The sequence below is a fragment of the Cupriavidus basilensis genome, from assembly GCF_000876015.1.
Lineage (GTDB): Bacteria > Pseudomonadota > Gammaproteobacteria > Burkholderiales > Burkholderiaceae > Cupriavidus > Cupriavidus basilensis_B.
Window position 1 is genome coordinate 57,672 of sequence record NZ_BBQM01000032.1, and the last position, 55,660, is coordinate 113,331.

Annotated in this window: 52 protein-coding genes (2 of these 52 only partly in view); 20 read left to right on the forward strand and 32 right to left on the reverse strand. The window is 70.7% G+C overall.

Annotated features, from left to right (window positions below; genetic code table 11):
- Positions 1-338, reverse strand: the start of a protein-coding gene (locus KF708C_RS32010; RefSeq protein WP_059415846.1) for a tyrosine-type recombinase/integrase. 697 nt of this gene lie to the left of the window's left edge; the window shows 338 of its 1,035 coding nt (coding positions 1-338); its start codon is at positions 336-338; the stop codon falls past the left edge of the window.
- 302 nt (positions 339-640) lie between these two features.
- Here KF708C_RS32010 and KF708C_RS32015 point away from each other — a divergent pair, with 302 nt between their 5' ends.
- Both KF708C_RS32015 and KF708C_RS32020 read left to right on the forward strand, forming a co-directional pair.
- The gene (locus tag KF708C_RS32015; protein ID WP_370552888.1) at positions 641-1,117 is read left to right on the forward strand and encodes a nuclear transport factor 2 family protein; all 477 of its coding nucleotides are present in this window, start codon (positions 641-643) and stop codon (positions 1,115-1,117) included.
- 69 nt (positions 1,118-1,186) lie between these two features.
- Positions 1,187-2,182: an NAD(P)H-dependent flavin oxidoreductase gene (locus KF708C_RS32020; RefSeq protein ID WP_020206698.1), complete on the forward strand. Its 996-nt coding sequence runs from the start codon at positions 1,187-1,189 to the stop codon at positions 2,180-2,182.
- Positions 2,183-2,245: 63 nt separating this feature from the next.
- Here the strand turns inward: KF708C_RS32020 and KF708C_RS32025 are convergent, their stop codons facing one another.
- On the reverse strand, positions 2,246-2,791 hold the full coding sequence (locus tag KF708C_RS32025) for a PadR family transcriptional regulator (RefSeq protein WP_059415763.1): 546 nt from the start codon (positions 2,789-2,791) through the stop codon (positions 2,246-2,248).
- A 345-nt stretch (positions 2,792-3,136) separates the two neighbouring features.
- Here KF708C_RS32025 and KF708C_RS32030 point away from each other — a divergent pair, with 345 nt between their 5' ends.
- The gene (locus tag KF708C_RS32030; RefSeq protein WP_029044391.1) at positions 3,137-3,358 is read left to right on the forward strand and encodes a hypothetical protein; all 222 of its coding nucleotides are present in this window, start codon (positions 3,137-3,139) and stop codon (positions 3,356-3,358) included.
- Between the two features lie 233 nt (positions 3,359-3,591).
- Here the strand turns inward: KF708C_RS32030 and KF708C_RS32035 are convergent, their stop codons facing one another.
- From KF708C_RS32035 to KF708C_RS32065, 7 genes are all read right to left on the reverse strand, one after another.
- Positions 3,592-4,611, reverse strand: coding sequence for a Bug family tripartite tricarboxylate transporter substrate binding protein (locus KF708C_RS32035; RefSeq protein ID WP_020206701.1), 1,020 nt, complete (start codon positions 4,609-4,611; stop codon positions 3,592-3,594).
- Positions 4,612-4,733: 122 nt separating this feature from the next.
- Positions 4,734-5,465, reverse strand: a complete 732-nt coding sequence (locus KF708C_RS32040) for an SDR family NAD(P)-dependent oxidoreductase (RefSeq protein WP_020206702.1) — start codon at positions 5,463-5,465, stop codon at positions 4,734-4,736.
- A gap of 240 nt (positions 5,466-5,705) precedes the next feature.
- Positions 5,706-6,908: a 3-oxoadipyl-CoA thiolase gene (gene pcaF / locus KF708C_RS32045; protein WP_020206703.1), complete on the reverse strand. Its 1,203-nt coding sequence runs from the start codon at positions 6,906-6,908 to the stop codon at positions 5,706-5,708.
- Between the two features lie 70 nt (positions 6,909-6,978).
- Positions 6,979-7,626 carry a 3-oxoacid CoA-transferase subunit B gene (locus KF708C_RS32050; protein WP_020206704.1) on the reverse strand — a complete coding sequence of 216 codons (648 nt, stop codon included), beginning with the start codon at positions 7,624-7,626 and terminating at the stop codon, positions 6,979-6,981.
- A gap of 20 nt (positions 7,627-7,646) precedes the next feature.
- Positions 7,647-8,327: a 3-oxoacid CoA-transferase subunit A gene (locus KF708C_RS32055; protein ID WP_020206705.1), complete on the reverse strand. Its 681-nt coding sequence runs from the start codon at positions 8,325-8,327 to the stop codon at positions 7,647-7,649.
- Positions 8,328-8,690: 363 nt separating this feature from the next.
- Positions 8,691-11,780 carry an AAA family ATPase gene (locus tag KF708C_RS32060; protein ID WP_059415767.1) on the reverse strand — a complete coding sequence of 1,030 codons (3,090 nt, stop codon included), beginning with the start codon at positions 11,778-11,780 and terminating at the stop codon, positions 8,691-8,693.
- A complete protein-coding gene (locus tag KF708C_RS32065; protein ID WP_059415769.1) occupies positions 11,777-12,922 on the reverse strand; it encodes an exonuclease SbcCD subunit D in 1,146 nt (381 codons plus the stop codon). The genes KF708C_RS32060 and KF708C_RS32065 overlap by 4 nt, the downstream gene beginning before the upstream one ends.
- Positions 12,923-13,147: 225 nt before the next feature.
- On the opposite strand from KF708C_RS32065, the gene KF708C_RS32070 reads away from it, so the two are divergent.
- Positions 13,148-13,492, forward strand: a complete 345-nt coding sequence (locus tag KF708C_RS32070; protein ID WP_020206834.1) for a YgiW/YdeI family stress tolerance OB fold protein — start codon at positions 13,148-13,150, stop codon at positions 13,490-13,492.
- A 13-nt stretch (positions 13,493-13,505) separates the two neighbouring features.
- On the opposite strand, the gene KF708C_RS32075 is transcribed toward KF708C_RS32070, so the two are convergent.
- From KF708C_RS32075 to KF708C_RS32135, 14 genes are all read right to left on the reverse strand, one after another.
- Positions 13,506-14,876 carry a sigma 54-interacting transcriptional regulator gene (locus KF708C_RS32075; protein WP_059415770.1) on the reverse strand — a complete coding sequence of 457 codons (1,371 nt, stop codon included), beginning with the start codon at positions 14,874-14,876 and terminating at the stop codon, positions 13,506-13,508.
- 45 nt (positions 14,877-14,921) lie between these two features.
- Positions 14,922-16,706, reverse strand: coding sequence for a TadG family pilus assembly protein (locus KF708C_RS32080; RefSeq protein WP_059415772.1), 1,785 nt, complete (start codon positions 16,704-16,706; stop codon positions 14,922-14,924).
- Complete coding sequence (locus KF708C_RS32085) at positions 16,703-17,071, reverse strand: DUF3613 domain-containing protein (protein ID WP_059415776.1); 369 nt, start codon at positions 17,069-17,071, stop codon at positions 16,703-16,705. The genes KF708C_RS32080 and KF708C_RS32085 overlap by 4 nt, the downstream gene beginning before the upstream one ends.
- 83 nt (positions 17,072-17,154) lie before the next feature.
- Positions 17,155-18,015 (reverse strand): tetratricopeptide repeat protein, encoded by an 861-nt coding sequence (locus KF708C_RS32090; RefSeq protein ID WP_059415778.1) that lies wholly within the window; start codon positions 18,013-18,015, stop codon positions 17,155-17,157.
- Complete coding sequence (locus tag KF708C_RS32095) at positions 18,012-19,043, reverse strand: type II secretion system F family protein (protein ID WP_059415781.1); 1,032 nt, start codon at positions 19,041-19,043, stop codon at positions 18,012-18,014. Before KF708C_RS32095 ends, KF708C_RS32090 begins: the two co-directional genes overlap by 4 nt.
- Before the next feature lie 11 nt (positions 19,044-19,054).
- Positions 19,055-19,981, reverse strand: a complete 927-nt coding sequence (locus KF708C_RS32100; protein WP_059415783.1) for a type II secretion system F family protein — start codon at positions 19,979-19,981, stop codon at positions 19,055-19,057.
- Positions 19,974-21,293, reverse strand: a complete 1,320-nt coding sequence (locus KF708C_RS32105) for a CpaF family protein (RefSeq protein ID WP_020204972.1) — start codon at positions 21,291-21,293, stop codon at positions 19,974-19,976. Before KF708C_RS32105 ends, KF708C_RS32100 begins: the two co-directional genes overlap by 8 nt.
- 1 nt (position 21,294) lies before the next feature.
- Positions 21,295-22,512, reverse strand: a complete 1,218-nt coding sequence (locus tag KF708C_RS32110) for an AAA family ATPase (protein WP_059415848.1) — start codon at positions 22,510-22,512, stop codon at positions 21,295-21,297.
- Between the two features lie 41 nt (positions 22,513-22,553).
- The gene (locus KF708C_RS32115) at positions 22,554-23,906 is read right to left on the reverse strand and encodes a type II and III secretion system protein family protein (RefSeq protein ID WP_082080178.1); all 1,353 of its coding nucleotides are present in this window, start codon (positions 23,904-23,906) and stop codon (positions 22,554-22,556) included.
- An 85-nt stretch (positions 23,907-23,991) separates the two neighbouring features.
- Positions 23,992-24,951, reverse strand: coding sequence for a Flp pilus assembly protein CpaB (cpaB, locus tag KF708C_RS32120; protein WP_059415787.1), 960 nt, complete (start codon positions 24,949-24,951; stop codon positions 23,992-23,994).
- Between the two features lie 70 nt (positions 24,952-25,021).
- Positions 25,022-25,498, reverse strand: coding sequence for a TadE family protein (locus KF708C_RS35240; RefSeq protein WP_082080180.1), 477 nt, complete (start codon positions 25,496-25,498; stop codon positions 25,022-25,024).
- 84 nt (positions 25,499-25,582) lie between these two features.
- On the reverse strand, positions 25,583-26,089 hold the full coding sequence (locus tag KF708C_RS32130) for an A24 family peptidase (RefSeq protein ID WP_370552889.1): 507 nt from the start codon (positions 26,087-26,089) through the stop codon (positions 25,583-25,585).
- A gap of 4 nt (positions 26,090-26,093) precedes the next feature.
- Complete coding sequence (locus tag KF708C_RS35245) at positions 26,094-26,279, reverse strand: Flp family type IVb pilin (protein ID WP_082080182.1); 186 nt, start codon at positions 26,277-26,279, stop codon at positions 26,094-26,096.
- A gap of 349 nt (positions 26,280-26,628) precedes the next feature.
- Positions 26,629-27,810, reverse strand: a complete 1,182-nt coding sequence (locus tag KF708C_RS32135) for a collagen-like triple helix repeat-containing protein (protein ID WP_059415801.1) — start codon at positions 27,808-27,810, stop codon at positions 26,629-26,631.
- A 618-nt stretch (positions 27,811-28,428) separates the two neighbouring features.
- Here KF708C_RS32135 and KF708C_RS32140 point away from each other — a divergent pair.
- From KF708C_RS32140 to KF708C_RS32155, 4 genes are all read left to right on the forward strand, one after another.
- On the forward strand, positions 28,429-29,958 hold the full coding sequence (locus KF708C_RS32140; protein WP_059415804.1) for a collagen-like triple helix repeat-containing protein: 1,530 nt from the start codon (positions 28,429-28,431) through the stop codon (positions 29,956-29,958).
- A gap of 204 nt (positions 29,959-30,162) precedes the next feature.
- A complete protein-coding gene (locus KF708C_RS32145; protein WP_020204981.1) occupies positions 30,163-31,830 on the forward strand; it encodes a ShlB/FhaC/HecB family hemolysin secretion/activation protein in 1,668 nt (555 codons plus the stop codon).
- A gap of 462 nt (positions 31,831-32,292) precedes the next feature.
- The gene (locus KF708C_RS32150; protein ID WP_197090461.1) at positions 32,293-34,494 is read left to right on the forward strand and encodes a TonB-dependent receptor; all 2,202 of its coding nucleotides are present in this window, start codon (positions 32,293-32,295) and stop codon (positions 34,492-34,494) included.
- Positions 34,495-34,593: 99 nt separating this feature from the next.
- The gene (locus tag KF708C_RS32155) at positions 34,594-35,385 is read left to right on the forward strand and encodes a tetratricopeptide repeat protein (protein WP_020204983.1); all 792 of its coding nucleotides are present in this window, start codon (positions 34,594-34,596) and stop codon (positions 35,383-35,385) included.
- Here the strand turns inward: KF708C_RS32155 and KF708C_RS32160 are convergent.
- On the reverse strand, positions 35,354-35,560 hold the full coding sequence (locus KF708C_RS32160) for a dodecin (RefSeq protein WP_020204984.1): 207 nt from the start codon (positions 35,558-35,560) through the stop codon (positions 35,354-35,356). The two genes, KF708C_RS32155 and KF708C_RS32160, sit on opposite strands and share 32 nt — an antisense overlap.
- 323 nt (positions 35,561-35,883) lie before the next feature.
- Here KF708C_RS32160 and KF708C_RS32165 point away from each other — a divergent pair, with 323 nt between their 5' ends.
- Entirely contained in the window at positions 35,884-36,135 is a 252-nt protein-coding gene (locus KF708C_RS32165) for a hypothetical protein (RefSeq protein ID WP_029044022.1), read from the forward strand.
- A 28-nt stretch (positions 36,136-36,163) separates the two neighbouring features.
- Here KF708C_RS32165 and KF708C_RS32170 read toward each other — a convergent pair whose 3' ends face one another.
- Together KF708C_RS32170 and KF708C_RS32175 are read right to left on the reverse strand one after the other, a co-directional pair.
- A complete protein-coding gene (locus KF708C_RS32170; protein WP_059415807.1) occupies positions 36,164-36,907 on the reverse strand; it encodes an SDR family oxidoreductase in 744 nt (247 codons plus the stop codon).
- A 135-nt stretch (positions 36,908-37,042) separates the two neighbouring features.
- The gene (locus KF708C_RS32175) at positions 37,043-37,951 is read right to left on the reverse strand and encodes a LysR family transcriptional regulator (RefSeq protein WP_059415814.1); all 909 of its coding nucleotides are present in this window, start codon (positions 37,949-37,951) and stop codon (positions 37,043-37,045) included.
- Positions 37,952-38,177: 226 nt separating this feature from the next.
- Between KF708C_RS32175 and KF708C_RS32180 the strand changes: the two genes are divergently transcribed.
- From KF708C_RS32180 to KF708C_RS32190, 3 genes are all read left to right on the forward strand, one after another.
- Positions 38,178-39,002 carry a DNA/RNA non-specific endonuclease gene (locus KF708C_RS32180; protein ID WP_082080186.1) on the forward strand — a complete coding sequence of 275 codons (825 nt, stop codon included), beginning with the start codon at positions 38,178-38,180 and terminating at the stop codon, positions 39,000-39,002.
- A gap of 170 nt (positions 39,003-39,172) precedes the next feature.
- Positions 39,173-39,880, forward strand: a complete 708-nt coding sequence (locus KF708C_RS32185; protein WP_020204989.1) for a dienelactone hydrolase family protein — start codon at positions 39,173-39,175, stop codon at positions 39,878-39,880.
- 247 nt (positions 39,881-40,127) lie between these two features.
- Positions 40,128-41,690 carry a fatty acyl-CoA synthetase gene (locus KF708C_RS32190; protein WP_059415818.1) on the forward strand — a complete coding sequence of 521 codons (1,563 nt, stop codon included), beginning with the start codon at positions 40,128-40,130 and terminating at the stop codon, positions 41,688-41,690.
- 31 nt (positions 41,691-41,721) lie between these two features.
- Here KF708C_RS32190 and KF708C_RS32195 read toward each other — a convergent pair whose 3' ends face one another.
- Positions 41,722-42,495 carry a glycine zipper 2TM domain-containing protein gene (locus KF708C_RS32195; protein ID WP_059415820.1) on the reverse strand — a complete coding sequence of 258 codons (774 nt, stop codon included), beginning with the start codon at positions 42,493-42,495 and terminating at the stop codon, positions 41,722-41,724.
- A gap of 159 nt (positions 42,496-42,654) precedes the next feature.
- Positions 42,655-43,107, reverse strand: coding sequence for a MarR family winged helix-turn-helix transcriptional regulator (locus tag KF708C_RS32200; RefSeq protein ID WP_020204992.1), 453 nt, complete (start codon positions 43,105-43,107; stop codon positions 42,655-42,657).
- Positions 43,108-43,331: 224 nt separating this feature from the next.
- Between KF708C_RS32200 and KF708C_RS32205 the strand changes: the two genes are divergently transcribed.
- Together KF708C_RS32205 and KF708C_RS32210 are read left to right on the forward strand one after the other, a co-directional pair.
- Entirely contained in the window at positions 43,332-43,901 is a 570-nt protein-coding gene (locus KF708C_RS32205) for a YggT family protein (protein WP_059415822.1), read from the forward strand.
- A 169-nt stretch (positions 43,902-44,070) separates the two neighbouring features.
- Entirely contained in the window at positions 44,071-44,352 is a 282-nt protein-coding gene (locus KF708C_RS32210) for a hypothetical protein (protein WP_059415827.1), read from the forward strand.
- 159 nt (positions 44,353-44,511) lie between these two features.
- Here the strand turns inward: KF708C_RS32210 and KF708C_RS32215 are convergent, their stop codons facing one another.
- Positions 44,512-45,432, reverse strand: coding sequence for a LysR family transcriptional regulator (locus KF708C_RS32215; protein ID WP_020204995.1), 921 nt, complete (start codon positions 45,430-45,432; stop codon positions 44,512-44,514).
- 153 nt (positions 45,433-45,585) lie between these two features.
- Here KF708C_RS32215 and KF708C_RS32220 point away from each other — a divergent pair, with 153 nt between their 5' ends.
- Entirely contained in the window at positions 45,586-46,416 is an 831-nt protein-coding gene (locus KF708C_RS32220) for an IclR family transcriptional regulator (RefSeq protein ID WP_059415829.1), read from the forward strand.
- Between the two features lie 60 nt (positions 46,417-46,476).
- Here KF708C_RS32220 and KF708C_RS32225 read toward each other — a convergent pair whose 3' ends face one another.
- Entirely contained in the window at positions 46,477-47,328 is an 852-nt protein-coding gene (locus tag KF708C_RS32225) for a phytanoyl-CoA dioxygenase family protein (protein ID WP_059415832.1), read from the reverse strand.
- Positions 47,329-47,511: 183 nt separating this feature from the next.
- Between KF708C_RS32225 and KF708C_RS32230 the strand changes: the two genes are divergently transcribed.
- The 5 genes from KF708C_RS32230 (at position 47,512) to KF708C_RS32250 (ending at position 53,723) form a co-directional block, all read left to right on the forward strand.
- Complete coding sequence (locus tag KF708C_RS32230) at positions 47,512-48,432, forward strand: AAA family ATPase (protein ID WP_059415835.1); 921 nt, start codon at positions 47,512-47,514, stop codon at positions 48,430-48,432.
- A gap of 3 nt (positions 48,433-48,435) precedes the next feature.
- Positions 48,436-49,494 (forward strand): DUF58 domain-containing protein, encoded by a 1,059-nt coding sequence (locus tag KF708C_RS32235; RefSeq protein WP_059415837.1) that lies wholly within the window; start codon positions 48,436-48,438, stop codon positions 49,492-49,494.
- 11 nt (positions 49,495-49,505) lie between these two features.
- Positions 49,506-51,578: a transglutaminase TgpA family protein gene (locus tag KF708C_RS32240; protein WP_082080190.1), complete on the forward strand. Its 2,073-nt coding sequence runs from the start codon at positions 49,506-49,508 to the stop codon at positions 51,576-51,578.
- An 85-nt stretch (positions 51,579-51,663) separates the two neighbouring features.
- Positions 51,664-52,152 (forward strand): MarR family winged helix-turn-helix transcriptional regulator, encoded by a 489-nt coding sequence (locus KF708C_RS32245; RefSeq protein WP_020205001.1) that lies wholly within the window; start codon positions 51,664-51,666, stop codon positions 52,150-52,152.
- Complete coding sequence (locus tag KF708C_RS32250; protein ID WP_197090460.1) at positions 52,149-53,723, forward strand: MFS transporter; 1,575 nt, start codon at positions 52,149-52,151, stop codon at positions 53,721-53,723. Before KF708C_RS32245 ends, KF708C_RS32250 begins: the two co-directional genes overlap by 4 nt.
- Before the next feature lie 174 nt (positions 53,724-53,897).
- Here KF708C_RS32250 and KF708C_RS32255 read toward each other — a convergent pair whose 3' ends face one another.
- Both KF708C_RS32255 and KF708C_RS32260 read right to left on the reverse strand, forming a co-directional pair.
- Positions 53,898-54,218, reverse strand: a complete 321-nt coding sequence (locus KF708C_RS32255) for a hypothetical protein (RefSeq protein WP_020205003.1) — start codon at positions 54,216-54,218, stop codon at positions 53,898-53,900.
- Between the two features lie 307 nt (positions 54,219-54,525).
- On the reverse strand, positions 54,526-55,660 hold the 3' portion of the coding sequence (locus KF708C_RS32260) for a DegQ family serine endoprotease (protein ID WP_059415842.1). It continues 329 nt past the right edge of the window; 1,135 of the gene's 1,464 nt are visible here — the last part of the coding sequence; its start codon lies beyond the right edge, outside the window; it ends in the stop codon at positions 54,526-54,528.

Consider the following 55,660-nt stretch of genomic DNA (forward strand, 5'->3'; position numbering starts at 1 on the left):
CGCACGGCCTGGCTGGCGGGGTTGTGCAGGCCGTCCTGCAACCGCGACAGATGATGGAACACGCGCTCGATCAGGCGCGCGTAGCGGTAGCGGTGATGCTTGTGCAGGTCCTGCTCGTCGAGGAACGCGCCGATCTGCTCGGCCGACCACGCCAGCGGCGCCACGCCGCGCTCGCCCGACCAGCGCAGCAGCTTGCCCCACATGGCGCGGTAGACCACGGCGGTGCCGTGGCGGAAGCCGTGGCTGGCCAGCCAGCCGTCGAAGGCGCGCTCGGGCTGGGCACGCCAGGCGGTCAGATCCGCATCGAACAGCGCCAGGGGCGGCCCGTCTGCGCGCATGTTGGTCTTCACTTGCGCTCCTGCGTTGGTTTGCGGCAATGGCGGTATTGTAGACAAGACGCCACAAAACACCGAGCCCCGCGACATGCGAACGCGGCGGCCGGGCGCAGCGGGCGGCATCCGCCGCGAATTTGGCGGGCCGGCGGCATGCAGCCAGTTGCATTCGCGCGCGCGGGCTGCTACCTTTCACCTGATCGCTAATGCAACTGGTTGCATAGAGACGACGGCGAACCGATATTCCGATGCCTGGGATATCCGATACCCGATACCCCGACACCCCGACACCCCGATACCGAAGAACGATGCCGGGGCGGCCCGCCCGCCCCCGGCCAACCCGGAGAAGACACTTGACCCAAGCAACGCTGTCGGCGGCGGCGCAGGCCTCGCTGGCCATCTGGCACCGCATGATCGCCACCCATTCGATGGACGAGCTGGACGGCATCGTCGCCGACGAGGTCGTCTTCCATTCGCCGGTGGCGCACACGCCCTACCCGGGGCGCGCCGCGCTGCGCATGGTGCTCGAGACCGTCAACCAGGTCTTCCAGGATTTCCGCTACCACCGCGGCTTCGTCGGCGACGACGGCCGCAGCGTGGTGCTGGAATTCAGCGCGCGCGTGGATGGCAAGGCGGTCAAGGCCATCGACATGATCCGCTTCGACGCCAACGGCAGGATCGACGACTTCGAAGTCATGGTCCGCCCCAAGAGCGGCCTCGACGCGCTGGCCGCGGCGATGGGCGCGCGGCTCGCCGGCCAGACCTCCGTCCTGCACGGCGCCTGAGCGGCGCCGCCATTCTGGCCACCAACCCTTTCCGATCCGGTCCCCGGACCTAACCTTGCGCTAAAGACCATGTCACTTCCCGCCATCCTCCAGAACCGCCTGTCCCTGCCGGTGGTGTGCTCGCCGCTGTTCATCATCTCCAACCCCGACCTGGTCATTGCCCAGTGCAAGGCCGGCGTGGTGGGCTCCTTCCCCGCGCTGAACGCGCGCCCGGGCCCGGTGCTCAACGACTGGCTGGACCGCATCACCACCGAGCTGGCCGAGCACGACGCCCGCCACCCGGACCGCCCGGCCGCGCCGTTCGCGGTCAACCAGATCGTGCACAAGTCCAACGACCGGCTGGACCACGACCTGGAGCTGTGCGTGCGCTACAAGGTGCCCATCGTCATCACCTCGCTGGGCGCGCGCAAGGAAGTCAACGACGCGGTGCATTCCTACGGCGGCATCGTGCTGCACGACATCATCAACAACACCTTCGCGCGCAAGGCCATCGAGAAGGGCGCGGACGGCCTGATCGCGGTGGCCGCCGGCGCCGGCGGCCATGCCGGCACCTTGTCACCGTTCGCGCTGCTGCACGAGATCCGCGAGTGGTTCGACGGCCCGCTGCTGCTGTCGGGCGCCATCGCCAGCGGCGACGGCATCCTCGCCGCGCAGGCCGCGGGCGCGGACCTGGCCTACGTGGGCTCGGCCTTCATCGCCACCGAGGAGGCCAACGCGCAGGCCGGCTACAAGCAGATGATCGTGGACAGCAGCGCGTCCGACATCGTCTACTCCAACCTGTTTACCGGCGTGCACGGCAACTACCTGCGCCAGAGCATCGTCAATGCCGGGCTCGACCCGGAAGCGCTGCCGCAGTCGGATCCGTCCAAGATGAACTTCGGTTCGGGCAGCGCCAAGGCGTGGAAGGACATCTGGGGCGCCGGCCAGGGCGTGGGCGCGGTCAAGCGCGTGGTGCCGGCGGCCGAACTGGTGCGCCGCTTCGCCGAGGAATACGCGCTGGCGCGCCGCCGCCTCGGGCTGGCCCCGCACACCGCCGGCGCCACCGCCGCGGCCGACCTGGCCTGATCTAGCATCCTCGCGGCCCGGCGCGGCCGCGGGCGCCTCGCGCGCCGGGCTGCGCCTTTCCTTTCAGGCGCCGCCGCCCGGCTGCGCCAGCAGCGGCAGCAGGTCCTCGGCCCACGCCACCCAGTCTTCCTCGTAGCGGATGCCCCGGCGCAGCAGCGCATGCTGCAGGCGCTGCGCGCGCGTCGGCTCGGCCGCGGCAAAATCGCGCACCTCGATCCTGCGGTAGGTCTCCAGCCGCTCGCGGTGCATCTCGATCAGGCGCGCCATTTCCGGGCCCAGGCCGAGCGGCCCGATGACCGCGTCGGCGCGCAGCCTGACCAGGATCTCGTCGCGCGCGTCCAGCCCGTTGGCGGGCTCCAGCACCCAGCGCGCCAGTTCGTCGCGCCCCGGCGGCAGCACGAAATACACCTTCTTGCGGTTGCGCGCGTCGCCCTCGCTCTCCTGCGCGGCGATCCAGCCGTTCTGCGCCATGCGGCCCAGCTCCCGGTAGATCTGCTGGTGCGTGGCATGCCAGAAATAGCCGATCGAGCGGTCGAAGCGGCGTGCCAGTTCATAGCCGGACGACGGTTTTTCCAACAGGGAAGTCAGGAGGGCGTGCTGGACGGACATGCAAGAAGGGGTGACGTGGAGGCCGCCCGGCGGGCGATTCGCGCGGGCCGCGTGGCCTGGATGGCCGGCATGGCAACCGTCTATGTTAGCGCAAAGCCGCGCGCGCACGGCACGCGGCGCGCTGTCCGCCACCGGCCGCGCGGCGGCGCCGGCACCCCGCGCGCGGGCCGATCATTGCGCGATATATGACAAATTGAAGCGTCGACCACACCCAGAATTAAAAAATACGAAATAGCATTTTGCGACCCGCTGCCATACATTTGCAGACATAGCCATTTTTGCATGGCCCGTGCCGCTATTCGGCCACGGCGCGGGGCATGCGAATCCATCGATCGGGAGTCGTCCATGCCAGGACAAAAAGATTACGCCGAAGACCGGGATGTCCCTTGGGAAGCCGACGGCGACGGACCTGCGGCACCGCCCGCGCAGGCCGCCTCGATGCCGGTGTACTACCGCCTGCCGGACACGCCGGAAGGCCACCATATCAAGGAATACGCCAGCGGCCTGCGGCAGCTGGTGCGCTTCGTGGGCGTCGAAGAACAGGTCGTCAAGTACAGCCTCGGCTGAAGCAGCCCCGGCGCAAGAGCGCGAAGACATGCGTCCGTGACGCTTTCTTGTCTCCTCCTGCCCTGTGAGTGGGCCGGAATTGAGCCCGCGGGATCCGCGGGCTTTTTTTCGTCCTCGCGGCACGGCGCCGGGAATGGCACCGGGAGTGGCGCCCAAAAGACAAGGCCGCGGCCGGGACGGCTGTCCCGGACCGCGGCCGGTCCGACGGTCTGAAGCGAGCGGGGCCTAGCGCATCAGTCCACGGTCGCGCCGGAGGCCTTCACCACCTTGGCCCACTTGGCGGCTTCGCTCTTCATGAAGGCAGCCAGTTGCGCCGGCTTTTCCGGATGGGCTTCCGCGCCCTGGTCGGCCATCTGCTTCTGCACGTCCGGCATGGCCAGGATCTTCACCACTTCGGCGTTGATGCGGTCGACGATGGGCTGCGGCGTGCCGCCGGTGGCGTACAGCGCGAACCACGAGGTGGCTTCGTAGCCAGGCACGCCGGCTTCGGCCACGGTCGGCACGTTCGGCAGCGCCGGCGAGCGCTTGGCCGAGGTCACGGCGATGGCGCGCAGCTTGCCGGCCTTCACGTGCGGGTACGACGACGGCAGGTTGTCGAACATCAGGCCGATCTGGTTGCCCAGCAGGTCATTCACGGCCGGGGCGCTGCCCTTGTACGGAATGTGCTGGATGTGCAGGCCGGTCATCGAATTGAACAGCTCGCCCGACAGGTGCATCGACGAGCCGCTGCCCGACGAGCCATACGACAGCTTGTCCGGGTTGGCCTTCACGTAGGCGATCAGCTCCTTGATGGTGCTGACCGGCACCTTGGGATTGACCACCACCAGGTTCGGCACCATCGCCACGCGCGTGATCGGGGCGAAGTCCTTGACCGGATCGTACGGCAGCCTGGAGTACAGCGACTGGTTGATGGAGTGGGTGCCGATGGTGCCCATGAACAGCGTGTAGCCGTCGCCCGGGGCCTTGGCCGCCAGCGCGGCGCCGATGTTGCCGCCCGCGCCCGGACGGTTGTCGATCACGACCGGCTGGCCGAGCGCCTTGCCCAGTTGCAGGCCGACGATGCGCGCCAGGATGTCGGTGGTACCGCCGGCCGAGAACGGCACGATCATGGTGATCGGCTTGGTCGGGTAGGTGCCTTGGGCTTGGGCGCTGCCGGCCACGCCGGCGAACGCCGCGGCCAGCGCGACGCCGGCGGCCAGCAGGCGCCGGCGCGTATTGACGTGCAGAGGGCTTGCTTGGAAATCGGTTTTCATGTTTGCTCCAGGTAAATCGCTATCGGCCCGCACCGGCGGCGCGGGTCGTCTTTTTTAGTTATGGACTGCGGATTGCTTCGGCGTGATGACACCGCGGCATGTGCCGCGTCCACGCCACGGGCTTACACGGGGGCGACGCCGAGCGTGGTGCCGCCGCACACGTACAGTACCTGGCCGGTGACGAAACCGTTTTCCGGCGACAGGAAGAACATCGAGGCACGCGCCACATCCTCCGGCGTGCCCATGCGCTTGACCGCGATGCTGGCCAGGATGCGCTTGGTCTGCTCGCTGCCCTCGGGATTGCTCTTGCGGAACAGCTCGGTGGCGATCGGGCCTGGCGCCACGGCATTGACGGTGACGCCGTCGCCGCCAAGCTCCATCGCCAGCGTGCGGGTCATGCCGATCAGGCCGGCCTTGGTGGCGGAATACACCACGCGCTCGGGCTTGCCCAGCGCGGCGCGCGAGGCCATGTTGACGATGCGGCCGAAATGCGCGGCGCGCATCGCCGGCAGGCAGGCCTGGGTCAGCAGCATGGTGGCCTGCAGGTGCAGGCCGACCACGTAGTCGAGGTCTTCGACGCGCGCGGTGTCGACGGTGCCGGGGCGGGTGGCGCCGGCATTGTTGACCAGCCGCGTGACGGCGAAGCGCGAGACCACCTGCTCGGCCACGGCGCGGGTCGCCGCGGCGTCGGTCAGGTCGGCCTGGAAGAACGTCATGTTGGGGTGGGACCAGGCGGGGGCGACATAGTCGACATTGACCACCTGGGTCACGCCATCGGCCAGCAGCATCTCGCTGATGGCGCGCCCGATACCGGAACTGGCGCCGGTGACGAGCGTGGCAACGGGAAGGGACATCGTTGACTCCAACCGGCGCAAGCCTGCGCCGGGTCATGCCTGAAGAGATGCGGCCGGAACCGGCGAGCCAGTCGGCCCGGTCGCGCTGCTTCTTGCGTTGGGGGAAACTTCATCAACCTGCACATCCATAGCAGGCTAACGGCGGTGAAACGCCATTCTTTAGCGGCTGTTTTCCAACCGCGCGCCAGCGGCGCGCCCCGCGGACCGGAGCCCGCGGCGCGCGCGCCGGACCGCAGCGCGTCAGACGCGCTCGATCACCATCGCGATGCCCTGGCCCACGCCGATGCACATCGTGCACAGCGCGAAGCGGCCACCGGTGCGGTGCAGCTGGTACATGGCGGTGGTCACGAGGCGGGCGCCGCTCATGCCGAGCGGGTGGCCCAGCGCGATCGCGCCGCCGTTGGGGTTGACGCGCTCGTCGTTGTCGGCCACGCCCAGCTGGCGCAGCACGGCCAGGCCTTGCGCGGCAAACGCTTCGTTGAGCTCGATCACGTCCATCTGGTCGATGGTCATGCCGAGCTGCCTGAGCAGCTTCTGCGTGGCCGGCGCCGGGCCGATGCCCATCACGCGCGGCGCCACGCCGGCGGTGGCCATGCCGACGATGCGGGCTTTCGGGGTCAGGCCGTGCTGCTTGGCGGCCGCTTCGCTGGCCAGCAGGATGGCGCAGGCGCCGTCGTTGACGCCCGAGGCATTGCCGGCGGTCACGGTGCCGTCGGCGCGCACCACGCCGCGCAGCTTGGCCAGCGCCTCCATGCTGGTGGCGCGCGGGTGTTCGTCGCGTTCCACCACGATGGCGTCGCCCTTCTTCTGCGGAATCGTCACCGCGGTGATTTCCTGCGCCAGCGTGCCGTCGGCCTGCGCGCGCGAGGCCTTTTCCTGGCTGCGCAGCGCCATCAGGTCCTGGTCTTCGCGGCTGACCTTGTAGTCGGTGGCGACGTTCTCGGCGGTCTCCGGCATCGAGTCCACGCCGTAGGCCGCGCGCATGGCCGGGTTGACGAAGCGCCAGCCGATGGTGGTGTCGAAGATCTGCGCGTCGCGCGAGAAGGCGCTGGTGGCCTTGCCCATCACGAACGGGGCGCGGCTCATGCTTTCCACGCCGCCGGCCAGCATCAGGCCCGCTTCGCCGGACTTGATGGCACGCGCGGCGGTGCCGGTGGCGTCCATGCCGGAGCCGCACAGGCGGTTGATGGTGGCGCCCGGCACGCTTTCCGGCAGGCCGGCCAGCAGCAGCGACATGCGCGCCACGTTGCGGTTGTCCTCGCCGGCCTGGTTGGCGTTGCCGTAGATCACGTCATCGATGGCGGACCAGTCCAGGTTCGGGTTGCGCGCCATCAGCGCCTTGAGCGGCACCGCGCCCAGGTCGTCCGCGCGCACCGCGGACAGGCTGCCGCCGTAGCGGCCGATGGGGGTGCGGATGGCGTCGCAGATAAAGGCTTCGGTCATGTTGTCTCTCTCTTGCTTGTACGTGGCTTGTACGTGAATCGTGATCGTGAAGCGGAGGCCCCGGCGGCGCTCAGGCCGTGGCAGCCTGCAGGAGCGGCACGCCGGTCACGCGCTGCAGTTCCTCGAAGGACAGGCCTTCGACCAGGTCGCGCGCGACCAGCCCTTCGGGCGTCACGTCGATGGTGGCCAGGTCGGTATAGATGCGCGTGACGCAGTTCATGCCGGTGAGCGGATACGTGCATTGCGGCACGATCTTGCTCTCGCCCTGCTTGGTCTGGTGCTCCATCATCACGAACACTTCCTTGGCGCCGATGGCCAGGTCCATCGCGCCGCCCACGGCCGGGATCGCGCCCGGCGCGCCGGTGTGCCAGTTGGCCAGGTCGCCCTTCTCGGAGACCTGGAACGCGCCCAGCACGCAGAAGTCGAGGTGGCCGCCGCGCATCATCGCGAACGAATCGGCGTGGTGGAAATACGAGCCGCCCGGCTTGATCGTGACCGGCTGCTTGCCGGCGTTGATCAGGTCGCCGTCTTCCTCGCCGGCGGGCGGCGCCTTGCCCATGCCGAGCAGGCCGTTCTCGCTGTGCAGCAGGATTTCACGGTCGGCCGGCAGGTGGTTGCCGACCAGGGTGGGCAGGCCGATGCCGAGGTTGACCACGGCACCGTCGGGAATGTCTTTGGCCACGCGGGCGGCCATCTGATCGCGGGTCAGGCGTTGCATGTCGGGATTCTCCTTGTCGCTCAGACGGGGGTCTTGCCGGCGTCGATCTTGACGACGCGCTTGACGAACAGGCCCGGCGTGATGATGTGCTCGGGGTCCAGCTCGCCCAGCTCGACGATCTCGCTGACCTGCACGATCGGGCACTTGGCGGCCATCGCCATGATCGGGCCGAAGTTGCGCGCGGTCTTGCGGTAGGTCAGGTTGCCCCAGCGGTCGGCGCGCTGCGCCTTGATGAGGGCGAAGTCGGCGTGGATGGGCTTTTCGAACACATAGCCCTGGCCGTCGATGATGCGGGTTTCCTTGCCCTCGGCCAGCGGCGTGCCGTAGGCGGTGCGGGTGAAGAAGCCGCCGATGCCGGCGCCGGCGGCGCGGATGCGCTCGGCCAGGTTGCCCTGCGGCACCAGTTCCAGCTCGATCTCGCCGGCGTGGTAGAGCGAGTCGAACACGTAGGAGTCGGCCTGGCGCGGGAACGAGCAGATGATCTTGCGCACACGCCTGGCCTTGAGCAGCGCGGCCAGGCCCGTATCGCCGTTGCCGGCGTTGTTGTTGACGATGGTGAGGTCGCGCGCGCCCTGGGCGATGAGGGCGTCGATGAGCTGCGCCGGCATGCCGGCCATGCCAAAGCCGCCGATCAGGATGGTGGCGCCGTCGTGGATGTCGGCCATCGCCGCTTCCACCGAGTCGAATAGCTTGTTGATCACTTGCGTTCCAGTTCCGAAAGCCCGGACGAACCATCCGAAACCGGCCGCCAAGCCGCGAGGAGGAACATCAGGCGGCGCGCGAACGCTGTCTCCGGACAGTCCTGCCGGAAGAGCCATCCGGCCTGCCCGCCCCGCCGCAGGTGCGAAAGCGTGCCGCCGGACACGAATCCAACAGACTTTGTTTTTCTTGTTCTTGTGATTTGTTCTAACTGCGAACCTCAATTCGCACTCTGAACAGATTACACCTGTGCTCCCGGCACGGTCAAGGCGCCGCCGCATCGCTTGTGCGTTAGCCGGACACCCCCGGCGCGGCGCGGCGAGAGCTTACGCAGCTTACGCTTTTCCGCGCCGCGCCGGGCAGGCTCAGGGCAATTGCAGTTCGGCGCGGCTGCCGGCGGCGCCGGGCCGGATCTCCAGCCGCACGTCGATGCGCTCGCGCAGCTCCGCCACGTGCGAGATGATGCCCACCAGCCGGCCCGCCTGCTGCAGGTCGATCAGCGTGTGGATGGCGAAGTCCAGGCTTTCCGGGTCGAGCGTGCCGAAACCTTCGTCGACGAACAGCGTGTCGAGCTGGATGCCGCCCGCGCGCGACTGCACCACATCGGCCAGCCCCAGCGCCAGCGACAGCGAGGCCAGGAAGCCCTCGCCGCCCGACAGCGTGTTGGCCGGGCGCGCCACGCCCGAGTTGTGGTCGAACACCTCCAGGTCGAGCCCGCCGGCCGCGCGCAGGTCGCCCTGCTCGCGCACGCGCTGCAGCTCGTAGCGGCTGCGGCTCATGCGCATCAGCCGCAGCGACGCGGCCTCCAGCACCTCGTCGAGCAGCGTGGCCAGCACGAAGCGCTGGAAGGTGATACGGCGCGGGTTGTTGCCGTTGGCCACCTCGGACAGGCGCCCGAGCACGGCATAGCGGCGCTCGATGTCGGCGCCGTCGGCGGCGAGCCGGTCCAGGCGCTGCTGGCATTGCAGCAGGTTCTCGCGGCTGCGGTGCAGGTCGGCCTGCTGGCGGACCAGCGCCTCCAGCGCGCTCGCCGCGGCCGCCTGGGCCTGGCGCAGCGCGTCGAGATCGGGCGCCGCCAGGTCGCGCGCGGCGGCCGTGGCACGCGCGCGGCGGTCGGCGGCGGCGGCCACGTCGCGGTCGAAGCGCTGGATGCGGGTTTCGAGCTGCGCGGACTCCGCCTCGGGCAGGCGTGCCTCGGCATAGGCCTGCGGCGTGGCAAACCCGGCCTGCGCGAGCGCGCCGTCGAAGGCCGCGCGCGCCTGCGCCTCGCGCTGCGCGCCGCCGGCAACGCTGGCCTGCGCCGCGGCTTGCGCGGCCTGGGCCGCGGCCAGGTCCGCGCCGGCCTGCTTGTCGGCGGCCTGGGCCTCGGCCAGCGCGGCCTCGGCGGCGGCCAGTTCCTGCCGCGCGCGCGCCAGCGCATGTTCCAGCTGGGCGGGATCGCGGCGCTCCGGCGGCACCTGCGCGCTGGCCGCCTCCCACTCGCCTTGCAGCCGGGCGTGGCGCTGCGCGGCCCCCTGCGCGGTGGCATCGGCGCCGCGGATGGCGGCTTCGGCCGCGGTGAGCGCGGCGCGCTGGCGCTCGAGCTCGGCGGCCAGCGGCAGGCGCCGCGCCTCGGCCGCTTCGGCCGCCTGCTGCTGGGCGCGCAGCGCGCTGCCGCTTTCGGCCAGCACCTGCCGCGCGCCGCCGATGTCCGCGGCGGCATCGGCGTTGGCATCGGCGGGCATGTCCGCCGATGCCAACGCCGCGCGCAGCTCCGCCAGCTGATCCTGGCGCAACGTCAGCGCGGCCAGCGCCGACTGCGCGCCGGCCGCGGCTTCGTGCGCGGCCTGGTCGGCGGCGCGGGCGTCGTCGCGCGCGTGATCGAGGACCTCGTCGGGCACCGGCGCGTCGAACTGCAGCGCAAGCTGTGGATGGGCGGCGCTGCCGCACACCGGGCAGGCCTCGCCGGCGCGCAGCCCAGCCGCCAGCCGCGCGGCCTGCCCCGCGCGCCATGCGCGCTCGGTCTCGCGCAGATGCGCGGCGGCGGCCGCCTGCCGCGCGGCGGCGCGCTGCGCGGCGCCGTGCGCGGCTTCGGCTTGCGCGCGGCCCTGCTCCGCCTGCGCCAGCGCGGCGGCGTATTTGTCCAGCATCGTGGCCTGGCGGGCCAGTTCGGCCTGCCGGAGCCGGATCGCCTCCAGCCCGCGCGCGCCGGCCTCGGCCTGCGCCAGCCCGGCTTCGGCCTGGCGCATCGCCGCGGCGGCCTGTTCCTGCGCGCGCGCGGCAGCCGCGTGCGCCGCCGCCGCGCTGGCCTGCTCCGCGGCGGCGCGCTGCAATTCGGCTTGCAGCGCGCCAAGGCGCTGCGCGCGCGGCAGCATGGCCTCCAGCTCGGCCGCCTGCTTCTGCATCCGCTGGCGCTCGCCCGCGCGCCCGGCCTGCGTGGCAAGCGCGGCGGCGGCGCGCGCCGAGACGGCGGCGCAGGCATCCGCGCGCGCGCCCGCCGCCGCCAGCGCCTGCTGCGCCTGGCGGTGATCGTGCCCGGCTTGCTGCCAGTGCTGCTCGAACGGCTGCGCCTGCGCCGCGCGGCGCGCGGCCTGCAGGCGCTGGCGCACGGCTTCCACCTCGGCCTGCTGCGCCATCAGCGCCGCATGGGCCGCCTCGGCTTCGCGCGCTTCGCGCAGGCGCGCATCGGCCTGCTCGCCCTGCTGCGTCGCCAGCCGGGCGTGCTCGAGCGTGGCGCGCGCGGCGGTTTCCTGCCGCGCCAGGTCTTCCAGCCCGGATTGCAGCGCCGCCACCTGCACGCGCAGCGCCTCGGCGGATTCGAGCTCGTATTGCTGCAGCAAGGCCGACTGCTCGATGCGCAGCCGCTCGGCCTGCTGGCGGATGGCCGCCGCCTGCCCCTTGAGCAGTTCCTCCACGCGCCGGTACAGCTCGGTGCGGAACAGGCGCTCGAGAATCGCCTGGCGGCTTTTCGAATCCGCCGTGAGCAGTTCGCGGAACCGCCCCTGCGGCAGCACGATCACCTGGCGGAACTGGCTGCTGTCGAAGCCCAGCAGGTTGCGCACGAATTCGTCGACGCGGCTGGGCTGGCTGGCCTTGCTGGTCCAGCCGGCCGCCTCCAGCGCATCGAGCTGGGCCTTGGGCGTCTCCTTGACCGTGCCGCCGCCGCGCAGCTTGGGACGCTCCTGCGCGGGCGAGCGCGTGACGCGGTAGCGCTGCGCGCCGAGGCTGAACTCGAACGTCACCTCGGTGCGCAGGCCCGGATCGGCGTTGGCGCTGCGCATGTCCTGCGCGCTGCGCTCGCCGCCCGAAGTGTCGCCATAGAGCGCGAAGCAGATCGCGTCGAGCAAGGTGGTCTTGCCGGCGCCGGTGGGGCCGTGGATCAGGAAGAACGCCTGCTCGCCGAGCCGGCTGAAATCGATTTCCTCGCGGGCCGCGAACGGGCCGAACGCCTGCAGCGCCAGATGCAGCGGCCTCATGCGGACTCCCTGTCGGCCGCGGCGATGCCGTCGAGCACCTGCGTCAGCGCGCGGCGCTGGTCTTCATCCAGGTCCTCGTCGGCGACTTCCTTGAAAAAGCTGGCGAACAGCTCGCCGGTGTCGAGCTGGCGCAGGCGCTGGCCGGCGGCGCTGGCCTCGCCGGCGCGCGACAGCACCGCGCGCTCGATCGCCAGCGCGTTGGGATAGGCCTGGCGCAGGCGCGCCATCGGGTCCAGCAAGGCGCCGGTGTCGGTCAGCACGGCGTGGATATAGTCGTCGCGCCGCGGATCGGCGGCGCCCTGCGCCACCAGCGCGGCCAGTTCGCCCTCGAGGATGCGCAGGTCGCGCCGCGGGGCCAGCGCGATCTCCTCGATGGCAACCTCGCCATTGGCGCCCAGCTCGATCAGCGAGACCGACTTGGCGTGCGCGGCTTCCGACAGCGAGTATTTCAGCAGCGAGCCCGAATAGCGGATGCGCCCGCCCAGCGTCTGCGGCCGGTGCAGGTGGCCGAGCGCGACCAGGTCGAAGCCGTCGAACACGCCCGCCGCCACCGCCCCGCTGCCGCCCACCGAAAGCGGCCGCTCGGATTCGCTGGCCTCGCCGCCGATGACGAAGGCGTGCGCCACCACCACCGAGCGCGCCTGCGCCGGATGGCCGGCGCGGATCGCGTCGAGACGGGCCGCGAGCGCGGCCTCGTGGCCGGGCACGTCCACGCCGAAGGCATCGCGCACCGTGGCGGGCTCGGCATAAGGCAAGGCATAGATGCGCACTTCGCCGTGCGCGTCGGACAAGGTCACGCAGGCCGCCTCGCGCTCGGTGCGGCCCGCCACGTGCAGGCCCTGCGCGGTCAGCAGCCGCGCGCCGAAACCGAGCCGCTGCGCGCTGTCGTGGTTGCCGGCGATCATCACCACCGGCACGCCCGCGTCCACCACGATGCGCGCCAGCACGTCGTCGAGCAGCGCCACCGCCTCGGGCGGCGGCACCGCGCGGTCATAGACGTCGCCGGCGATCAGCACCGCGTCCGGCTTGTGCTCGCGGACCAGCGCCACGAACTGGTCGAGCACCCAGGCCTGGTCTTCGAGCAGGCTGCGCGCGTGAAAGACGCGCCCGAGATGCCAGTCGGCAGTGTGGAGAAAACGCAATGTGGAATTCCTTGATGACCTGTGCGGGGCACGGCCGCCCATGAAGCATGAGGATAAGGGCCGGCCGCGGCAGGCGACATGATAAACGCCGCCGGCGCGGCGTTCAGCTTCGGTTCAGCGCGCGCTGCGCACAATGCACGCATGCTGGTGCAAAGGCGCCAGCCCCGGCACGCCGGGCCATTCCGGGCACGCGCGCGCATAACCAGGCATAACCAGGAGAACAACATGAAACGCATTCTGATCGCCACCGCACTCGCCGCCGCAACCGTCGCCGCGCAGGCACAGTACACCGGCCCGTCCGCGGTGCCCGCCGCCACCGTCAAGAGCCTGCAGGCGCAGGGCAAGGACGACCAGCCGGCGGTGCTGCGCGGCCAGATCGTCAGCCACGTGGGCGATGAACTCTACAGCTTCGACGACGGCACCGGGCAGATGCGCGTCAAGATCAAGCACAAGCTGTGGCCGGCCGGGCAGCCTGTCGGCGCCGCCACCAAGGTGGAGCTGACCGGCGAGTACGACAAGGACTGGGTGGGCGAACCCAAGTTCAAGGTCAAGCAGGTTCGCGTGCTCTGAGCGGGCTTGCGCCTCAGGCCGGCTCGGCCTCGTTGTCCGCGATCTGGAACTTGCGCATCTTCTCCCACAGCACCTTGCGGCTGATGCCGAGGCTGGCCGCCGTATCCTGGCGCCGCCAGCTATTGGCGTCGAGCGCCGCCACGATGCGGCGGCGCTCCTCGGTCTCGCCGCGCCAGTCGGCGGTGCGCTCGTTGCCGTCGAACGCTCCCGGGCGCAGGCTGCGGAACAGCGGCCGGATGCGCGCCTCGTCCCAGTGGCCGGTCTGCTGCACCGTGATGCCGACGCGCTCGGCGAGGTTGCGCAGCTCGCGCACGTTGCCGGTGAAGAACGCCGTGCCCACCGCGCCCTTGAGCCAGTCCGGCACCGGCGGCAAGGCCTCGAAGCCGGACGGCCCGAGCATCTGCTTGAGGAACGAGATCAGCAGCGCCACCTTGTCGACCGCGCCGCGCTCTTCCAGGCTGGGCAGGCGCAGCTCGATCACCGCCAGGCGGAAATAGAGATCCGCGCGGAAGCGCCCTTGCGACACCGCCTCGCGCAGGTCCTTGTTGGTGGCCGCCACCAGGCGGAAGTCCAGCTTCACCGGCATGGTCGAACCCAGCCGCGTGAGCGCGTTCTCTTCCAGCACGCGCAGCAGCTTGACCTGCTGGAACAGCGGCAGGTCGCCGATTTCGTCGAGGAACAGCGTGCCGCCGTTGGCCTGCTCGAAAAAGCCGCGATGCGCGAACATCGCGCCCGTGAACGCGCCCTTGGCATGGCCGAAGAACTGCGACTCGAACAGCCCGTCGGGAATCGCGCCGCAGTTCACCGCGACGAACGGCCCCTTGCCGTAGATGTTGTTGCGCTCGTGGAAAAGCTGCGCGATGCGCTCCTTGCCCGCGCCGGTCTCGCCGTACAGCATCACGTTGCTGCTGAAGTCGGCGAACGTGTCCACCTGCGCCAGGAACTGCTGCATGGCCGCCGACTCCGCCACCAGTTCCGCGCCGGTGTTGCCGGTCTCGGCCGCGGCCAGCAACTGCGGCAGCAGCTTGCCGATCTGGTTGCGCAGGTCGGGGCCGGTGAAATCGTCGGACAGGATATGCGCGTACTCCGCCGGGAAACGCCCCGGATCGGTCTCCCGCCCGGGCGCCGCGACCCAGATCACCGGCATGCCGTGCGCGGCCTCCCAGTCCAGCGCGGTGAACTTCGCCGCGCCGATCACCGACACGCTGATCACCGCCACGCACGGCTTGGTGCGCGGCTCCGCCGGCAAGGCTTCCAGCGCGCCGGCGCGGATCACGTCTACCCCGAGCGGCGACAGAAAGCGCGCCACGCGGTCGGCAATATCGTACTTGCCTTCCCACACATAGACTTCAAGGCTCTCGTAGGCCCAGCGATCTGTTTTCATCTTTCTTCCGCCGTATCGCGATTCGCCTGTTGCATGGCTTGTTCTTCAGAACACCAGTTCGGCGTTGTTGCAGTCGATGTCGTTCAGCCACAGGTCGGCGTAACCCAACTGGATGCCGAGGGCGCCGAGCAGCGGCCCCAAGAGCACGTCCAGCGACTGGAACAGTGGGGTCAGCAAACCCGCAAGGGGCAACGGGATGCCCAATAGCGGAATGCCGAGCACCGTCACCTCGACCTTGAGATTCAGCGATCCCACCACATCGAGCAGGATGCCCGTCAGCGGGTTCGCCGTGCCCACCCGGGTAGTGGCCCCCGGGGCTAGGGTAACAACGGTGTTATTCAAGCTTGGACCCGTTTTCGTCGAACCGGTCGCAGTTACCTTGACCGTTGTGGAAATCAGCGGAAGCCCGGTCTCGACAATTGTCACCGGCCCGGATGCGCACCCTGCACCGCTGCCAACCCCGGCGGCAAGACAAGCCTTTGCCACGCCGGTATTGACGCCGAACGTCGCCCTGCAATCCGCCTTTGCGGCTGCGCATTGAATGCTCTGCAGGGATGCCGTCGCGGAAGCGACCTCCACGTATAGCGGCAAATTCACGCTGACATTGATCAGACCCAGCAGCGGCGCTATCAGCGCGCCAACCAGCGTTGTGGTCTTCGACGTGTCCATGCCACCCAAGGCGGCAATGTCGAGACGCAGCCCGACCTGGGCGTTGTGGGCGGTGGTCTGCCACGTGCCAGAGCTCAGTTGGCGCGCCGGACCTACCGCCGTGGCCGGCGGCGCGATGACATACAACTGTGCACTAACGCCTGCGATGTTGGGCACATTGATATTGGTCGTGGGTAGCGCGATTGCGGCCGTACCATTGGCCACCTGCGCCCCCAGCATCAACAGATTGGCCACGCTCAGGCCGACATCCGCGGCCGACGACGCCGCCGGCGCCAGCACGCCCAGATTGAGCAGCTTGCCCAGCCCCACATCCACCGCCGCGCCGCCCACGCCCAGCTTCGTGGGCGGGCTGCCAAGCGCGGTGGACAGCAGCGCGTCCTTGCCCGCCGCACCCAGCACCAGCGCATAGAACTGCTGGATCGACAGCGAGGTCTTCAGCAACTCGTCGACGGAACCAAGGCCGAGCTTGAGCCGCAGCTGGTCCAGCGTGACCGTGGTGTTGAGCAGCCCATTCCAGTCCAGCACCGAGAAATTGACGGCGGTGCCCAGCAACGCGCCCAGCAGACTGTTGGCGGACTGAAAATCCAGCAGCCCGCTGCCCAGCGAAAACGACGCCACCGGCGGACTCGCATTGGCAATCGCCTCCGCGCGCAGCTGGCGCGAGGTGCCGCCCGGAATCACGAACAGGATCGGCACGGTCTGCGTGACCACCACCTGTACCGCGTTGGCCGAGACCGACTGCGCATTGGCGTCGTAGCCGGCCTTGAAATGCCGCGCCGTATCGCTGCCGGACGTATAGGCCGGGTCCCATACGCCCATGCACACGTTCATGCCGTCGGCAGCACCCGCGGCCGGGCTGGCGCAGCCGGCCGCGGCCGCGCCCCCGTAGCCGTTCTGCGTGCCGGCCGCCTGCGTGGCGGCGAGCACGTTGGCGGAAACCGTGGCGGACGGCCCCGCCTGCTTGAGCTGCTGGGCGCCGGCCAGCGCGGCCATGTCGGCAACCTTCTGCAGCTCCCGCTGGCGGTAGAACACATGGCCCACGTCGATCGACACCAGCGCGCCCACCACCACCGTCACCAGCAGCAAGGCGCCCAGCACGCCGATGGCCCCGCGCTGCGCGCGTCCGCGCACGCCGATGCAGGACGAGCCCATGCGCGTCATCGCCCGGCCGCTCCGGTCGCGCCCGCAGCTCCGGTTGCGCCGGCCGTCATGCCGCTGCCCCGTTGCGACGATGTCTGGCCCGTATAGAACTCCGGAATCGGATAGCTGAACGTGGCCATGTAGCGCGGGTAGGACAGCGCGGCCTGCTCGCCCCGCAGCGGCAGCAGTTGTCCGCCCTGCGTGCCGTTGCGCTGGATCTCGAGGATATTGCGCGTGGTGGCGCCGACTTCCTGCCGCGCGGGGCGCGCCTGGCGCGTGGCCTCGGTCTGGGCGCAGAGCGGGCCCGCGGCCAAGAGGGCCACGGCGAGCGCCAGCCCGCGGCGGCAGGCGGCATGCAGGTTCTTCGATGCGGTGGTCCGTGTCATGAATGGCTCCTGGATGCGCGCCCGGACAGCGGGCAGCGCCTGGTGACTCGCGAACGCCGGCCGCGCGGCGGCATGCCGGGCGTTCATGGCGTGGCCTGGCCGATGTCGGTCAGGCGCAGATGGCTGGGGCCGGCCACGGCCGCGGTGGCGGCGCCCGGCGCGGCGGCGGCCAGCGTCGCGCCGGGTGCTGCCGCGCGGGCATGCTGCGCGCTGGCGCGCCTGACGCGCTCCGCTTCCTGCATCACGGCCTTGCGCGTGGCCTCCGGCAGGGCCGCGCGCTGCATCAGCGATGCGGCCTGGTCGGGCTTGCCGTCGGCGGCAAGCCACACCGCCGCGTTGCTGACCACGCGCGGGTTCTTGCCGTCGAGCTGCAGCGCCTGCATGACCGGCACGCGCGCCTCGGCCAGCGCGCCGGTGCGCATCAGCGCGTAGCCGAGGTCGTTGGCCACCTGCGGGTTGGTGGGATCGGCCTGCGCCGCGCGGCGGAACTCGGCGGCGGCGCCGGCAAAGTTGTTCTGGCGCCCGGCGATCAGCCCCAGGCCGTGGTAGGCGCGCGCCTGCGCCGTGGTCCCGGCGAGGCTGCGGTAGGCCTGCACGGCCTGCGCGTCCTGGCTGGTCTCGCGCAGCGCGTCGGCGCGCATCAGTGTCAGTTCGGGGTTGGCGCCGAAGCGCTTCTCGTACACATCGATATGCGCGAGCGAGGCAAAGTACAGGCCCTCCTCCTGCATCTTGCCGATCAGCCCCAGATAAACCGTCTTGTCGTCATAGCCGGCGCGGTCCTGCTTGTCGCGCAGCCTGGACAGTTCCACCTGGGCGTCGGCCTGCTCGCTCATGCGGCTGGCCAGGCTGGCGCCGCAGCCCGACAGCGCCGCGGCGGCCAGCGCCGGCAGCAGCGCCCACGCCCAGCGGCGGCGCGCGCCAATCCTGTCGTCTCGTCCCGTCATCTCGTTCCCCCCGACAAATGCGTCAGCATCCGCGCCACGCCCAGGAAGCCGGGGCCGGCGGTGATGATCAGCAATACCGGCAGCATGGTCACCACCATCACCGCCGTCATCTTTACCGTGAGCTTGCCGACCTGCTCCTTCATGCGCGCCTTGCGCGTCTCCTGCAGGCGCAGCCCGAACTGGCGCAGCGGCTCCTGCACCGCGCCGCCGAAGCGGTCCACCTGGGTCAGCATGGTGATCAGGCTCTTCAGGTCCTCGCTGTCGAACAGCCGGCCGATGCGCTGCAAGGTCTGCTCGCGCGAGCGCCCGGTGGCGAACTGCTGGTTGGCGCGCATCAGCTCCGGCCCGATCACGCGCAGCATGCTGCCGAACTCCGCCACGATCACCTGCAGGCTCTGGTCGATCGACAGGCCCACGCCCTGCAGCAGGCGCAGCATGTCGACCAGCACCGGCAGCTCGTCCTCCAGGCGGCGCAGCCGGTTCGACGCGCGGCGCTGCAGGATCCATTTGGGCACGAGAAACGCCAGCGCGAACACGGCGAAGGCCCAGAACACGGCGCCGCTCAGCGAAGGCAGGCGCCAGGCGAAGGCCGCCGCGGCCAGCGCCGCCGGCACCGACACGCGCAGGCCGCCGAACACGGCCCGGGCCTTGTCGCCATAAAAGCCGCATTGCTCGAGCAGGCGCTCTTCCTCGGCCGTGACCACGGCCTTGCCCAGCGGGGAGTTCAGCCAGCGCTGGTCGAAGCGCCCGCTCAACTGGCCGCCCAGCCTGGCGCCGATGCCGGCCCCGGCGCGCTGGGCGGGGGCAGCCGTGGCCGCTGCCGCGGCCGCGGGCGCGGCGTCGCCCGGCGCGGGCGGCGCTGCCGCGGCGCCGGCCGCCGCCACCGCGGCCTGGCGCGAAAGCGCCGCGTCGATGGTGCGCGTGGCGCGCAGGCGCTGGCGCCACTGGCCCACCAGCGGCAGCGCGAGCGCGGCGAGGCCCAGCGCGGCAAGGCCCAGGCTCAGCGAGATCAGGGTGATGCTGTCCATGCGCGCCGCCCCTATACCGACCTGGCCAGGCGATAGAGCATGGCCGCCCCGACCACCTCGAGCGCCAGCGCGACCAGCAGCAGCGTCTTGCCGCCGGGATCGCGCCACATCATCATGATGTAGGCCGCGTTCATCACGAACATCATCCCGCCCACCACCAGCGGCAACAGCCCCAGCACCCACGCCGACAGGCGCGTCTCCGCGGACAGCGCATACAGTTCCTGCTGGGCCTGCTCGCGGTCGCGCATGAAGGCCGCGGTGCGCTCCATCACGATGTCGGCGCGGCCGCCGTAGCGCGTGGCCAGGCGCAGCACGGACGACAGCAGCATCAGTTCGTCCACGCGATAGACGCGCGCCACCTGCAGGACCGCCTGGTCCAGTTCCTTGCCGGCGCGCTGCAGGTGGATGGCCTGCACCAGGCACTGCCGCAGCGGCGGCTCGGTGTTGCCGATGGCGGTCTGGAAGGCGGCCGGCACGCTGCTGCCGATGCTCATCATGCGCACCACCGCGTCGAGGAACGACGGCAGTTGCCGGCGCAGCTTCTGGCCGGCGCGGCGCGCCCGGTTCCACAGCAGGAAATACATCAGCAGCAGCGTCAGGAACAGCGCCGTCAGCGCCGCCAGCACGCCGCCGGCGGCGGCGGCCAGCAGCGCCACGCAGGCGACCACCGCGGCGGCCAGCGAGTAGGCGCGCCGCGTGGGCGCCAGGTCGGCCCGGCGCAGCAATTCTTCCCAGCGCCGGCCGAGGTCGTTGCGCTTCTTGCCGGCCTGCGGCTCGGGCGCGGCCGCGTAGCGTGCCTTGACCTGCTCGGTCTGCGCGCGCAGGAAGGCGCGCGCGCTCTCGTCCTGCGCGCGGGCGCGGGCGCTGGCCAGCAGCAGCAGGCCCAGGCCCAGCACCACGAGCGCGGCCGCGGCGACGGCCAGGGCAGCGCTAGACATCGAAGCGGTCGTCGAGGCCGAAGCCGGCCGCCGGGCGCATGCGCGCGAGCTTCGGCGAATGCGGCAGGATGCCCAGCGACAGCCAGCGGTCCACCTCGATGCCGTCGGGCCCGGTATAGGGCTCGTGGCGATAGAGCTCCTGCGTGGAGATGATGTTGTCGCCCAGGCCCGTCACCTCGGTGACGGAGAGGATGCGCCGCTTGCCGTTCGAGAGCCGGCCAATCTGCACGATGAAATCGATGGCGTTGGCGATCTGCCGGCGCAGGCTGGACTCGCTGCCCTGGAAGCCGGCAAAGCCGGCCAGCATCTCGAGCCGGTACAGGCATTCGCGCGGACTGCTGGAGTGGATCGTGCCCATCGAGCCGTCGTGGCCGGTGCTCATGGCCTGCAGCATCTCCAGCACTTCGCCGCCGCGCACTTCGCCCACGATGATGCGGTCCGGCCGCATGCGCAGGCTGTTGCGCAGCAGGTCGCGGATCGACACCACGCCGGTGCCCTCGAAGCCGCCGGGGCGGCTCTCCAGGCGCACCACGTGCGGGTGGTTCAGCGCCAGCTCGGCGGTGTCCTCGATGGTGATCACGCGCTCGCCGTCGGGCACGAAGGTGGCCAGCGCGTTGAGCAGCGAGGTCTTGCCCGAGCTGGTGCCGCCGCTGACGAGGATGTTGCAGCGCGCCTTGACCGCGGCTTCGAGCAGTTCGCTGACCTCCGGGCTCATGGTGCCGAGCGCCTGCAGGTCCGCCGGCGTGAGCGGGTCCTTGCGGAACTTGCGGATCGACACCACCGGCCCGGCCAGCGCCAGCGGCGGGATCACCACGTTGATGCGGCCGCCGTCCGGCAGGCGCGCGTCGACCATCGGGTTCGATTCGTCCAGGCGGCGCCCGATCGGCGCCAGGATGCGGCGCACGATGCGCAGCAGGTGGCCGTTGTCGGCGAAGCGCACCGGGATGCGCTCCAGCACGCCGTGGCGCGACACGTACACGTCGAGGTGGCCGTTGACGAGGATGTCCTCCACCGCCGGATCGTTGAGCAGGTCCTCGATCGGGCCGAAGCCGGCCAGCTCCTTGGTCAGCGCCTCGGCGATCTGGTGCAGCTCGACCTCGTTGATCGGGATCCGGCGCAGCCGCGTGAAGCTCTCCAGCTCCAGGTCGACGAAGCGGTTGATCGCGGTGCGCGACCAGCGCCCGAACTCCGCGCCGAGCTCCTCGATCCGGGTGAGCAAGTGCTCGTGGGCCGCCTCCTTGATGTTCTGGAATTCCTGCGATGCAGGAAACGGCGCGGCGGCGTTGTCGGAGAATTCAATGGCTTGCGACATGTCAGTTCCCAGCCCGCTCAGTGCGCAACGCGCGCATGGCGCGCAGCGCTTCGGGCAGCTTTTCTTTTACCCGGCCCAGCAAGCCGGCTTCGCTTGCGGTGCCGGCACGGTATCCCAGCTTGTCCACCAGCTGGCCAACGGCACGGACATACGGATCGGCGGGGCTGTCGTCGGCCAGCACCACGCCACGGTTGAGCGCCAGCACCAGCGGCTCGCGCCGGTCGGGCAAGGTGCCGACCGACGTGGCCTCCAGCCGTTGCGCGATCTGCTGCGCATCCACGCCCAGGCGCGCGTCGAAACGCGAGACCAGCAGGTGCAGGTCTTCCCGTTCCACCTCGCGCTTCTTCAGCTCCTGCAACAGCTCGGCCGCCGAGACGATGGCGCCCACGCCCTGGTCCACCATCAGCAGCACCGTGTCGGCGGCCTTGACCAGGTGCGCCATGAACTCGATGTTGCTGAACCCGCCCAGGTCCACCACCTGCAGGTCGAAGAAGGCGCGCAGGCGGTTGAGCAGGCCCAGCGCCTCCATGAAGGAGATGTCGCGCAGCTCCGCCAGCGTGGCCGGCAGCGGCAGCACCACCACGCCGTTGCCGTGGCGCGCCAGCGCGGTCTGCACGAAGACCTGGTCGAAGCGGCGCAGGTTGCGCACGCCCTCGACGAAATGAAAGCCGGGGTTGATGTTCATGTAGAGCGAGCCGTCGCGCGCCGGCAGGCCCAGGTCCATCAGCAGCACCTCGCCGTGGCAGCGCTTGCGCACCGCCGCGGCCAGGTTGGTCGCCAGCGTGGTCGCGCCCACGCCCACGCGCGCGCCCAGCACCGCCACCACCTTGCCGCGCCGCGCGGGCTCGGCCTGGCCGCGCACGGTCAGCAGCCGGCGCACGATCTCCACCGCGCCGCCCGGCGGCGCGGTCATGTCGATGAAATCCTTGGCGCCGCCGCGCAGCGCCGCGAGCATGATCTCCGGCTCGCCGGCATTGCCCACGGCCACCAGCGGCAGCCCCGGATAGAGCCGCGTCACCTGCTCGGCGAGCCGGCCCGAGGCCAGCGCCTGCTCGCGCGAAAAATGCAGGAACACCATGCCCGGGTTGATGGTGGCGATCTGCTCCAGGAACACGTCCTGCGGGCCGGGCTCGACCGCCAGTTGGCCCAGGCTGGAGAGCGCGGCCGACAGCCATTGCCGTGGTTCGGGCTGCGCCGCGTTGAAGAGGAAATAGCCCATCTGCGCCTGCCGCTCCGTGCCTTCGTCCGCCGCGCCGGGATTCATTTCGAGAAGCCCGGCAGGGTGGGATCGATGTATTCGCCCAGCACGTACCAGCCCCACACATTGGGGTTGCCGCTGGTGCGGCCGTCCTCGGTGACCGCGGCCACCGCCGCCGCGCCCTTGGCCAGCGGGCGCACCAGGCGCGGCGTGACCACGATCATCAGCTCGCGGTCCTCCTGGTTGAAATTCAGGTTGCGAAAGAAGGTGCCGATGATCGGCAGGTCGCCGAGGAACGGCACCTTGCTGACGTTGCTGACCGTGTTGCGGCTGACCAGGCCGCCGATCACGAAACTCTCGCCGTCGCCCAGCTCCACCGTGGTGTCGGCGCGGCGCGTGACGATGCCGGGCACCAGCGTGCCGTTGATCGAGACGCCGCGCGAGGGATCGAGATCGCTCGCTTCGGGCGCCACCTTGAGCGCGATGCGGTCCTTGGACAGGATCGTGGGCGTCACGCTCAGGCCGATGCCGAACGGCTTGAACTGGATCGTGGTGGTGCCCAGCGCCTGCGGCACCGGGATCGGAATCTCGCCGCCGGCGAGGAAGCTCGCGCTCTGGCCCGACAGCGCCACCAGGCTGGGCTCGGCCAGCACGCGCGCCATGCCGTTGCTTTCCAGCAGGCTCAGGTTGGCGAAGATGCCGCGCGAGAACGACGCCGCGACGAGGTTGAAGGCGCTGCTGATCGGCAGGCTGACGTCCGTGCTCAGCGAGCCGGTGCCGTTCGCGCCCGGCGTGAAGGTGAACTTGTTCAGCGACGACGGCGCGAACGTGCCGAAGGCGAAGCCGCCGTTGTTGCGATAGAAATTGAAGCCGACCTCCTTGAGCACCGTCTTGCTGATCTCCACCACCTTCACGTCCACCTGCACGGTGCCGCTGACGGGAATGGTCGAGCGGTCTGCCACCATGCCGCCCTTGCCTTCCGCGCCGGCGGTGGCCGCGCGCGCCAGCTGCTGCGCGCGCCAGGCCGACTGCGCATCGCGCGACTGGCCGCTGATGTCGGCGCCCGCGCCCGACACGGCCACGCCGGCGCCGTCGGCCTCGGCCTCGGTGGCGTCCACCTGGACATGGATGGTCCGCGCCGGCTCGCCGCGCGTCCACACCATCAGGTCGGTCGCGCCGGGCTTCTTGGCTACCACCAGCACGCCGTTGGCGCCGCCGCGGTTCTTCAGCAGCAGGGCGTCGGCCACCGCCGGATTGCCGATGGCGACGCGCTCCAGCGGCTGGGCCAGCTGCAACTGCCGCTGGCTGCCGACCACGAGCCGCAGCTCCCGCGGACTCTCCGCCTGCTGCGCCCAGGCGGTGGAAACGGCGCAGCAGACGGCAAGGGTGGCTGCGCCGGCAAGAAGGGATTTCATCAATCGGCTATCCAGAAAGTATGACTGTCCGAAAAGCGCCGCGGCTCGCCAGCGTGACACGCATGGACGGCCGCGGGGCCTTGCTTCATTCGATCTCGCGCTTGCCGCCGCGGATCACCTCGACACTGTTCTGCGCCACGCTGCTCGCCATGCGGCTCCGCGGCGCCGGCACGGCGGACGCGGCCGCCGGCGCCGGCCGGGACGCGGCCTGCTCGCGCCGGGCGGGGCCGGCCACGCCGGCCAGGCTTGCCAGCGCCACCCCGGCCACGGCCCGGTCGGACGCGGTGAGCACGGCCGGCGCGCCGGACGGCAGCCGGGCCTGCAGCGCGGGCGCCGGCTCGGAGAGCAGGTTCTCGGCCGGCACGCTGCCGTCTTCCGGATTGCGCAGCGCCAGCAGCAGGCGTCCGCTCTGCTGCCCCAGCGCCAGCTTGCCGACGTCGGCCACGGGCACCGCCAGCACGGCGGTCTTGGCGCCCTCGCGGCGCACCATCATCTGGTCCGGGGCGGGCTTGGCGGTCTCGATCACGGTGCCCGCGCCGTAGGCCAGCACGCGCAGGCGCGCCAGCAGCAGGCGCGCCTGGCTGCCTTCGATCTCCTGGCCGTCGCGGCGGAACACGGCGAACACGTCGACGAAATCGCCGGGCTGCACCTGGTTGCCCACGCCGATCACCTCATCGACGGCGACGGCCACCGCGCGCTCGCCTTCCTTCACCTGCGAAGCCAGCCCGGCAAGCAACTGGCTTTCGAGCACGGGCACGTTGGCGCCGATGCCGACCAGCGGGATCTGCCCGGCGACGCGCGCCACGTCGGTGTACGCGCCGGTCGGGTTGATCGGCAGCTGCTCGACCTTGAGCGCGTCGGCGGGAACCGGCTTGCCCGCTTCGATCGGCTTGACGGTGATCACCACGGCATGCAGCTCGGCGGCAGCGGCCACCGGCGCCGCCGGCTTGGCCGGCGTGCGCGCCACGCGCCACGCCAGCAGCGCCAGCAGCAGCGCGAGGACGAGCAGCGCGATGGCGAACACGCGAATCTGTTTGCTGGTCATGTGAATCCCTGTCTCAGTTCCGTTGTGGGGTGGTTTCACCGTGCGCCGCGAGGAGCGACGGGCCAGCTAGCTATGTATCGGGAGCAATCTGCACAACGGCGCTGCCGCTGAACGTAGCCGGCAACGGCACGCCCGGCACGATGGGCAGGACGGTATTGGAAGGCAAGCTCAGCGTGACCTTGATGACGCAAGCCGTTACGCTTGCCGGCGCCGTGCAACTGGTGTCGATGGCTTGCGCAACGTTATTGGGGGAAATGGAATTCCGGATGGATGACGGCAACGTCGCCAAGGCCGCCGCCGAAGCAGCGCTGACTCTCAGGCCCAGCGTTGCGGCGGCATTGTTGCTGGCAGCGCCGGCGGGATAGCGCAGAGCCGCACGCGCGCCTTCCTCGGCGGCAAGCGTAAGTGCCTGCTGCATTGCCAGCATCACGCCGAAATAGACGACGCCAATCACCATTGCGAGGAATATCGGCATCACAATGGCGAACTCGAGCGCAGCCGCGCCGGACGAACGCGTCCGCACGGCAAGGATTCCCCGTAATGACATACTTCACCCGGCTGTCTTTTACTTTTAGCGCCGACCGGTGGCGCGAACGCATGGCAGCGGAACTCGACCCACTCCGTGCGACAGTTACTTTCCCGGCAATATGATCCACACCAGCAAACCGACAGCAAGATAGGCGGCATAAGGTATGCCGCGCTCCTCCGCCAATTGCCGAGTCGGGTCCAGTCCTGTCACGCCGGCCAACCGATGCAGCAGGTCCGCGACATGGTCTCGCCACACAGCCCAGACCGCGCTGGCTTGCATACGTACCGCCAGGGCATGCACGAAAGCCAGCAGGCTACCGACGACCCATACCGTCACCAAGCCCGCAGGTCCCGTGAACAACCCGGTCACTGCGAAAAACTTGACGTCACCGGCCCCCATGCGACCCAGCACATAGGCCGGCAGCATGACCAGCAAGCCGATGATGAAACCAAGCAGCCGCGACACAATCGCCGGGTCCGAGATACTGCCGAACAGCAGCATCAGACCAGCGGCTGCGAGCGCAGCGGCCAGGACAGCATTGGATACTTTTCGATAAGCCAGGTCGGTCCAGATAGTCGCCGCGCAGAAAAGAGCGGCAATGGCCGACACGATTTCAGGTTGCCGCCGGCAGAAGCTTGAGAATGCGATCGCCGAGGTTACTGAAAGCAGATGAGAGATTTCCGCCCAAGGTAGTCGCTCCTGTCACGATGCCCATTGCGACCAGCCCCACAATCAACCCGTACTCAATTGCAGTAGCACCCCGTTCGTCCCTGATGAAGCCCGCCAAAGCCTTTTTCATGATGTCACTCCGTATAGGTTTAGTTACCCAACGTCCGCTTACCCCTCCGACACCGCCGGGCTCTTTTGGCCTGGCTAGTATCGAGCAGTAACGCTGGTGAGAGAATTTATAGTTCAAAGCCATGTATCAACCATACCCCCCCTTCGGGTTATATTTGTTTCAGCTTAATGGCTGACGGCCGTTTGAAAACAGTGCGTTTTTAAAGAGCAAAACCACTAATTGCGCCGGATGCCACACCCATCCGGATGAAGCCATCCGGCGCAGCGGTGTAAAAGGATGCGCAGCCGCGGGGTAAGGACGACTGCGCACCATAAAGGCGAAATCAATAGAGAATTAAATAAAACTTTTATCAGTGTGAAGTCAGACCACCGAGCAGATTCGGCAATCCGGGCAGCGCGCCGCTGGCATTTCCGCCAGCGCCCGCTGCCGTATTGCGCAAGCCACCGAGCAATCCGGTAACGGGCGCGAGAAGGCCGGTCACTGGCGCGAGGGCGCCCGCGGCGGCGCCGCTGCCACCCGAACCACCCGCGCCGCCGGCCACCGCGCCGACGACCGGCAGGTTGCCGAGCAGGCCGCCGAGCGGATTGCCGCCGCCGCTGCCACCGGCGGCACCGCCGAGGCCCGGCAGGTTGAGCAGGCCGCCGAGCGGGCTGGTGGCGCTGCCCGAGCCGGGACCGTTCACGACCCCGCCGGCCGCGGCAACGGTCTTGCCGGCCTCGGTCACGACGCCGCCGAGGCTGGATACGATCGGGGCGTGCGTATTGGTGATCAGGCTGCCGCCGCTGGCCACCGAGTTGCCGAGCGTGGCCAGCAGGTTGCCGAGCGGGCCGCCCAGGCCGGTGGCGCCGCCGGCCATCTGCGTGGCGTCGGTGAGCTGCGTGGTCAGCGGCACGATGGCCTTGCTCACGCTGCCCGTCACCTGCGCCACCGGGCCGGTCGACAGTGCCTGGCCGAGGGTGCCGCCGGCCATCGTCACCACGCCGCCGACCTGATTGACCAGCCCGCCCACCGGCGTGGTCACGGCGCCCAGCGGCGCGAGCGGGCCGGTGCCGAGACTGCTGACGAGATCGCCCGCGCTCGATACCGTGACGCCCGCCTTCTGCACCACGTTGCCGGTGCTGGCCACCGTCACGCCGAGCGGGTCGGCCACCGCGCCCATCTTGCCGAGTCCGTCGCGCACGCCCGCGCCGAGCGCGCCGACCGTGTCGCCGGCATTCACCACCACGCCGCCGAGGCTGTTGCGCGTGGCTTCCGGCACCAGCGGCAGCGGCGTGTTCTGGATCTGCTTGCCGATGTCGCTCACGGCATTGCCCGCGGCGATCACCGTGTTGCCCACGCCTTCCGTGACCTTCGCCGTGGGCGTCGTGTCAGCGCTGGTCGGCGTGGTGGGCGTGGTCGGCGTCGAGGGCGCGGTCGGCGTGGCGGGGCTGGCGCCGCTGCCGGACCCGCCGGAGGAGCAGCCGGCCAGCAGCATGAGTGCGGCAGCACAGGCGAGGGTCACGGCCGACATCGGGGCGGATTGCGCTTTCATGGGATCTCCTGGTCTTCCTCGCGGAAGGTTGTGCTAGCGGTTGTTCTGCGAACGGCTTTCGTGGTTGGCTCGGGGACCGGGCCCGCGACGCTGGCGTTGCGCCGTGCGCGGTGCTTGTCGGATGTCATTACCGCAAGCTGCGTGCCATCCGTCCGGCGCGCGCCGGACACGCGCCGCCGGGCAGCCGCGCGGCGCGCCGCAAACCGTTGCCGCACGCGGTCCGGCGCGCCGCCGCCGGGCCGCGTGGCGCGCGCCGGGGCACGGTGCTTCGCTGCCGCCGGCGTGTTACGTGCTACGTAACGTGTTCCCTCGCGACGTTCCGCGCGCCGGCTTTCCTTCGTTCTCGCGGCGGGGTCCGCGGGCCGGCGTTGTTCCGTGCGCGGGCCGCTGCGTTACGTAACGCGTAACGCGGAAAGACCCCGCGCGGGGCCCATGTCTGGTCCTTTTCCGGCCATGTCTCATCCTCCCGAAACCCATGCGTGGCAAGGGCTGGAGAGATTTCGGCAGGTGCCGCGCGCGCATGCCGGCCCGCTCTGGCACACCCTTTGCGCAAAGGAGTGCAACACGACGCGCCAATGCGCACCGTGATTTAAACGACGGGAAAAAAAGGAAAAGGTCATGCGTACTCAACAGATCATCGTCACCACCCTGCTCGGCACCCTTCTGGCACTCGGCGGCTGCGCCAGCGGCGGCGGCACGACGTCGATGGACACCGGCAGCGGCGCAGGCACCGGCGCGGGCACTGGCGCAGGTACCGGCGCAGGTACGGGCACGGGCGGCGGCAGCAACGGCGGGAACAACGCCGGCAATAACGGGGGCAGCAACGGGGGCGACAGCGGCGGCAGCAATGGTGGCAATAACGGTGGCAACAACGGCGGCGGCACCACGCCGGCCGCGCTGACGCCGACCAGCCAGATCGTCAACCAGGCCGGCAACGTGGTGACTACCACCGGCAACGTGGTGAGCGACCTCGGCACGCAGATCAAGAACACCAACCTGCCCATCCTCTCCACCGAATCGAAGGATGGCCTGGGCGGCGTGATCGGCTCGCTCGGCGCGGCGGTGAGCACGCTGGGCACCGGCGTGCGGGACGGGCTGGGCAACATGCCCAATGCCGCCAACCCGCTCGGCACCACGGTGGCCAGCACCGGCGGCGTGGTGAGCCAGGTGGGCAACGCCGTGACCAACGCGGGCGCGCTGGTCAGCGGCCTGGGCAGCGGCCCGCTGGCGCCGCTGGGCGCGGTGACGACGCCGGTCGGCTCGCTGGTGTCGCAGCTCGGCACCGCCGTCAACGGCGTGGGCGGCAAGCTCGGCCAGGCGCTGTCGACGGGCCCGGTCGAACAAGTCACCGGCGGCGTCAGCAAGCTGATCGTGCCGCTGACCTCGCAGCTCACCAGCGCCACGCAGACGCTTGGCGCGGCCACCGGCCTCGGCGCGCCGGTGAACAACCTGCTGACGACGCTGGGCGGCGGCATCGCGCAGATCGGCAACACGGTCAAGCAGACCGACACGCCGGTGGTGTCCGGCGTCGGCGGCATCGTGGCCGGCGCGGGCACCACGGTGGCGGCCCTCGGCGGCGCGGTCTACAACCCCAGCGGCAGCGCGGGCGGCAATCCGCTGGCACCGGTCACCGGCCTGCTGGGCGGACTCACGGGCGGCCTTGGCGGCGGCAGCGGCACGAGCAACCCGCTCGCGCCGGTCACGGGCCTCGTTGGCGGCCTTACCGGCGGTCTCGGCGGACTCGGTGGTGGTGCCGGCGGCGCCGCGAACAACCCGCTCGCGCCCGTCACCAGCCTGGTCAGCGGTCTCACCAGTGGTCTTACCGGCGGCCTCGGCAATCTCGGCGGCGCGGCCGGCGGCGGCGCGGGCAATCCGCTCGCGCCCGTCACGGGCCTGGTCAGCGGCCTGGTGGGCGCGGTCTCCGGCGCGGCCGGTAACGCAGGCAGCGCAGGCGGCGCGGCCGGGGCCGGCGGCAATCCGCTGGCTCCGGTAACGGGCCTCGTCGCGGGACTGACCGGCGGCAACGGCGCGAGCAGCGGCGGCACCAGCGGTGCCGGCAGCGCGGGCGGCAGCAAGCCGCTCGCGCCGGTGACGGGCCTAGTGGGCGGATTGCTCGGCGGCCTCGGCAACCTCGGCGGCAAGCGCTGATCCCGCGCTCCGCCACGCAGCAGCGCATGCCGTGCCTTGACAGGCAACGGCATGCGAAATACAAGAGTGGGCGCGGCGCGAGCCGCCCGACACAACAGAACGCGATGGCCATGCGGCACCGCCGGGGATAGCGGCCCCCCGGCGCGATTGGCACGGCGCGTGACAGCCGCAAGCAGGTTTAACGGAAAATCCAGGGGTAAGACCATGACGCACACACGCCTGCGCGCCGCCGCCTTGGCACTCGGCCTCGCCGCCTGCCACGGCGCCGGCGCCGAGCCGCGCAGCCCGGTCCAGGGCGATCCCACGCAGACCCTGCCGAGCATCGCGCCGGCGCGTCCGCCCGAGAGCAAGGTCACGGTCCAGGTGGAGCGGCCCGATTCGGCGCTGCAGAACCTGCTGTCGAGCAAGCTCACGCCGCAGCGCTTCCAGATCGAAGGCGTGAAGGCGATCCCGTTCGCGGAGATCGCGGCGAAGTTCTCGCCGCTGGCGGGCAAGGAGATCACGGTGGCGCAGTTGCTGGAAACGGCCAAGGAAGTCACCGACATGTACCAGCAGCGCGGCTATCCGCTGTCCTTCGCCTTCGTGCCGGCGCAGAGCTTCGAGAACGGCAACGTGATCGTCACCGTGGTGGAAGGGCACGTCGCCACGGTCACGGTGCGCGGCGAGGCGGGCCCGGTCGAAGCCCGCCTGCGCGCCATCGCCGACAAGCTCAAGGAGGACACGCCGCTGCGCCGCGAGACCTTCGAGCACTACGTCAACGTGCTGGCGCTGCAGCCGGGCGTGCAGGTGGCCGCCACCGTGCAGCCGCCGCAGACCACCGACGGCGCCTGCGAGATGGTGCTCGACGTCAAGCGCAAGCCCTTCACGTTCGGCACCGCGCTCGATTACCGCTCGCCCGGCATCCGCGGCGTCGTCACCGCCACCACCAACGGCCTCACGCCGCTGGGCGAGCAGCTGTCGGTGTCGGCGCTGGTGCCGAAGGGGCCGGACCACGAGGAATACTACGTGGCCAGCTACGGCCAGCCGATCGGCACCGAAGGCATGATCGCGCGGCTGAGCGCGTCGCACTACCGCGGCGTGCCCGAGAACGGCACGCTGGAGCAGCTCGGCTTCAACTCGCGCTACGTGAACGACACCAAGCGCCTGGGCGGCACGCTGAGCTATCCGGTCATCCTCAACAACGCGCATTCGCTCACGGCCACCGGCGGCGTCTATGCCAACGACCAGTTCGAGCGCTATACGCAGGCCGGCACCGACCGCCAGATCGCGCTGACCACGCACGTGCGCGTGCTGAGCGCGGAGCTGTCCTACGTGCAGCGGCAGGAGGGCCAGACGCGCAGCGCCACGCTCGGCGTCTACAAGGGCATCGACGCGCTCGGCGCGCTGCGCGAGAACAACGTCAACGACCTGAGCTTCCTGCGCACGCGGCTGATCGCGTCGCAGGCGACCGACCTGCCGCTGGGCTTCGGCGTGGCGGTGTCGGCCGCCGGGCAGTACAGCGCGCAGCGCCTGGCCTCGAGCGAGCAGATCAGCTTCGGCGGGCGCTTCTTCGGCCTCGGCTACCCGCCCGGCGAAGTGGCGGGCGACAAGGGCTGGGGCGCGTCGGCGGAGATCAACCGGCTGTTCACGCCGGGGCTGACCTACCTGAAGACGATCCAGCCCTATGTGTGGTTCGACATGGCGCGCGTGTATTCGAACAGCGTGTCGCTGGTGCACCGCACGCTGTCCTCGGTGGCCATCGGCCTGCGCTTTTCCGACCGGCGCTACTACTCGCTGGACCTGTCGGTCGCCCAGCCGGTCGGCGACAAGCCGGTCAATGCCGCGCGGCGCTCGCCGCGCCTGAACGCGACCTACTCCTACCAGTTCGAGTGATGGCGCGGACAACGCCGTTTCGACGGCGGTTTGCGCAGATCCTCCTGAACCGGCGGCAGCGCCGCGGCTGACGGCCGCGGCGCCCTGCCGTCTTCCCGCAAGGCGGGAAAACACGCGGACCCGGCGAATGCCCGGGCACTGGCGTGTCCCCGTCGCCGCGCCGCCCGCCTCCCCGCTCCATCCCGGCTTCCCCCTCCGTCCCGACCTGTTTTTCCGCTCCCCGGCTACCGGCGTCCCCGTGTATCCCGTCCAGGCACGGCGACAGAATCACTTTTGTTCCACGCATGTAACGTTTTGTGTACACGTCGTTCACCTGTATGTCTTGACGGACATATAAGAGTCAAATGATAATCTGTCTCATTCTCAATATTATTTAAGAAAACAGGGGTAATCGTGCAGACTGTTGTTGCCGCCGGGAAGAACAAAAGACACCAGATTCCGCGCCTGTCGGGCGCCGTGGGCATGGCCGTGGCCGCCGCGCCCGTCGCCGCGCAGACGGCCGGCAGCGTGGAGCTGCCGCACGTGACGGTGGTGGGCACCGCCGACAGCGGCTTCAAGGCGGACACGGCCTCCTCGATCAAGACGCCGGCGGCGCTGCTCGATACGCCCAAGTCGATCACCGTGATTCCGCAGGAAGTGATCCAGAGCACCGCCTCGACCAGCCTCAGCGAAGTGCTGCGCACGGTCCCCGGCATCGCCTTCGGTGCCGGCGAGGGCGGCAACCCGGTCGGCGACCGCCCGTTCATCCGAGGCTACGACGCGCAGGCCAGCACCTTCCTCGACGGCTTCCGCGACATCGGCTCGCAGAGCCGCGAACTGTTCAACGTGGAGTCGGTGGAAGTCACCAAGGGCCCGGCCGGTGCTTACGACGGGCGCGGCTCGGCCGGCGGCAGCATCAACATCGTCAGCAAGGCGCCCAAGCTGGGCAACTTCGCCGAAGGCAACGTCAGCCTCGGCAATGCCGACTACAAGCGCGGCACCGCCGACGGCAACTGGCAATTCGCCGACCACGCCGCGTTCCGCCTGAACGCGATGTACCACGATGCCGACGTGCCCGGCCGCGACGCCACGCACGCCAACCGCTGGGGCTTCGCGCCGTCGCTGGCATTCGGCCTGGGTACCGACACGCGCCTGACGCTGTCGTACTACCACATGCAGTCCGACGACATCCCGGACACCGGCATCCCCTACGACAACCCGGCCTTCAACCGCCGCACCGACGGCCGCCAGCGCACGCGCGCGGCCGGCGACGGCTCGCCGCTGAACGTGCCGCGCAACACGTTCTACGGCCTGCTCGACCGCGATTTCCGCAAGGACAAGGCCGACATGGGCACGGTGCGCTTCGAGCACGATTTCAGCCCGGCGCTCAAGTTCCGCAACCAGACGCGCTTCGCCCGCACCACGCAGGACTACATCTGGACCCAGCCCGACGACAGCCAGGGCAACATCTACTACGACATGGTCTGGCGCCGCACCAACACGCGCATCGCCACCGCGCGGACCATCGCCAACCAGACCGACCTGTCCGGCGAATTCGCCACCGGCACGGTCAAGCACAAGTATGCGTTCGGCGTGGAGTTCGCGCAGGAAAAGAGCGAGAACGACAGCTACACCGTGGCCACCGGCAACAACCGCTGCCCCGCCGGCCCGGGCGCCGCCGGCGGCTACAACTGCACCACGCTGTTCAACCCGAACCCCAACGACCCCTGGACCGGCGCGATCACGCGCAACAACAACCCGAGCAACTCCAAGACCAACACCACCTCGGTCTACGCCTTCGACTCGATCGAGCTGACCAAGCAATGGCTGTTCAACGGCGGCGTGCGCTTCGACCACTACAGCGCGGACTTCCAGGCCACGCGCGCGGCCGACGGCAGCCGCGCCGAGTACTCGCGCGACGACAACCTGTTCAACTACCAGCTCGGCCTGGTGTTCAAGCCGGTGGAGAACGGCAGCGTCTATTTCTCGTACGGCACTTCGTCCACGCCGGCCGGCTCGTTCCTGTCGCAGGGCAGCGACGGCAGCGCGCTGGCCCCGGACCGCGCCGGCAACCGCGGCGACCAGCTCGCGCCGGAAAAGAACCGCGCGTTCGAGCTCGGCACCAAGTGGGACGTGCTGAACAAGCGCCTGCAACTGACCGCCGCCATCTTCCGCGTGGAAACCACCAATGCCCGCATCGTCCAGCAGGACGGCACCGCGATCATGGCCGGCAACAAGCGCGTGGACGGCGTGGAACTGGGCTTCGCCGGCAACGTCACCGACAAGTGGGCGGTGTTCGGCGGCTATACCCACCTGAAGAGCGAGCTGCGCAAGAACGGCGGCTCGGGCGCCGCCTTCGGCAGCACCGACGGCCAGTCCTTCCCCAACACCCCGGCGGACAGCTTCAGCGCGTGGACGACCTACCAGGCCCTGCCCAACTTCACGGTGGGCGGCGGCGCGTACTACGTGTCGAAGATCTGGGGCAACGAGGCGACCAACAAGTGGGTGCCGTCGTACTGGCGCTTCGACGCGATGGCGGCGTACCGCCTCAACAAGAACGTCGGCCTGCAACTGAACCTGCTGAACCTGACCAACAAGGTCTACTACAACCAGGCCTATGCCAGCCACTACGCATCGATCGCGCCGGGCCGCGCGGCCATCGTGAGCCTCAACCTGCGCTACTGAGCGCGCGCGGCGCGGGCTGCCCGCCGGCGGACCCGCGGCAAACCAACGCGGCACACCTTGTCCACGGGCGCGGTGTGCCGTTTTTCCTTCTTTCCTCGCATGGACACACTGCCTTTTCGCATCGCCTCACCGGGCGAACTGGACCAGCTCGGCGCGGCCGGGCTGGCCGGCAAGCTGCGCGAGCCCGCGCACCTCGCGCTGCCCTGGCTGGGCGGCGCGGCCGTGCGGGGCGACCTCGACGCGCAGATGATCCTCGGCCAGTGGTTCCTGGCCGGCCACGGCGTGGCGCGCGACGAGGCCCGCGCCTTCGCCTGGTTCAAGCATGCCGCCCACGCCGGGCACGCCGGCGCCGCCAACATGGCGGGGCGCTGCTACGAGAACGGCTGGGGCACCGCGCGCGACGACCGCGCCGCGGCGCAGTGGTACACGCTGGCCGCGCAGCGCGGCTCGGACTGGGGCATGTACAACCTGGCCACGGCGCTGGTGCTTGGCCGCGGCATCGCCGCCAGCCGCGCCGACGCGCTGGCGTGGTACCGGCGCGCCGCCGACATGGGGCATGCCAAGTCGCTCAACATCGTGGGTGGCTTCTATGAAGACGGCTGGGAGGTGGAGCGCGACACCGCGGCGGCGATGGACTACTACCGCCGCTCGGCCGAGGCCGGCGACTTCCGCGGCCAGTTCAACTACGCGCGCGCGCTGGCGCTGTGCGGCCAGGACAGCGAGGCGATCCGCTGGGTGCGCCAGGTGCCGCGGACCGCCAACGCGCCCTTCGTCGAGAAAATGCTCGACTTCCTGCGCGACGCGCCCGACGCCGCGCTCAACCGGCTGTTCCGCCATGCGGACGCCGCCGCGCGGCAGTTCAGGTCACCCGAAAGCCGATCTTCAGCGTGACCTGGTAGTGCGCCACCTCGCCATCCTCGATGTGGCCGCGCGTCTCCACCACTTCGAACCAGTCGATGTGCTTGATGGTCTCGCCGGCCTTCGCGATGGCGCTGCGGATGGCCGCGTCGCAGCCATCCGGCGAGGAGCCCACGATCTCGACCAGCTTGTAGGTGTGGTTTGACATGTCTGCCTCCTTGGCGCGGCGCGTCGGGCCCGCCTGTTCATCATAGGCAGCCCCGCCGGCAAAGCCCAAGCGCGGCAACGCGGCAGGCACCGCATCGCGCGGGCGCGGCGCGATGGCCCGCGCATGCGGACGGACTGCATCGCGCGACACCCGGCCGGGAGGCGCCGGCGGCATATGCCGCATGCGGCTGCCACTTTGCCGCCCGGTGTTGCCCGGTGTTGCCGAACCGGCGAAACGGCCGCTGGCGGCGGCGAAAGTGTTTGTCCTTTCCGCCACATACGTTCTACCTTACGAGTGTGCGCCCTGCCTTTTCGGAGACCGCAATGGCAATACGCTCTACCGCATCACACAGCACCGCGCAGTTAAGACGCCTGGTCGGACAATTGCAGGCGGAACTCGATTCGCTCGATCACCTGGCCATCTTCGACGCCGAAACGCAGACCGCGCTGGGCCAGGCGCGCGAGCGCCTCACCCAGGGCATCGAAGCCATCGAGGATGCCATCCTGAGCCTGCGCACGCTGCAGCAGGTGCGCCCGTCCGGCGTGCGGGCCCGCAAGACGCCGCGCGTCGCCTGACGCGGCGCGCGGCAACTGCTGCGAAATCTCAGAACTCCTGCACGGTCGGGCGCAGCACGATCTCGTTGATGTCCACGTCCGCCGGCTGCTCGATCGCGTAGGCGATCGCGCGCGCCACCGAGTCCGCGGGAATCGCCTGCTGGTAGAACTCGTTCACGGTCTGCGCGCTTTGCGCATGGCTGCTGCCGAGCTTGAGCTCCGAGTCCACCGCGCCCGGCGAGATCACCGTGGTGCGGATGGCGCCGCCCACTTCATGGCGCAGGCCCTCGGAAATCGCGCGCACCGCGAACTTGGTGCCGCTGTACACGGTGCCGCCCGGGCTGAACACCTTCACGCCGGCCACCGAGGCGATGTTGATGAAATGCCCCGCGCCCTGCTTCTGGAACACCGGCAGCGCCGCGGCGATGCCGTACAGCACGCCCTTGACGTTGATGTCGATCATGCGCTCCCACTCATCGACCTTGCCTTCGCTCAGCGGCGCGATCGCCATCAGGCCGGCGTTGTTGACCATCACGTCGACGCGGCCGAAGCTGGCCACGGCCTTTTGCACCACTGCCTCCACGTCGGCGCGGCGGCTGACGTCGGCCACCACGGTCTCGGCGCGGCCGCCCCTGGCTCGGATCTGCGCCGCCAGCGCTTCGAGGCGGTCGCCGCGGCGCGCGGCCAGCACCAGGAGCGCGCCGGCCACGGCCAGGTGATGCGCGGTAGCCTCGCCCAGCCCGCTGCTGGCGCCCGTGATGACGACGACCTTGCCTTCGATACCTTTGCTCATTTCCTGCTCCGTTGGATGCGGGCTCCCCGGCCCGCCACGAAGCCATTATGTCGGCCGCGACCATCCATAAAAATGGAAATATTCTGATTTCAGTATTCCGGAATCTGGAATATCCGGCACACCCGTCGATACGGCTCAGGACTCGGCCGCCGCCATGTTGCCGAAGTAGGCGACCAGCGCGTCGAACACCAGCCGGATGCGCATCGGCACCGGGCTGCGCCGCGAGCGGTAGATGTACAGACCCCACGGCGCCGGCGCATGGCGCTCCAGCACGCTGACCAGCCGGCCCGAGCGCAGGTGCGGCTGCGCGAGGTAGTCCGGCAGTTGCCCGTAGGCCAGGCCGGCGAGGATCGCCTCCATCTCGGTCTCGGGGTCGTCGGTCAGGAAGGCCGGCGAGCGCGGCGTGAACTGCTCGCCCTGGGCGAAGTACCAGGGCCACGCGCGCCCGGTGCTGCGGTCGATCAGGCCGGTGGCGGGCAGCGCCGCGAGGTCGGCCAGGCTGGCCGGCTTGCCCACGCGCGCCACCAGCTCGGGCGTGCCCACCACGTGGAAGGCCACCCGCGTGGTCATGCGCGCCACCAGGCGCTGGTCGCGGAACATGCCCAGGCGCAGGCCGATGTCGATCTCGTCGTCGACCACGTCCGCCAGTTGCTCGGACAGGCGGATGTCGAGCGTGATGCCGGGATGGGCCAGCGCCAGCGGCCGCAGCGCGGCCAGCAGGTGCTGGCGGCCCAGCGTGCTGGGCGCGGTGATGCGCACCACGCCCTTGAGCTCGCTGTCGGAGCGGCTGGCCGGATGCGCGAACAGGCTGTCCACGTCGAGCAGCGCCGCGCGGGCGCGCTCGGCCAGCCGCTCGCCCGCCGCGGTGATGCGGATCTGGCGCGTGTTGCGGTGGAACAGCGGCTCGCCGACCGCCTCCTCGAGGTCCTGGATGGCGCGCGTCACGGTCTGCGGCGACGTGCCGAGCCGCGCCGCGGCTGCCTTGAACGAGGCCGACTCCGCCGCCGCGCAGAAGATCCTCAGCATTTCCAGCCGGTTGAGCATGGGTGTGGGCGCCTTGTCCTTGTATGTGCGCGTGCGCGCGGCGATGGCGCGCGCGCGACACGAAACGGCGATTATAAAAGCGGGCCGGGCAGGCCGCACTCTGGCAGAATGCGCGACGCCCGCGGCCCGGGCCGGCCCGGCAGGTCCGATGCCCGGGTGCCGCGCGGCCTGCCATCGCGCCCGCGCGGCCGCCTTGCGCGGGCTGCCCCGTATTTCCACACGCAGAATGAAGACAGCATCAGCATCACCGGCAACGAAAAAGGCCGCGGCAATCGCACTGACGGCCCTGTTCCTCGCCACGGCGGCGGCACTGGCACCGCCCGCCACGGCCAAGTCCCGCGGCATCAACCCGCAGAGCGCGCCGCCCGCAGTAGGCACGGCCGCTTTCTCGCAATGCCCGCAGTTCTTCGCGCAGCAGGCCGCGCCGAGGCTGCGCGACGACCCGCTGGCCAGAACGCGCGCGCTTTGCTACGACGCCTTCGCGGTGCTCCACTCGGGCCGCAGCAAGACCCCGCTGTACGTGGCCGAGCGCCTGTCGCGCAGCCAGCTGGCCGACGCCCGCGACGAGCCGCGCACCGACCGCTTCTTCGCCGACGCGCGCCTGCCGCGCGCCGAGCGCGCCGAGCTCGACGACTACAAGGGCAGCGGCTATGACCGCGGCCACCTCTCGCCGGCGGCCAACCAGCCGACCGCGCAGGCGATGGCGCAGAGCTTCTCGCTCGCCAACATGGTCCCGCAGGCGCCGCAGAACAACCGCCGCGCGTGGGCCTCGATCGAGAAGGCCACGCGCAGGTACGCGCTGCGCGCCGGCGGCGACGTCTACGTGATCTCCGGCCCGGTCTTCGAGGGCCGGGTGCAGACCATCGGCAGCGACAACGTCTGGGTGCCGAAATACCTCTACAAGCTGGTCTACGACCCGGCGGCCAACCGCGCCTGGGCGCACTGGATCGAGAACACCGACGAGGCACGCCCGGGCAAGCCGATTTCCTACGGCGAACTGGTGCGCCGCACCGGCATCGAATTCCTGCCGGGCGCGCACCTGGCGGACTGAAGACTGAAGGCGCGCCGCACCCGAAAAGCGCGGAAGTGGCACACTTGCGGTTTGCCGCGCGCGGCGGCCAGCGGCGCCCGTGTCACGGCGGCGCCGCATCGCCGCGCTAGCCTGGCCTTTGTGTTTTCGTCTCGCCAGTTTTTGTCTCACTAACGATGGAGCAAGCCCCAATGCCGAACAATAGCCAATGGATCCGCGTCGAAACCGAAGGCGGCGCCTTCGATGCCTACCTGGCGCTGCCGCCGGCCGGCAAGACCGCCGGCGCCCCCGGGATCGTGCTGGTGCAGGAGATCTTCGGTGTCAATGAACATATCCGCGCCGTGGCGGACCAGTACGCGGCCGACGGCTACGTGGTGCTGGCCCCCGACGTGTTCTGGCGCGACGCGCCGCGCGTGGAGCTGGGCTATGCCGGCGACGACATGAAGCGCGCGCTGGAGCTGCGCCAGAAGGTCGACGTGGAACTGGCGCTCAAGGACATCGCCGCCACCGCCGAAGCCCTGCGCGCGCAGATCGGCGCGGGCGGCAAGATCGCCGTGGTGGGCTACTGCTTCGGCGGCCTGCTGGCCTACCTGAGCGCGGCGCGCGGGCTGGTCGACGCGGCCGTGCCGTACTACGGCGGCGGCATCCAGAACAACCTGCAGGAAGCGGCCAGCATCAAGGTGCCGGTGCAGTTCCACTACGGCGCGCTCGACGCGCATATCCCGGCCGAAGCCGTCGCCAGCGTGCGCGCCGCCGTGGCCGGCAACCCGCGCGCGGAGATCCACGTCTACCCGCAGGCCGATCACGGCTTCAACTGCTGGGCGCGCGGCTCCTACCACCAGCCCTCCGCCGTGCTCGCGCATGGCCGCACGCTGACCTTCCTGGCCGGCGTGCTGTAATCCCCGCCGCGGCCTGCGGCCGCGCGCCCGCCCGCGCCACGCCGTCCCTCCGGCGCGGGCCATCCTTCCCCCCAAACCTCCCCCCGCCGGGGCGCCTTGCGCCGAATCCGCGCCGCCCGTATGCTGGCCGACGTTCGCCAACGCCGCCGTTCCCCGCGCCCCGTCCATGCCACCGGCGCCGGGAGATGTCCGTCGCGGCAGCGGCTCAAGACTTGCTGGACCCTGGAAAAACACAACGGAGACCACCATGCAGTCAGAGCAGCAGCGCGTCCTGCGCAACACCATCCCCGATGCCCTCGCCCGCGCGGTGCGGCGCAGTCCGGCCAAGACCGCGCTGCGCTTCGGCGAGCGCAACTGGAGCTATCGCGAGCTGGAGGCGGCCGCGGCCGCCGTGGGCGCCGCGCTGCTGCGCTGGGGCCTGCGCCCGGGCGACCGCGTGGCGGCGTTCGGCAAGAATTCCGACGCCTACGTGCTGCTGTGGCTGGGCTGCCTGCGCGCCGGGCTGGTCCACGTGCCGGTGAATTTCTCGATGACGCGCGGCGAGGTGGAGTACGTCGTCGGCCAGTCCGGCGCCAGCGCGCTGTTTGCCGACCCGTCGCTGGCGCCGCTGGTGGCGGGCCTGCCGTGCCGCGTGCTGGGCAGCCTGCACGGCGGCGGCCCGCGCGACGTGCTGGCCGCCGCCGCGGGCCCGGGCGGCGAGATCCTGGCCACGCTGGACGAGGCCATGCCGGCGCAGATCCTCTACACCTCGGGCACCACCTCGGCGCCCAAGGGCGCGGTGCTCACGCACCGCGCCTTGCTGGCCGAGTACATGAGCGCCATCGCCAGTTGCGACATCCGCGCCGAGGACTATTCGCTGGCGGCGCTGCCGCTCTACCACTCGGCGCAGATGCATGTGTTCCTGATGCCGCTGCTGCTGATGGGCGGCACCTGCCTGCTGGCGCAAAGCCCCGAGCCGGGCTTCTGCCTGCGCACCGTGCGCGAGGCCGGCATCACCAGCTTCTTCGCGCCGCCCACGGTGTGGATCTCGCTGCTGCGGCATGCGGATTTCGATCCGCGCGAGCTCGGCAGCCTGACCAAGGCCTATTACGGCGCGTCGATCATGCCGCTGCCGGTGCTGCAGGAACTGCGCGAGCGCCTGCCGGCACTGCGCCTGTTCAACTGCTACGGGCAGAGCGAGATCGGGCCGCTGGCCACGGTGCTGGGGCCGGAGGAGCACCGCGAACGGCCGGCATCGGCGGGCCGGCCGGTGCTCAACGTGGAGACCCGCATCGTCGACGAGTCCATGCGGGACGCGCGCCCGGGCGAGCTGGGCGAGATCGTGCACCGCTCGCCGCAGTTGCTGACCGGGTACTGGGACAAGCCGGAACAGAGCGCGGAAGCCTTCGGCGGCGGCTGGTTCCACTCGGGCGACCTGGGCTACATGGACGAGGCCGGCTACCTGTACGTGGTCGACCGCATCAAGGACGTGATCAACTCCGGCGGCGTGCTGGTGTCGAGCCGCGAGGTCGAGGAATGCCTGTACCAGCACGAGGCGGTGGCGGAGGTGGCGGTGTTCGCGCTGCCGCATCCGAAGTGGGTGGAGGCGGTGGCGGCCTGCGTGGTGCTCCGGCGCGATGCGCGCGCGCGGCAGGACGATGGCGGCGACGGCGCGCGGGAAGAAGCGCTGCTCGCCCACGCGCGCGCGGCGCTGGCGCCGTTCAAGGTGCCCAAGCGCATCGTGTTCGTCGCCGACCTGCCGCGCAACACGGCGGGCAAGCTGCTCAAGCGCCAGTTGCGCGAGGACTACGCGGGCCTGTTCGGCGCCTGAACCGCCGTCACGCCATCACGCCATCACGCCGTCAGTACGGCATCGCCACGCCGTTCTGCACCTTGACCCGGTCGCCGTTGCGCAGGTTGTACGGCGTCGACTGGGTCAGCGTGAGATAGCCGTTGTCGGTAGTGCGCACGCGGATGCGGTAGGCCGGCGGCGCGGTATTGGCGCGTTTCTCGACTTCGTTGCCGGCCACCGCGCCGGCGACCGCGCCGCCGATGGTGGCCACCGTGTTGCCGCGCCCGCCGCCGACCTGGTGGCCCAGCAGGCCGCCGACCACGCCGCCGATCAGCGCGCCGGCCACGCCGCCATCCGGCGCTTGCCCCTGCACCATCTCGATCGACTCGACCTGGCCATAGCGCACGCCGTAGGCATCATAGCCGCCCGCGGCGGGCGCGGCCTGCTGGTAGCCGGCCTGCGGATACGGCGGCTGCGCATAACCCGGCTGCGGCTGCGGGTAGCCGCCCTGCTGGGGATAGCCTTGCTGCGGGTAGCCCTGCTGCACGTAGCCTTGCTGCGGCTCGCCGTCCTGCGCCCAGGCCGGCTGCGGGTAGCCGTCCTGGGAATAACCGGACTGCGGATAGGACGCCTGCGGAACCCCCTGCTGCGGGTAGGCGGCGGGATAGCCGGACGAATAGCCGGCAGGATAGGCCGCGCCGGCCGGCGCGCCGCCGGCGCCGTAGCCGCCGTACCCTCCCGCGCCATATCCTCCGTAGGGCGCGGTCACGCAGCCGGCCAGGGCGCCCGCGGCGAGCAGACCCAGCGCGGCGGCACGGAGAACGGAAGAGAAGGGAAAGGACATCGGCTGGCTCCTGCGCTGAAACGCGTGTTGTGGTGCGCGCGATTCTGGGGCCGGCCGGGCGCCGCGGGTGTCACCGGGATCTGTGATTGGTAACTGCCTGTAACGCCGCGCGCGGGCCGCGGCGCGCGGAGGGATTCCGGCGGCGATGCAGGCGGGGATTCAGGCGCGCTCGGCGCCGTCGTCGTTGAACGCGGTCAGGCGCGCCACGCGGAAGGTGCCGCGCAGCGATTCGAGCTCGCTCCGGTGCAGCATCGCCAGCCGGTTCAGGAAGCGCTCGCCCTTGGCCAGCAGATGGACCTCCACGATGCGGCGGTCGTCCGCGTTGGCCTTGCGCTTGACCAGGCCGGCCGCCTCGCAGCGGTTGACCAGCGCCACCACGCCGTGCTGCTTGGCCTGCAGGCGCTCGGCCAGTTCGCCGATCGAGGCCCAGTCCTTGCCGGCGCAGCCGCGGATATGCAGCATCAGCAGATATTGCTGCACGGTCAGGCCTTCGTTGTGGGCGGCGTCCTCGGAGAACCGCAGGAAACGGCGCAACTGGTAGCGGAAATCGGAAAGCGCCTCGAAATCCTGCTTGGCGAGCGGGGCTTTGGCGGCGGCTGGCTGACGGGTCATTGGCGGGTCAGCGGCATGGCGCTGTGGTCTGGTCCGGCGCCCATTATAGGGGCTGCCTTCCGGCCCGCCGTGCCGGGCGCCCCGGCGCGCGGCACGGCGCGGAAGCGTGCGGCGGCATGCGGCAACCCGCATTTCGACCCGGCCCCGTGCGGGTATGGCAGAATCTGTGCGTCCGCAGACACTCCCGACTGCCAACGTCATTCATTGCCACGGAACCGAAACCGATGTTCACGGAAATCGCCCTCTTCCTGCTCGATACCGTCTTCACCTTGTTCGGCATGGCGCTGTTGCTGCGCGTCTGGATGCAGTGGACCCGGCTGCCGACCCGCAACCCGGTCTCGCAAGGCGTGTTCCAGGTCACCGACTGGCTGGTGCGGCCGCTGCGCCGGATCATCCCCGGGCTGGGCGGCATCGACTGGGCCACGCTGGTCGGCGCCTGGCTGACCGCGATCGTGTTCCTGCTGCTGGTGATCCTGCTGTCCGGCGCGGACCCGTCCGCCTTGCTGCCGCTGCTGCTGCTGATCGCGCTGCTCAACGTGCTCAAGTGGGGCGTCAGCATGGTGATGTGGGTCACGCTGCTGATGGCGATCCTGTCGTGGGTCAATCCGCAGTCGCCGGTCACGCCCGCCATCAACCACCTGACCGATCCACTGCTGCGCCCGATCCGCCGCGTGGTGCCGCGCCTGGGCGGCTTCGACATTTCGCCGCTGGCGCTGTTCGTGATCGCGCAGATCCTGCTGATGGTCATCGCCCGGCTCGGCGCGGGCTTGTTCGGCGCGCGCTTCGGGCTGTAGCCGACAGCGGGGGCGGCGCCTCCGCCATCTCCGTTGCCGCGCTATTGTCCACGCTGGCGAACAGTGTTTCGATGATTGGTACTTTTTCCTGGGCGGCAGGCCGCCTACATTACGGGCAACGTGGAAGAAACCACGAAGCACCACGACAAAGCCCAGGAAGAAAGCTCCAATGAAAACAACTCTCGCACAACCCCGTACCCTCGCCACCACCCTGCTCTGCGCCATCGGCCTGTCGCTGGCCGCCGCCTCCGCGCACGCCAGCACGCCGGTCTCCGACCTGTCCCGCCTGGACGGCAGCATCGGCCGCAAGGTCGACTCCTTCACCGATGGCGCCCGCTCGGGCCCGCGCGACCCGTTCACCGATGGCGCCCGCACCGCCCCGCGCGATGCCTTCACCGACGGCGCGCGCGGCGTGAACGAGCCGCGCGGCAGCTTCAGCGACGGCGCCTGAGCGCCGCGCCACCGAATCTCCGGGACGGAGGAGACAACGGCACCACGGAAAGACCGGCCTGCCAGCCGGCTCGCGACATGCCCCCCGCAGCCGCGCCAGCCCTCACGGGCCGGGCGCGGCTGTGTCGTTTCGGGCGTGGCTTTCCGGTGGATGCCGCGCTCAGGCTTCCTCGCGCTGCGGCTCGGCCAGGTCGGTCGCCATCATGGCTTCGACCGCTTCCATGAACACGCGCACCTTGCGCGGCTGCAGCCGGCGGTCGGGCAGCAGCGCGAAGACCCGCAGCGGCGGCGGCGGGCAGTCCGGCATCACCTGCACCAGCCGGCCCTGCGCCACCTCGGCTTCGCAGTAGGCGCGCGACAGCCGCGCGATGCCCAGCCCGGCCAGCGCGCCCTGCAGCCGCAGTTCCGCGTTGGAGGTCTGCATGCGCGGGCGGATCGGCACCGACACGCGCTCCTCGCCGCGCATGAATTCCCAGATGCCGTCGCCGGTGGTGGTCAGCGTGGGCAGGTTGGCAAGATCCTCCGGCTGCAGCTGCGGCGGCAGCGCGGCGGCCAGGGCCGGCGCCGCGAACAGGCCACGCTCGACATGGTAGATGCGCCGCGCCACGGTGCCGGAGTCCGGCAGGTCGTTCTCGACCGCGACGAAGGCCACGTCGAAGCCGTCGCGGATCGGGTCGACCATGCCCTGGCTGATCTCCACCTTCACGTCGAGCGCCGGATGCGCCGCAAGTGTCCGGCAAATCACGCCGCCCAGCTGCTGGGCGCCGAACTCGTACGGCGAAGCGATGCGCAGCACGCCCTGCACGCGCTCCTCGCGCGCCAGGGTTTCCTGGCGGATCTCCCGCAGCCGCGCGAACAGCGGCGCCACGTCGCGGTATACCGCGCTGCCGGCGTCGGTCAGGCGCATGCGCCGGGTGGTACGCTGGAGCAGCTTGGCGCCGATGGCGGACTCCAGCCGCGCCACCGCCGCCGAGACGCGGGACTTGGGGCAGTCGAGCTGCTCGGCCGCCGCCGTGAAGGTGCCCTGCTCCACCACGCAGCAGAAGGCTTCCCAATCGTTCCACTGGATTGTCTCGTTCACCAGGCCAGATTTCCTTTGCAAGCTATGTTTCCCAAACGCGCGCCATTATGCGGCACGCGCGCCGGCGGCGCCGCGCGGCACTGGCGCGCGGCGCGCATTTCCTCTACCCTTTCGGCCTTTCCGTGCATATTCGGCGTCCGGCCGAACTGATCGATGGCCAGCCCAGCCGCTCCAGACCATCCCGCCAACCCTGCCGCCGGCGCCGCGCCGGCCCAGGAGAAGCCGAGCGACAGCTATGTGCAGTCCTTCGCACGCGGGCTTTCCGTCATCCGCGCCTTCGACACGCAGCACCCGGCCCAGACCCTGAGCGAGATCGCGCAGGCCAGCGGCCTCACGCGCGCGGGCGCGCGCCGCATCCTGCTGACGCTGGTGGGGCTGGGCTACGTGCGCGCCGACGGGCGCCTGTTCCGCCTGACGCCCAAGATCCTCGACCTCGGCTTTGCCTACCTGACCTCGATGCCGTTCTGGAACCTGGCCGAGCCGATCATGGAGGCGCTTTCGCAGGAAGTGCACGAAAGCTGCTCGATCTCCGTGCTGGACGGCACCGAGATCGTCTACGTGCTGCGGGTGCCGGCGCGCAAGATCATGACCATCAACCTGTCCATCGGCAGCCGCCTGCCGGCCTATTGCTCGTCGATGGGACGGGTGCTGCTGGCCGGCCTGCCCGACGCGGAGCTGGATCGCGTGCTGGGCGCCAGCGACCTGCGCGCGCGCACCGACCGCACCATCACCGACCCGGCGGCGCTCAAGGACATCGTGGCCGGCATCCGCGCGCGCGGCTGGGCGCTGAACGACCAGGAACTGGAGGAAGGGCTGGTTTCGCTGGCCGCGCCGATCCGCAACCGCGCCGGGCAGGTCATCGCCGCCATCAACATCAGCGGCCAGGCCAACCGCACCAGCGCCGACGAGATGGCCTCCAATTTCCTGCCGCCGCTGCTGGCGGCGTCCGAGAAAATCTCGAACCTGGTCAGCCTGCGCACCTGATGGTGGCGGGCCACGCCTGCCGCACCTGCCGCACCTGCCGCACCTGCCGCACCCGCCGCGCTAGCGCGCGGCGGCAGCGGGCGCGGACAGCGCCACGGTGCCGAACTCGGCCGAGCGCGTGCCCGGCAGCGGATGGTTGCCGGCGCCGAAATACGCGAAGGCCGCCGACAGCTTGACCGCGTCGGAGACGTTCTGCCCGGCGGCGTGGAACAGCCGGCTGTCGAAGAACAATACGTCGCCGCGCTCCAGCACCAGCGGCCGCACGCCGCGCAGCAGCACCTGGCTGGCCGGGTGCGACTCGACCAGGAATTCCGCCGCGTCGAGCTGGCCCGGTTCCAGCGCCACCGTGTGCGAGCCGGGAATCACGCGCAGCACGCCATTGCTGTCGTCCTCGCGGCCCAGCGCCAGCCACACCGTCACCAGTTCCGGGCGCGCGAACGACCAGTAGCGCGTGTCGCGGTGCCAGCCGGTCTGGCTGCCGAAGCGCGGGTGCTTGGTCATCACGCAGTTGTGGTGCGCCAGCGTCAGGCAGGCCGGCTCGCCCAGCAGCGTCGACACCACCCGCGCCACGGCGGGATCGGTGGCCCACTGGCGGAACGCCTCGTCGCGCCCGTAGGCCTGGCGCAGGCGCCGCACCGTGCCGCCGCCGTCCGCATCGCGGCTGGCGGGCGCGCCCGGATAACCGAGCTCGGCTTCGTATTCCACCGGCGGCACCGCGGCGGCAAGCTGCCGGCGCGCGACCTGCTCGATGCGGTCGCACACGGCGGGCGGCGCGAAGCCGCGCAGCACGATATAGCCGTCGGCATGGAAAGTACGGTTCAGCGCGTCCAGTTCAGCGGCGGCGGGAACGATGGCGGAGGCCGGGGCGGCCGCGCTGGCGGCGCCCGGAGATGCGGCGAGGGGGGAGTTCATTGCAGCGGATGTGGGGGTTGGCAGGGTCCGACAGCTTCGATAATGCCAGAAGCCGCGCAATCCGGCGTGATCTGGCACAACACGGGTGCGCCGCGCGGCGCCCTGCGTGCGCAAACAGACTGTTGCCCGGTGCGCGCGCGCCGCTACAATGGCCGGGTCCCCGATCCGACCCGCAGGCTTCCAGTGACCGCTCGTCCCCGCATCGTCGCCTCGCTCTCCCAGGCGGAAGCCCAGCTCGGCCGCATCGTCCTGGGCAAGCCCCGGCAGGTCCGGCTGGCGCTGGCCTGCATGCTCGCGGGCGGGCACCTGCTGCTCGAGGACCTGCCCGGCGTGGGCAAGACCACGCTGGCGCACGCGCTGGCGCGCACGCTCGGCCTGCAGTTCCAGCGCGTGCAGTTCACCAGCGACCTGCTGCCGGCGGACCTGATCGGCGTGTCCGTCTACGTGCGCGAGAGCGCCGAGTTCCGCTTCCACCGCGGCCCGGTGTTCGCGCAGGTGGTGCTGGCCGACGAGATCAACCGCGCCACGCCCAAGACGCAGAGCGCGCTGCTGGAGGCGATGGCCGAAGGGCAGGTGACGCACGACGGCGTCACGCACGCGCTGCCGTCGCCGTTCTTCGTCATCGCCACGCAGAATCCGCTCGACCAGATCGGCACCCACGCGCTGCCTGAATCCCAGCTCGACCGCTTCACCATGCGGCTGTCGCTGGGCTACCCCGATCCCGCCTTCGAGCGCGTGCTGTACCTCGGCGGCGGCGCGCCCGCCGACACCGGCCCGGTGATGGACGCCGACCAGGTGGTGGCGCTGCAGCAGGCCGCGGCGCAGGTCTATGCGGGGCCGGCGCTGGTGGACTACGCGCTGGCGCTGGTGCAGGCTACCCGCGCGCATGCCGGCTTCGCCGCCGGGCTGTCGCCGCGCGCGGGGCTGGCGCTGCTGGCCTGCGCGCGCGCGTGGGCGCTGCTCCACCAGCGCGACATGGTGCTGCCGGAAGACGTGCAGGCGGTCTTCGAGCCGGTGGCGGGACACCGCCTGCTGCCCGCCGGCGGCGCCGGCGCCGGGCAGGACACGCTCGCCCGCCTGCTGGCCGAAGTCGCCGTTCCCTGAGCGATGCCGCACAGCCGGCCGTTCCCGCCGCAAGCCGCGCCTGCGGGCGCGCCGCCGCCGCGCGGCAGGCGCCGGCCGTGGGGCGCGCCGCCGTGGCTGCAGCGCCGGCGCCCGCCGCGGCAGGGCGTGGTGACGCTGGACCGCCGGCATCTCTACATCCTGCCCAGCCGCACCGGCTTCGGCTTTGCCTTGCTGCTGGTGGCCATGCTGCTGACTTCGCTGAACTACAACATCAGCCTCGGCTTCGCCCTCACCTTCCTGCTGGGCGGCATCGGCATGGCATGCATGTGGCAGGCCTACCGCAACCTGCTCGACGTCACCGTGGCCGGCGCGAGCGCCGCGCCGGTGTTCGCCGGCGAGGCGGCGGCCTTCGGCCTGCGCGTGGCTGGCGTGGCCGGCGCGCGCGCGCCGGTGCGCATCGGCATCGAAGCCAGCCTGCCGGCGCAGGCCGGCGCGCAGCCGGCCAGCCTGAGCCTGGCGCGCGGTGCAGCCGGCGTGCTGACGCTGCGGCTGCCCGCGGCGCGGCGCGGCTGGCTGGCGCTGCCGCGCGTGACGCTCTCCAGCCGCTTTCCGTTCAACCTGTTCCGGGTATGGAGCCATGCCGACCTGCCGCTGGCCGCGCTGGTCTACCCGCGGCCCGAGGCCGGCGCGCCGCCGCTGCCGTTCGCCACGCAGCCGGACGAGGACGGCGCGGCATCGCTGCCGTCGGATGACGGCACCGACCAGTTGCGGCGCTACCGCAGCGGCGACCCGCTGCACCGCATCGCCTGGAAGCACAGCGCGCGCACCGGCCGCTGGCTGAGCCGCACCGGGCAGTCGGGCAGCCAGCCGTCGTGCTGGCTCGAATGGCAGTCGCTGCCGCCCTCGCTCGGCAACGAGGCGCGGCTGTCGCGCCTGTGCGCGTGGGTGCTGGCCGCGGGCGACGCGGTGGAAATCGGCCTGCGGCTGCCCGGTGTGGAGATCGCGCCCGGCCGCGGCGGCGCGCATCGCCGCGCCTGCCTGGAAGCGCTCGCGCTGTGGCCGGCCCGGCCCGGGCAGGCCGCGCCGGAACACGCCGCGTGAAGGCGCGCCGCATGAAACCCGCGCCCCGCCCGCTCGCCCATCAGGAACACGGCCTGCTGCTGGGCCAGCTGGCGCTGGTGCTGGCGCCGCAGGCGCGCAGCCTGCCGGTTGCCGTCAGCGTCCTGCTGGTGCTGCTGATGGGCTGGCGCTGGCTGCTGTGGCGCCAGCGCGCGCCGCTGCCGTCGCGCCTGACGCTCGGGCTGGTGGCCGGGCTGGTGCTGCTGGTGGCCGCCGCGCTGGTGTGGCAGGCCGGCGGCAACATCGGGCGCGATCTCTCGGTGGCGCTGCTCGGCGCCTTCGTCGTGCTCAAGCTGCTGGAGTGCCGCGTGCTGGCCGATGCCACGCTGGTGACGCAGTTGTGCTTCTACCTCCTGCTGAGCCTCTATCTGTTCGACCAGCCGTTCTGGCTGGCGCTGTACAGCCTCGCCATCGCGGCCTGGCTGCTGCGCAACTGGCTGTTCCTGGGCCACCCGGAGGCGCGCGGCTACCTCGCGGTGTGGCCGCTGCTCGGGCGGCTGGCGCTGGCCGGGCTGCCGTGGGCGCTGCTGCTGTTCGTGCTGTTCCCGCGCCTGGACCGCCCGCTGTGGCGGCTGCCGCAGGCCGAGCCGGTGGCCGCCACCGGCCTGAGCGACACCATGAGCCCCGGCAGCGTGAGCGAGCTAACGCAATCGCCCGAAGTGGCGCTGCGCGCCGACGTGGAAGGCGGGCAACTGCCGCCCGGCGCCCTGTACTGGCGCGCGCTGGTGCTGTGGCAGTTCGACGGGCAGACCTGGCGCGCGGCGCCCGGGCGCCAGCGCCGCGGCCGGCCCGCGCCGGCACTGCCGGCGGAGGCAACGACAAGCGCGGCGGCGAACGCCGCGCCCGCCGGCGCGATCGACTACAACATCACGCTCGAGCCCAACCAGCATCCGTGGCTGTTCCTGCTCGACCGGGGCCAGGCCATCTCCGCCCCGGCCGGCGTGCGGATCAATGCCGACGGCGAGTTCTTCATGCGCGACCTCATCGACCGGCGCCTGCGCTATCGCGCCCGCTCGGCGCCGGCCGCGGCGGAGCCGCTCGATGCGCAGACCCGGCTGCTGGCCTTGTCGCTGCCGCCCGGCAACCCGCGCAGCCGCGCGCTGGCCGCCGACTGGGAACAGCGCTACGCGGACCCGGCGCAGCGCGCGCAGGCCGCGCTGCGGCTTTTCGCCGCGGCGCCGTTTGCCTACACGCTGTCGCCAGCGCCGCTCGGCCAGGAGCAGGTGGATGGCTTCCTGTTCGACACCCGGCGCGGCTTCTGCGAGCACTACGCCAGCAGCTTCGTCTTCCTGATGCGCGCGGCGGGCGTGCCGGCGCGCGTGGTCACGGGCTACCAGGGCGGCGAGTACAACCCGATCGGCGGCAACTACATCGTGCGCCAGGCCGACGCCCACGCATGGGCGGAAATCTGGCTGGACGGCCGCGGCTGGGTGCGCGTCGATCCCACCAGCGCGGTGGCGCCGAGCCGCGTGGAACGCGGCCTCGACGCCGCGCTGGACGCCGGCGAGGCCGCCGCGCGCGAGCCGGGCTGGCTGCGCGAGCTGCGCTGGGGCATGGACGGCATGGTCTACACCTGGCAGCGCTGGGTGCTGCAATACGACCGCGGCCAGCAGGCCCGGCTGATGCGGCAGCTCGGCATCGGCGACAACCTGCCGCAGGCGTTGCTGGGCGGGCTGGCCGCGCTCAGCCTGCTGGGGCTGGTGCCGCTGGTGCCGCTGCTGCGCCGGCGCCGCGAGGCCGATCCGGTGCAGGCGCTGTACGCGCGCTTCTGCCACGAGCTGGCGCGGCACGGCTGCGTGCGCGAACCCGCCGAGGGCCCGCAGGATTTCGCCGCGCGCGCCGCGCTGGCCTGGCCGGAGGGCGCCGCCGCGGTGCTCGACTTCAACCGGCGCTACATGAAGCTGCGCTACGGACCGCCGGAGCCGGCGGCGCGGGCCGCGGAGCTGGCGGCGCTGCGCGAGGCCCTGCGGCGGCTGCCGCGCCGCCCGGCCGGCGGCGGTCCCGCCACCGCGCCCGGCATGCCCCGCACGCCCAGTATTCCCGACATGCCCGACATGCCGCGGTAAATGGTTTCAGGTGATATGATTACGACTGAAATCAAATAGCCGGCACGGCATCCCGTTGCGCCGGCGTCACCTCGAGCCTTGCGCCATGTCGTTCGAAGACCGCATTGACCGTTTCTGCGCCAGCCACCCCGAGGCGCCACGCGACCTGATCCTGGCTTCGCGGCTGCTGCTGCGCACCGCGCGCCTGCTGCGCACCCATATCGACCGCGCGCTCGCGCCGTTCGAGCTGGACCTCCAGCAATACCTGGCGATCAGCATGCTCGCCACCGACGAGGCGCAGCCGACGCTGCCGTCCGAGCTCGGCCTCACGCTCGACGCCACCCGCACCCAGATGACGCGCCTGATGGACGGGCTCGAAGCGCGCGGGCTGGTGCGGCGCAACGCCTCGGCGCAGGACCGCCGCGCCACCGAGCTGGTGCTCACCGCCGCCGGCCATCGCCTGCTCGAGCGCGCGGCGCCGGCGGTGCACGCGGCCTACGCCGAAGCCTGGCAGCCGCTCGGGGACAGCGGCCTGGGCACCGCCACGCGCGCCCTGAACCGGCTGCACAAGAACCTGCTCGCGCTGGAGCCATGAGAACGGCTTCCGCGTTGCGGCCACTGCGCCTGGGGCTGCGCTGGCTGCGCCTGCTCAGCCACCGCCAGCGGCAGACGCTGCTGATGCTGCTGCTCGCGCTGGCCACCTCGGTCGAGTTCCTCGAGAACATCATGTTCGTGTTCGCGTCGAGCCACATCGTGGGCGGCGTGGACGCGGACCCGCGCAGCTTCGCGCTGGTCCAGGCCGCCTACGCCGTGGGCAGCATGCTGATGATCCTCAAGCAGCAATGGCTGGCGCAGCGCTTCGGCTACCGCTACTACCTGACCGGCGCGCTGATGATCTTCATGGCGGGCACGCTGGCGGCGGCCACCAGCCATTCGCTGCCGCAGCTGGTGGGCGCGCGCTTCGTGCAGGGCGTGGGCGGCGGCGCGCTGTTTACCAGCTGCCGCATCCTCGTCAACGTGATGTTCGCCCCGGCCGACCGGCCCCGCGCGGCGCGCATCTTCATGCTGGGCATCTTCTCGGCCTCGGCGCTGGCGCCGGCGCTGGCCGCCGAGCTGATCGAGCGCGGCGTGTGGCAGGACGTGTTCTACGGCGCGCTGCCGTTCGCGGCGCTGGCAACGCTGGGCGCATGGCTGCTGCTGCCCGACGCGGAGCCGCGCGACGACGACGCCGGCCCCGCGCTCGGGCCGCTGCTGCTGTTCGGCGCGGCCGTGGTGGCCTTGCAGGCGGCGCTGACCGAGGCCCGCTTCGACATCTTCTCGCACCCGCTGCGGCTGGCGGCGATCTGCGCCGTGGGCCTGGGCCTGCTCGGGTCGTTCCTGTGGCAGCAGTGGCACCACAACGCGCCCGTGCTGCGCGTGCGCGCGCTGGGCGATCCGGTCTACCTGACCGGGCTGGGAATGTACTTCGCCTATTACCTGATCAGCAACCTCAGCGGCTACGTGTTCCCGATCTATGCCGAGCAGGCGCTCGGCATGCCGCTGGCGCGCACCGGCTGGCTCAACAGCTTCGCCGCGCTGGTGAGCCTGGCCGGCATCGCGGTCTACCTGCGCGTGGCGCCGAAGCTGCCGCACAAGAAGCCGCTGATGGTGAGCGGGCTGCTGCTGATGGCCGGCGCGGCATGGTGGTTCTCGTCGATGCCGCCGGACGCCGGCCCGCAGGCGCTGACGCCGGGGCTGATCGGCAAGGGCCTGTTCGGCGTGCTGGTCATCATCCCGGTCGCGGGCCTGACGTTCCGCTCGCTGGCCGCGGAAGACTTCGCGCACGGCTATCGCAGCAAGAACCTGCTGCGCCAGATCGCCGCCTCGTTTGCCTCGGCGCTCGGCGCGGTGCTGCTGCAGAACCGGCAGTTCGCCGTGCACACCAGCCTGACCGGCGCGCTCGGCCAGCACACCGCGCAGACCCAGCTATGGATGGACTCGGCACAGGCTGGCTGGAGCGCGCGCGGATTCGACCCGGGCCATGCGCATCAGGCCGCGCTCGCGCAACTGGCCGGGATGGTCGACACCCAGGCCAGGCTGATCGCCTGCGAGGACCTGTACCGGCTGATCGCGGCGCTGGCGCTGGTCGCCGCGGTGTTCATGCTGGCGCAGCGCCGGCTCGACTGAGCACAGGCTGGCGGGACACTGGAAACGGATGCCGCGAAGGTAGCGGGAGGGGCGCAACCGCTGGGCGGCGGAACGCGGGGACTGCCGGGACCGGGCGGATCGCGCCGGCTGGAACGTGCTCGATGCGGACGACGCATCAGCCGGCCGGGCGGCCGGCAACAACGGATCTCGTGCTCAGAACAAGGCCAGCTGGCGCATGCCGAAGCCGATGGTTTCTTCCACGCGCATGCGCGCATGGGCGAGCGAGCCTTCCGCGCCGGAGTAGTTGCCGGCGGCCCAGTGGTAGACCACCGGAAGCTCGCCGCGGTCGGACAGGCGCACCTCGCCCAGCTTCTCGCCGCGCTCGTTGCGGTAGAAGTGCGAACGGTAGCCACGCTCCCAGTGCGGGGCGGCTTCCGCTTTCTTGCGGCGTCGTGGCGAGGGCGTCGATTGCGGCAGGCGCCGCGCTCTTTCGGTACCCGTGGTCGCGGACGCGCGGGTGAAATCCAACTGCATAGACTTCCTTGTATTCGAGTCTGCAGGACGAATTCGCAACAAGGGTCCGGAGACCGTCGCGGCGTGCCCTGCGTCGCAGTCGAGATAATACCTGTTACCGCGCGTTCTGACAGCCCCATATGCACCGGAATTCGGCTTCCAGCAAGGCTTGGCGGGTCGGACGTATACTTGGCGTATACGTCCGCGTATACGTATACGCCAGGTATACGGGGCATTAACGCGGACGCGTTTACCACGCCGCGCGCATTATCGGCGGCGCGCCCGGCGCCGCATTTTCGGCAGTGCCGGGCGCGCGCCTGCGCGCTGCTCAACCGAGGTCGAGCGGGATGAAGATGCGGGCGTCGTCGCGCTGCACCAGCAGCGCCACCTGCTTGCCGGCCTTCGACACCAGCGCGCGCAACTGGTCGGCCGAGCTGATCGGCGTGCCGTTGATCGACAGGATCACGTCGCCGGGCTGGATGCCGACCTTGGCCGCGGGGCCGGCCACGTCCTCGACCACCAGGCCGCCGTCGATGCCGCTGTCGCGCTTCTCGGTCGGGCTCAGCGGACGCACCGCCAGCCCGAGCTTGCCACCGGCATCGTTAGCCGGACTCTTGTCGGCCACGGCCGTATCCTTGGTCGTGCCGATCTTGACGGTCAGCGTCACCGGGTCGCCCTTGCGGATGACCTTGAGCGAGGTCTGCGTGCCGGGCGCGAGGTCGGCCACGCGCTCGGGCAGGTCGCCGGAATGGTCGATCACGTCGTTGCCGAGCTGCACGATCACGTCGCCGGGCTTCACGCCGGCCTTGGCGGCCGGGCTGTCCGGCTCCACCGAGTTGACCAGCGCGCCGCTGGGCTTGGGCAGGCCGAACGATTGCGCCAGTGCCTGGTTTACCTCCTGCACGCCGATGCCCAGGCGGCCGCGCGTGACCTTGCCGTGCGCGACCAGCTGCGTCTCCACCTTGGTGGCGACGTCGATCGGGATCGCGAACGAGAGGCCCTGGTAGCCGCCGGTCTGGCTGTAGATCTGCGAGTTGATGCCGATCACTTCGCCGCGCTGGTTGAACAGCGGGCCGCCCGAGTTGCCGGGATTGACGGCCACGTCGGTCTGGATGAAGGGCACGTAGGTGTCGTCGGGCAGCGAGCGCGACTTGGCGCTGACGATGCCGGCGGTCACGGTGTTCTCGAAGCCGTAGGGCGAACCGATGGCCAGCACCGGCTCGCCGACGCGCACGCGCGCGGGGTCGCCCAGGCGCACCGTCGGCAGGTTCTTGGCATCGATGCGGATCACCGCCACGTCCGACTGCGCGTCCACGCCGAGCACCTTGGCCTTGAATTCGCGGCGGTCGGTCAGCTTCACGGTCACTTCCTGCGCGCCGTCGACCACGTGGGCGTTGGTCAGGATCAGGCCGTCCGGACTGACGATGAAACCCGAGCCGAGGCCGCGCACCAGTTGCTGCTGG

Coding starts and splice junctions, on each gene's coding strand:
- KF708C_RS32085 (WP_059415776.1), bottom strand. CDS start 17,071: ATGACACGGACCACCGCATCGAAGAACCTGCATGCCGCCTGCCGCCGC.
- KF708C_RS35240 (WP_082080180.1), bottom strand. CDS start 25,498: ATGTCATTACGGGGAATCCTTGCCGTGCGGACGCGTTCGTCCGGCGCG.
- KF708C_RS32205 (WP_059415822.1), top strand. CDS start 43,332: ATGTTCACGGAAATCGCCCTCTTCCTGCTCGATACCGTCTTCACCTTG.
- KF708C_RS32070 (WP_020206834.1), top strand. CDS start 13,148: ATGAAACGCATTCTGATCGCCACCGCACTCGCCGCCGCAACCGTCGCC.
- KF708C_RS32025 (WP_059415763.1), bottom strand. CDS start 2,791: ATGTCCGTCCAGCACGCCCTCCTGACTTCCCTGTTGGAAAAACCGTCG.
- KF708C_RS35245 (WP_082080182.1), bottom strand. CDS start 26,279: ATGAAAAAGGCTTTGGCGGGCTTCATCAGGGACGAACGGGGTGCTACT.
- KF708C_RS32175 (WP_059415814.1), bottom strand. CDS start 37,951: ATGCTCAACCGGCTGGAAATGCTGAGGATCTTCTGCGCGGCGGCGGAG.
- KF708C_RS32105 (WP_020204972.1), bottom strand. CDS start 21,293: ATGTCGCAAGCCATTGAATTCTCCGACAACGCCGCCGCGCCGTTTCCT.
- KF708C_RS32160 (WP_020204984.1), bottom strand. CDS start 35,560: ATGTCAAACCACACCTACAAGCTGGTCGAGATCGTGGGCTCCTCGCCG.
- KF708C_RS32180 (WP_082080186.1), top strand. CDS start 38,178: ATGAAGACAGCATCAGCATCACCGGCAACGAAAAAGGCCGCGGCAATC.
- KF708C_RS32190 (WP_059415818.1), top strand. CDS start 40,128: ATGCAGTCAGAGCAGCAGCGCGTCCTGCGCAACACCATCCCCGATGCC.
- KF708C_RS32250 (WP_197090460.1), top strand. CDS start 52,149: ATGAGAACGGCTTCCGCGTTGCGGCCACTGCGCCTGGGGCTGCGCTGG.
- KF708C_RS32095 (WP_059415781.1), bottom strand. CDS start 19,043: ATGGACAGCATCACCCTGATCTCGCTGAGCCTGGGCCTTGCCGCGCTG.
- KF708C_RS32155 (WP_020204983.1), top strand. CDS start 34,594: ATGGACACACTGCCTTTTCGCATCGCCTCACCGGGCGAACTGGACCAG.
- KF708C_RS32100 (WP_059415783.1), bottom strand. CDS start 19,981: ATGTCTAGCGCTGCCCTGGCCGTCGCCGCGGCCGCGCTCGTGGTGCTG.
- KF708C_RS32035 (WP_020206701.1), bottom strand. CDS start 4,611: ATGAAAACCGATTTCCAAGCAAGCCCTCTGCACGTCAATACGCGCCGG.
- KF708C_RS32080 (WP_059415772.1), bottom strand. CDS start 16,706: ATGACGCGCATGGGCTCGTCCTGCATCGGCGTGCGCGGACGCGCGCAG.
- KF708C_RS32170 (WP_059415807.1), bottom strand. CDS start 36,907: ATGAGCAAAGGTATCGAAGGCAAGGTCGTCGTCATCACGGGCGCCAGC.
- KF708C_RS32255 (WP_020205003.1), bottom strand. CDS start 54,218: ATGCAGTTGGATTTCACCCGCGCGTCCGCGACCACGGGTACCGAAAGA.
- KF708C_RS32040 (WP_020206702.1), bottom strand. CDS start 5,465: ATGTCCCTTCCCGTTGCCACGCTCGTCACCGGCGCCAGTTCCGGTATC.
- KF708C_RS32140 (WP_059415804.1), top strand. CDS start 28,429: ATGCGTACTCAACAGATCATCGTCACCACCCTGCTCGGCACCCTTCTG.
- KF708C_RS32115 (WP_082080178.1), bottom strand. CDS start 23,906: ATGAAATCCCTTCTTGCCGGCGCAGCCACCCTTGCCGTCTGCTGCGCC.
- KF708C_RS32165 (WP_029044022.1), top strand. CDS start 35,884: ATGGCAATACGCTCTACCGCATCACACAGCACCGCGCAGTTAAGACGC.
- KF708C_RS32150 (WP_197090461.1), top strand. CDS start 32,293: ATGGCCGTGGCCGCCGCGCCCGTCGCCGCGCAGACGGCCGGCAGCGTG.
- KF708C_RS32240 (WP_082080190.1), top strand. CDS start 49,506: ATGAAACCCGCGCCCCGCCCGCTCGCCCATCAGGAACACGGCCTGCTG.
- KF708C_RS32135 (WP_059415801.1), bottom strand. CDS start 27,810: ATGAAAGCGCAATCCGCCCCGATGTCGGCCGTGACCCTCGCCTGTGCT.
- KF708C_RS32185 (WP_020204989.1), top strand. CDS start 39,173: ATGCCGAACAATAGCCAATGGATCCGCGTCGAAACCGAAGGCGGCGCC.
- KF708C_RS32110 (WP_059415848.1), bottom strand. CDS start 22,512: ATGGGCTATTTCCTCTTCAACGCGGCGCAGCCCGAACCACGGCAATGG.
- KF708C_RS32015 (WP_370552888.1), top strand. CDS start 641: ATGCCGGGGCGGCCCGCCCGCCCCCGGCCAACCCGGAGAAGACACTTG.
- KF708C_RS32075 (WP_059415770.1), bottom strand. CDS start 14,876: ATGAAAACAGATCGCTGGGCCTACGAGAGCCTTGAAGTCTATGTGTGG.
- KF708C_RS32245 (WP_020205001.1), top strand. CDS start 51,664: ATGTCGTTCGAAGACCGCATTGACCGTTTCTGCGCCAGCCACCCCGAG.
- KF708C_RS32050 (WP_020206704.1), bottom strand. CDS start 7,626: ATGCAACGCCTGACCCGCGATCAGATGGCCGCCCGCGTGGCCAAAGAC.
- KF708C_RS32020 (WP_020206698.1), top strand. CDS start 1,187: ATGTCACTTCCCGCCATCCTCCAGAACCGCCTGTCCCTGCCGGTGGTG.
- pcaF (WP_020206703.1), bottom strand. CDS start 6,908: ATGACCGAAGCCTTTATCTGCGACGCCATCCGCACCCCCATCGGCCGC.
- KF708C_RS32225 (WP_059415832.1), bottom strand. CDS start 47,328: ATGAACTCCCCCCTCGCCGCATCTCCGGGCGCCGCCAGCGCGGCCGCC.
- KF708C_RS32145 (WP_020204981.1), top strand. CDS start 30,163: ATGACGCACACACGCCTGCGCGCCGCCGCCTTGGCACTCGGCCTCGCC.
- KF708C_RS32060 (WP_059415767.1), bottom strand. CDS start 11,780: ATGAGGCCGCTGCATCTGGCGCTGCAGGCGTTCGGCCCGTTCGCGGCC.
- cpaB (WP_059415787.1), bottom strand. CDS start 24,951: ATGACCAGCAAACAGATTCGCGTGTTCGCCATCGCGCTGCTCGTCCTC.
- KF708C_RS32090 (WP_059415778.1), bottom strand. CDS start 18,015: ATGACGGGACGAGACGACAGGATTGGCGCGCGCCGCCGCTGGGCGTGG.
- KF708C_RS32235 (WP_059415837.1), top strand. CDS start 48,436: ATGCCGCACAGCCGGCCGTTCCCGCCGCAAGCCGCGCCTGCGGGCGCG.
- KF708C_RS32200 (WP_020204992.1), bottom strand. CDS start 43,107: ATGACCCGTCAGCCAGCCGCCGCCAAAGCCCCGCTCGCCAAGCAGGAT.
- KF708C_RS32220 (WP_059415829.1), top strand. CDS start 45,586: ATGGCCAGCCCAGCCGCTCCAGACCATCCCGCCAACCCTGCCGCCGGC.
- KF708C_RS32195 (WP_059415820.1), bottom strand. CDS start 42,495: ATGTCCTTTCCCTTCTCTTCCGTTCTCCGTGCCGCCGCGCTGGGTCTG.
- KF708C_RS32030 (WP_029044391.1), top strand. CDS start 3,137: ATGCCAGGACAAAAAGATTACGCCGAAGACCGGGATGTCCCTTGGGAA.
- KF708C_RS32210 (WP_059415827.1), top strand. CDS start 44,071: ATGAAAACAACTCTCGCACAACCCCGTACCCTCGCCACCACCCTGCTC.